Raw genomic sequence first — 57,355 nt, 5'->3', positions numbered from 1 at the left:
AAAGCAGCTCTACAAAAGAATATTGAAAAGAGTTATGCAAAACTAGCTAAAAAAATGGCTAAGCTTGAAAAGAAAGCTTCTGAAGAAGATAGTGAAGAAGTGACTCCGGTTGAAACGGAAGATAAAACAACAACTGAAGAAACAGATGTAACAGTAGCAGATGAAACAACTACTGAGGAAGAAGTTATCGAAGAAAATACTGAGGCAGTAACGACTCCTGCTCCTGCTGCTGCTGCTAAAGTAACGAATCAAGTGAAGGTTGATCAAGCTCAAAAGAAAGCTGAAAAGCAAGAAGTAAAGCAGGAGAAAAAAGCTGAAAAGCAGCAAGGAAATAAGTCAAATAATCAGCAAAAATCAAATACGAGTGAACAAAAAGGAAACGGTAAGAACTAACATTTTTTCATAAAAAGAGGCCATTTTTTTGAATGGCTCTCTTTTTTCCAATAGCTTACCCTTAAAAATCCCAACAAAGTATCGTATGATATATGGTGATAAGTGAGGTGAAGCTGTTGTTAGGTTTATTATTCTTACCAAAAAAGAAAAAACGCACACTAGAAGAGACTGTTTTTGCCATTCAAAATGGAGATCAAGGACTTCAAAATGAGCTCATTCATCAATATAAACCCTTTATTGCAAAAGCGGTATCTTCCGTTTGTAAAAGATATATTAGTGAAACAGACGATGAATTTAGCATTGGGTTAATTGCATTTAATGAAGCGATACAAAAATATAGTTCAGATAAAGGCAGCTCCCTACTTAGTTTTGCAGAGGTTATCATAAAAAGACGAGTGATTGATTATATCCGGCAGCAAATCAAGCACCAAAATCTTTCTCTGGATGCAAATGGATTTGAGGAAAGTGACGAAGAGATTGCACAGTCAAGTCTTGAAGCAAGTATGTCGCTTGAGGAGTACCATAAACAAACAGATGAAGAGTTAAGAAGACAAGAAATTATGCATTTTTCAAAGCTTTTGACAGAATTTGATTTAACTTTTAATGACTTAGTAGAGAACTCTCCAAAGCATGCGGATGCAAGAAAAAATGCCATGCTGGTTGCTAAGGAAATCGTTTCTAATGAAGAAATCAAGCAAATTTTAGTAGAGAAAAAGAGACTCCCAATCAAACAAATTGAGGATTCAGTAAGTGTTAGCAGGAAGACGATTGAGCGGAATCGAAAATATATTATAGCAATAGCTCTTATTTTAATGAATGACTATCTATATTTACAGGATTATGTTAAAGGGGTGTTGGAAACGTGAAACAAGGAATCATAATGGAAGTTAATGATCGTTTTTTAACATTATTAACCCCCGAAGGTGAATTTTTAAAAGCGCGTAATCAAAGTAGAAATTACCAAATAGGACAAGAAATCTCCTTTGTTCCGGTTGAGAAAGAAAGTTTCTTTAATGGATGGAGCAAGGTTTTTCATAAAAAAACTGCAGGAATCCTTGTTGTAGCTTCTCTTCTTCTATTATTTACTTTCCTTCCATCTAGAGTGGATAACGAAGTTTATGCGTATATGTCGATTGATGGAGAATCAAGCATTGAACTTGCTGTTAATAAAGACCTAGAAGTTATTGATGTGGTAGCTTATGACGAGAGTGGAAAAGAAATTATTGCAAACATTGATTGGAAAAATACACAGGTTGAGAAAGTATCATCTGAGATCCTAGCTAACGTTGACAACGAAGACTCTGTATCGCAAGGAATTGTCGTGGGAACGGTATATGCTGGAACTAATGAAAAGAAAATAGATGAAAAGCTTGAACAAGTGATTATTTCTCTAAAAGAAGAAACGACAGTAGAAATTGAAGATGTGAAGGCAACTGCTGAAGAAAGAAAAGAAGCAAAAGATAAGGGTGTTTCAGTAGGTAAATACAAAGCTCAGAAAGCAAAAGAGAAGGCAAAAGAGAAGCAAACGGATAGCTTAAAGGAACAGGAGACATCCGTAGAAACACCAGTTCCGAGTGTAACTATTCCAGAGAACAATTCAGGAAGTACACCTGTAACGAATAATAACGGGAATGAACATGCCAACCCAAATGCTCAAAAGGATGGTTCAACTGAGCAAAATCCTGGGAATGGTAACTCGAATAAAAGCAATCCTGGGCAGCAAAAAAAAGAACTAAACCAAACAGCAAAACAAAATGGTAACTCAATACAAAAACAAGAAGTAAAGAATAAGCAAGTTCATGGAAATAAAGAAGAAAAGCCTCGCAAATAATGCGGAGGCTTTTTGCCATTTATATGAAGTTTTTAAAAGTTACGACCTGACATTTGTGATTGTGCTTGTTTAACAAGTCGCTTTGTAATTTCTCCACCAACTGAACCATTACCTCTGGAAACTGTATCTCCGCTTAACGTAACGCCAAATTCTTGCGCGATTTCGTATTTAACTTGATCTAAAAACTGCTCCACGCCTGGAACTAAAAGCTTGTTGCTATTTCTTGACATATTCTCAACTCCTTTTTAGTAATCACAGAGGAACATCTCTGTATGTGTAGTATGCAAGCATTTACTTCATTACATAAGTGGTAAGTTTTCTTATTTTAGGGAAGTGTTATTAATCTTTTCCGTGACTAACATCCTTAGTGGGATGCATGAAAGGATATCCCTTCGGTTTTTTCTTACTTTCTACAAGGTCTCGATTTTCACTTGTATTCCAACCAATATCATTGGTCGGATGTACCCATTCGTCTCCAGACATAATTGCTGGGTCTGTATCCTCGCTCCATTGCTCTAAAGGGGAGTTAGGTGATGAATAATGGCTATCTCCGATTACAACTCCTTGAGAGTTAATAAATGGTGGTTCAATAACCATCCCTGTTCCTTTAAAGTCAGGAGAATTGATTTGATGAGGCAGTGTCCCATCAATTGAGTAGTTTTCTTCCATGTTCTTTTTCTTTTTGGTCATAGCATTCATTCCTTTTTCTTTTATAGTTTGTTTTCAGTGGTTTTTTATAAGTAGTAAATGGAGACAAAATAAGGAAGAGTGAAATAAGAAAGAAGAGTAAAAAATATATGTAGTTCCACTAAGGAGGAATGAATAATGGCAAAAAGAAAAGCAGAGCGAGATGCTGCTGTGAAATATAGCAAAACCCCTAAGAAAAATGTAAATGAATCCGAATTTTCAGCAGAATTTACTGCAGGTGAAGACACCATGAAGGGCTTTAACAGAAATTCTAAACAAGGAAGAAAAGGAAGATCATAATGAAAAAGCAAAAATCAACACCAAATGTCGAATTTGGAAGTGAATTTGGTGATATCAACGCAGCAAAACATTATGAGGTTCCACTCATGAACGCTGAAAAGAAGAAGGACAATAAGAAAGACAAAAAAAAATAAGGAGGGGCTTTGAAAGCCCTCCTTATTTATTATTTTTTGTACCGAATAATAGCGATTGTTGTTTAGTAGGTTCAAAATAAGCTAACAGACTAGTTTTCCCCGGTAAAAATACTCCTGTTTCCATGTATTCTGGATAGTCAAAAGAAAGCTCCTCTACAATAGAATGCTTGTAAAGCTCCTTCTCTTTAATACCTAAAGCAGCGAAATCTTCTCCTAACATGCGAGGCTCTTCTAGGAACAAGTGGTATAGAGCAGATCTCTCATCCTTCTGAAGCCGATCTTCCCACCAAGACTTTCGTGGTTTGAATTTGGCATTCTCCAAATAATCTATCTTCATTAAGCTTAAGATGATATCCCGGTCAGGGAGATTGATTGTTTCGATAAATTCAAACAGTCGCTTATATAAATCCTCAAGCTGGTGACCTATCCTAGACCAACCTCTATCTTCCCAATAAGACCCAAATTGTTGGAAAAATTCAAAAGGAGAGGAGAAAGAGTTCGTAACTAAATATTCAATCGTATGGTCCATGCGATGATCATTCCAATACTTTTCTAGTACATCCTCAACCTGTTTGATTCTAATAATATCATCAAAGGATAAGACATTATTACCTAGTATTTCATATGGAGACTGATCCATATAAATGTATTGATGATCTGCAGCACGTAAGCGCAAGCCAGTCCCTCTGAGCATTTTTAAGAATCCAAGTTGGAGCTCCTCCGGTCTCATCTCAAATACATCATTAAATGTCCTTTTAAATGTATCGTAATCTTCTTCAGGCAAACCCGCGATTAAATCAAGATGCTGATCAATCTTTTTTCCTTCTTTAACCATCGTTACAGTACGGGTAAGCTTTTCAAAGTTTTGTTTTCTCATCACAAGTTCATTTGTATAATCATTTGTAGATTGAACACCAATTTCAAAGCGGAATAAGCCTGGAGGTGCTTCTTGGTTTAAAAATTCAATAACCTCTGGACGCATGATATCAGCGGTAATTTCGAATTGAAAGACTGTTCCAGGTAAATGTTCGTCTATAAGAAAACGGAACATTTCTAGAGCATAGCTACGACTAATGTTAAAGGTACGGTCAACAAACTTAATCGTTTTTGCCCCATTTTTCATTAAATAACGTATATCTTCCTTAATCTTTTCACGATCAAAATAACGTACTCCTACTTCAATAGAAGAAAGGCAAAATTGACAACTGAAAGGACATCCACGGCTAGTTTCAATATACGACACTCGTTTTCCTAGGTGTTTTATATCCTCTTCAAAACGGTATGGGGAAGGAAGCTCACGTAAATCAAGCTTATGACGCTGTGGATTTAGTTTGATTTCCCCTGTTCCGGTACGATAGGAAATTCCAGCCACATGTCGATAATCTTTCTCAGAGTTTAGCTGTTGTAGGAGATTTTTAAATGTTTCTTCTCCTTCACCAATAACAATAAAATCAAATTGAGGTACTTTTTCCATCCATTCCATCACATCATATGTTACTTCGGGTCCACCTACAACAATTTGGATGGAAGGATTGATTTTCTTAATCATACTAATGACTTTTATTGTTTCTTCAATATTCCATATATAACAGCTAAATCCAATTACATCTGGCTTTCTTTGGACAAGGTCAGTGACTATATTCATTGTTGGATCCTTGATTGTATATTCAGAAAGATCGACTTGAAATTCAGGTTCAGCATAAGCTTTTAAATAACGAATAGCTATATTGGTATGAATAAATTTTGCGTTAAGTGTTGCTGCAATAACTTTCATCGTGTGCTCCTTTGTATTTCTTTTATGCAATCATTCTATTTTATCATAGTTTCTCCAAATATAGAGAAGGGAAAACCTAACATACATATGCATAGAAAAAAAGGAAGCCGTAGTCTTAATGACTGAGCTTCCTTTTTTCTATATATTTCTGAAATCTTGCGAAATATTGCTTGATACGTGACACCTTCAGTTCTATTAATGGCTGGGCAAAGGTCGTAAAAAGCTTGCTAGATAACAGCACGGTAATGACAAATGATAGTAATAGAAGCAAAAAGAAGGTTTCTATATTGTAAAAATAATTCTGTAATTCGCTATGGCGGAAAGGCTGAACAATAAATCCGTGTAGCAAATAGACGTAAAGCGTATTTTTCCCAAAAGGAGTGAAGAATAACTGACGCTTTGGAATGAGTGAGAAAAAGGCTAGAACCAACAAAGTACTAAGCAAGAGAAGTCCAAATCTCATCACAGGAGCTGTATAAATTTCTGCTCCTAACGCTTCATAAGGCTTTGATCCAAATAACCATTGATAGTTCATATCAGGTACTATATAAAACCCAGTGAAGACGATAGTAAATAGAACAAGTGACGCTATTCGGTACGGTCCAGTTGTTAGAACTTTAAAATGCTCCTTCTTTAAATAAAAGCCAATTAAAAAGAGTGGGAAAAAGACAAAGGTCCTTGATAGACTTAAATAATTTGTCATCCAATCCACATATCCAACAAGGAGACTCAGTATAACTGCCAATGTAAGGGCAGTTTTCCTATTAACCATAGTAAAAATAAATAAGAATAGATTCCAAAAGAACAGACTTATTAAGAACCAAAGAGACCAATGGGGATCAAATGGGTCTACCACAAAAGTCTTTTTAGAATCCAAAAAGAAATAGAAAACTGAATAGATTAACTGGAAAATTAAATAAGGGATGATTAATTTAAAGGAAATTTTCCGTAAATAGCCTTCCTTCTGAAAGCCTTTAGCAAAGTAGCCCGAAATAAGAATGAAAGCCGGCATATGAAAGGTGTAAATAGCTTTATATAAAGTATAGACCGTATGGTGGTCTTGAATGAATGATTGGATCAGATGACCAAACACAACAAAAAACATCAAAATAAATTTTGCATTATCAAAGTAGTAGTCTCGTTTTTTCATTTTATCCTCCTCTGAAATTCTACTACTAGTTACCCTTTTTATCTAGTCATAAAACCTGACACTTTTTGTTATTTCACCCCTCCCTGTTTTAGTACAAAAAATAAACTGTTATATAACTGGGTTGACTTGATATTAAAGGAGAAATCATAAAAAAAAATGGCTGTTTCATAAAAAAAGTTCGATTGTTTGATATTTATCACAGCTAAAAATGGATCATTGCCTTAAAATTTAAACAATTACATTTCGTTTTGGGGGGAGCTTATGTCGATTTTACCGGTTAAAAATGAGTTGGGTTTTTTTGAAATACGATTGGAATCCATTGGGGGATTAGGTGCGAACCTAGCTGGGAAAATGCTAGCTGAGTCTGGGGTTCTTGGACACGGGTTAAATGGTTCGAATTTTTCCTCTTATGGATCAGAAAAGAAAGGCTCACCAGTTAAGAGCTTTATCCGATTTTGCGATGCTGAGGTAGAAATTAGAGATCATAGCCCGATTGAACAGCCTCATGTAATCGGGGTTTTTCACGAGGCTTTATATAAAACTGTTGATGTCGTAAGCGGTTTAACAGGCGACGGTATTGTATTGGTTAATTCAACTAGAGATTTTGATGAAGTGAAAAAAGACTTGAAACTCACATATGGTACGCTGGCCATCGTTGATGCACTTAGTATTGCCGTTGAAGAAAGAACAAAAGTAAATACTGCTATGCTAGGTGCCTTATTCCGTATTTGTAGTTTTTTAAATCCTGATACTATGCGCGATGTTATTCGAAAAACGTTTGAAAAGAAATATCCTCACTTGGTTGAACCGAACATTCGTACATTTGATCGTGGTTATAATGAAGTGCAGTTCAAAACTTACGAGGTACCAGAACATGCAGAAGGTAGAGCATTTACAAGACCCGTGCCACAGCTTGGATATCAAACACAGGCTATTGGGGGAGTCATGATTTCGCAAGCAAATAGTATCCTGAAGGATTTAAGTGGCTCTAGACAAGGGTTTATTCCAGAATTCCACCAAGAAAAATGTATCAGTTGTGCTGCTTGTGATACTGTGTGTCCGGACTACTGCTTTGTTTGGGAAGAAGGAGAAGATAAACGAGGCCGTAAACAGACCTTCCTGAAAGGTATTGACTATCAATATTGTAAAGGCTGCTTGAAGTGTGTGGAAGCATGCCCAACAGATGCATTAAATGACCTTCGAGAAGTGATTGGTTACGCAAAAAAACATTCAATAAAACAATACTTTCCATTTGTAGGGAGTGAAGGGTAATGGCAACTTTAGAAAAAGAATTACAGGCGATGGGTTTACCTGAACAATTAGCTACGTTTGAATCTGGAAATGAAATGGCAGCTATGGCAGCTGCTCAAATCAACTATCATTTAATGGGTTATTTTCCTATTACTCCCTCAACAGAGGTGGCACAGTATTTAGATCAAATGAAAGCTCGTGGAGAGCATAATATTAAATTGATTGCAGCTGATGGTGAGCATGGATCTGCTGGTATTTGCTACGGAGCGGCTGTTACAGGTGCACGTGTATTTAATGCAACAAGTGCAAATGGGCTAATGTATATGCTTGAACAGCTACCTGTTCAATCTGGTACAAGATTCCCGATGGTAATGAATCTAGTTACTAGATCTATTAGTGGTCCTCTAGACATAAGAGGAGATCACTCTGATTTATATTTTGCTTTAAATACAGGATGGGTGATATTAACTGCAAGAACCCCTCAAGCGGTATACGATATGAACATCATGGCTTTAAAAATAGCGGAGGACTCAAAAGTAAGATTACCGGTTATCGTTGCTTATGATGGTTTCTTTACTTCGCATCAGAAGCGGAAGGTGAACTACTTTAAGGACCGCAAAGTGGTACAGAACTTTGTAGGTGAATGTCCAACTGACTATCATGTTGCTCGTGATCCAAAAAAGCCTGTCACTATCGGTGCTCATATGAATGGTGACGATCTATTAAACAACCATTTCCAGCAATCAGAAGCTATGTATGCAGCTGGCGACGTATATAAAGAGGTAGCAGAGCAGTACAAAAAGATATCTGGTAGAGAATATCCAGTTCTTGACTTGTACGGCATGGGGGATGCGGAAGTTGCTTTGTTCTTATTAAATTCTGCGGCAGAATCTGCAAAGGATGTAGTAGACCAGCTTCGTGCTAAAGGAATCAAAGCTGGAGTGATCAGCCCAAATATCATTCGTCCTTTCCCTTCTGAACAAATTCGTGATGCACTGAAAAATGTAAAAGCACTCTTAGTTGGGGAGCGTGCAGATTCATATGGAGCAAACGGGCCAAACCTTACTCATGAGGTGAAATCTGCCTTACAGGAGGATAAAGAAAATCAAACACTTGTATTAAGTCGTGTTTTTGGACTTGGTGGCAAGGATTTTTACGCGGATGATGCAGCGAAATTCTTTGAGCTTGCCATAGAGGCTAAGGAAAAAGGATATGTGGAGAAGGCATTTGATTATTATGGTCATGTTCCTGGCGAAGTTGAAAATGTAATGAAACCAGTTATTGAACCTCAGTATGGAGATGCATACAAAACAGGTTTAATAGAAGTCAAGCAAGATGAAGAAACAAATAAACTAAAGGTAAAAATTCCGCCTTTACGAGCATTGACGACAAAGCCAAAGCGTTTAGCATCAGGTCATGGTGCATGTCCTGGATGTGGGATCTTCCCTGGACTAGAGCTATTCTTTAAAGGGATAGAGGGAGATGTGGTTGTTTTATTCCAAACAGGCTGTGCGTATGTTGTAACGACTGCGTATCCACATTCATCACATAAGCAAACGATGATCCATAATTTATTTCAAAATGGTCCTGCCACTCTATCAGGAACCCTAGAAGCATTTTTGGAGCTGAAGGAAAGAGGAGAAGTACCGGTTTCTGACGATGTCACGTACGTTATGATTACAGGTGATGGCGGAATGGACATTGGTATGGGTTCTGCGATTGGAACAGCTTTGAGAAACCATAAGCTGATTATGCTTGAGTATGATAATGAAGGGTATATGAATACGGGATCGCAAATGTCTTATTCTACTCCATTGGGGCATATGACGAGTACAACAAACGTAGGGAAAGCTCAGCAAGGAAAGGCATTCCATCACAAAGATACCGCTCAAATAATGGCTTCCACAAATATACCGTATGTGTTTACTGGGACAGAAGCATTTCCACAAGACTTAATTAAAAAGGCGGCAAAAGCTCAGTGGTATGCCCAAAACGTGGGAACGGTTTACGGAAAGATTTTAATTACCTGCCCATTAAACTGGAAGTCTGAGGAAAGATTTGGTCAAACCATTATGGAAGCGGCAGTAAACTCATGTTTCTTCCCTCTATACGAAGTGGAACAAGGGGAAACGACGATTACCTACAATCCAGAAGATAAGAAAAAACGTATTCCTTTATCGGATTGGTTAGCCTACATGGGTAAAACAAAACACCTACTGAAGGAAGAAAATAAACCAATGCTAAATGATTTTGGTAATGAAATAGAAGCGAGATGGCAACGTCTGAAGGCGAAGCACGAAAATCCATTTTTATAATAGGCAGGAGCAAAGTGGGGAACTCACTTTGCTCCCTTTATTTTTAGAGTCGAATACAAATTATTACTCTTACTAGAAAGCGTTCTTTTTTCCTATAGAGGAGTTTTAGGAATAGTGTAGAATTCATAATGAAGAAGTTCCTTTATAAGGAGAGATATCGTGAATACGTTCATTTCTAATGTAGGTAAGGAGAAAGTACGGATAGAGCATATGGTGAAAAATGATACTGGAATACAAATGGAGCATCTCTTTAAATCATTTTTTGTAGAATCTCTAGATGCAATCATTTTCTGGAATGAAAATAAGACAGTTATTGACGCTAATGATGCAGCGTGTCGCTTATTTGAGTGCAGCCTTGATATATTAAAACGTTATCCCATTGATACATTCGTGTACGAAAAGGACGAAAAGTATCATTCCGCCAAACAGGAGTTATACAAAAAAGGTTCCATTCGAGACGAATTGCTTTTTCAAATGTACAATGGTCAAATGAAATATCTTGAGTTTTCTACCAAGCTATATATAGTCGGTGACTATCATATGACCATTTTTAGAAATGTGACGGAACGGTACCAAATGGAAAAAAAGCTAAGAGAAAGTGAGCAAAAATTTCGTAGAATTTTTCAAGGCTCTCTTGATGGGATGCTATTATGGGATGAGAATCAAAGAATAATTGATGTAAATCCTGCTGGTGAAAAGTACTTAAAAGCAACCAAATATCAAGTTGTCGGAAAAACAATGCGTGAATTGTTATTAAATAGTCATTTTTCAGATGAAGAGCTAAATGAGGTTATGAAAAATGTCATGATGGAAGGACACGCAACAGGTACTTTAACCTTAAAAACAAGAAGTGGGAAGACATTGCATTATGAGTATTCCACCAAACAAAATGTAGTTAGTCACCTTAGCTTGACTACATTTAGGGATGTAACGGAAAAGCTAGAAATGGAGGCGAACCTTCATAAATCTGATACTCTTAGTGTAATTGGTCAGCTAGCAGCTGGAGTTGCACATGAAATTCGTAATCCCATGACTGCGTTGAAAGGTTTTATTCAGCTTTTAGAGGACTCAAGTGAAGGAAAGCATCCCATGTATTTTGAGGTGATTTCAACAGAGTTGAATCGGATTGACGCGATTATAAATGAGTTTTTAATTTTAGCCAAACCACAAGCGATTAAATTTGTGGAGCATAGTATTACTCAGATTATGTCCGAAACTGTAAATCTATTAAGCGCACAAGCAGTTTTATACAATGTTCAATTCCTCCTTCATTATGATGATGACTTACCAACATTAATATGTGAGCCTAATCAACTGAAAAAGGTTTTTATTAATATGATTAAAAATGGCATAGAGGTCATGCCAACCGGTGGATTTATCACTATTACAATGAAACAAACAACAGATAATCGGATACATATCTCAATAAGGGATGAGGGATATGGTATACCTGAGGAAAAACTAAAAAAACTCGGTCAGCCTTTCTATACGACTAAGGAAAGGGGAACTGGTCTAGGGCTTATGGTTTCTTACCGGATTATCGAGGAGCATGAGGGAACGATTAAAGTCGAAAGTGAAGTCGGAAAAGGAACGGTATTTCATGTGTATTTACCAGTCGAAAAATAAAGGTGGTATAATTTATGAATAGATTCTATGGAACAGTGGAATCTGAGCTAGGGACTATCTATATAGTAATCGAAAATGATCTGGTTTCAGCCGTTCACATTGGTGATGAGGATTTTCAGAAGCACGAGCGGGGCAAGAAACCTATCTTTTCCCAAGATAATGAATTGGTAGAAGAGGCAGTTCAGCAAATGGAAGACTATTTCTCAAATAGAAGAAAGCGCTTTGATTTGCCACTTCAGATGGAAGGTACCGAATTTCAAACATCTGTTTGGAAGGTTCTTTATTCCATTCCATTTGGGACTACGTATAGTTATCAGGAAGTAGCAGAAAAGATTGGAAATAGTAAAGCAGTTCGCGCGATTGGACAGGCGAATAAAGCGAACAAGCTTCCTATTATCATTCCATGCCATAGAGTGATTGGGAAGAATATGAAATTAACTGGCTATGCAGGAACCCGAACAGATATAAAGGAAAAGCTCCTTACTTTAGAAGGAGCTGGCTTTAAACAATAGAAAGTTTCCGAGTAGAGAATCATCTACTCGTATTTTTTTGTTTGTAAAAATGTAACTAACTCTTCAATGGATGTGAACTCATTACGCTTGAGAATTAGTTCTCTGCCTAACGCTAATGTCTTTCCTTTTGCTGCGATTCGCTCTTTTTCGTCCGAAAGACCATCTAAGTCTGCGACATGGGCAAGACCAATGGTTCTTCTAATAAGTTCGCAACCAGCAAATCCGATTGCATCTTGAAAGTATTTTTGTAGAGTGTGAGAAAGGAAACCGTTAACTTTTGAAAATGGTTCCAAATTGTCATTTTCCCAGAGTACGGAAAATTGGTTCTGATACACATTCCAAAATGTTCTTACTTGAGAGTATACCGCCTCGGACTTTTCTTGGAAGGCAATTGCTTGAAACAATAAATTGGCTATCACTTGACCAATATCAAAACCTACTGGACCAAAGTAGGCAAATTCCGGGTCAATTACTTTTGTTTCTTCTTTCGAAACAAATAAGCTTCCTGTATGAAGATCCCCATGTAAAAGGGCCTCAGCCTCTGTTAAAAAGCTTTTTCTTAGTAACGCCACTTGAAGTTTTAACTCTGTATCATTCCATAGTTTTTCAACCTCTGAAGTAAGCTGTGGTTCAAAATCATTTGTCTCAGCATCAAAATAAGGATCTGAGAATATAAGGTCCTCTGTAATTTTACATAATTCCGGGTTAATAAACTTTCCAACAAGCTCTTTCTTTTGTCCCTTATCCAAGCCGAACTCCGATGTGAAAAAGGTGGTATTGGCTAGGTATGTTCCAAGGTGGCTTGATAGCAATGGATATTCGTTTCCATCAATTAACCCTTTTCTAGCAATAGTTAGATGGGAAAGATCCTCCATAATCGTTATGGCTAATGTTTCATTCGTATAATACACTTCAGGAACAAATTCAGGAGCATGCTTCTTAAAAAGTTTTAATGCCTCAGCCTCAATGGTTGCTCGTTGTAATGTGAGTGGCCAAGACTCTCCTACTACTTTTGCATAGGGAAGTGCTTGTTTAATAATGATTCCATTTCCAGCTTGATCTTTAATATGAAAAACTAAATTTAAGTTTCCATCTCCTATTTCGGTACACGATAGAGTACTAGTTTCAGGGAATAAATTTCTCTCTTTTGCTAGTAAGATAGCTGTTTCTTCTGTTAGTGGTTGATAGGTTTCTTTTACTACTGTTGACATAATGATTATCCTCCTATTGCATAAAAAAACCTCTTTCTACTAGAAAGAGGTTTGAGGCTTTAGTCAACAAACCTCTTATCTACCAGAAAGGAAATTCTTTCTGTTGGAATTAGCACCGTGCCTTACGGATTACTCCGGCGCTTTCGTTTTAGCGCCCCATTTCACAATGGTATTACGGTCGGTTGCTGGGCTTCATCGGGCCAAATCCCTCTGCCTACTCTTGATAAGAGATGTAATTTTCAGTTAATATTCACTGATGAGAATCATATCAGCATAGTGTTAAAGTTGTCAACAGTTTTTAATATAAGTCTGTCCGTCGATCTGAAAAAATAGGAATGGTATTTCGGACTTTCTTCACTTCTGTCAAATCAATTTCGCCTGTAACAATTGATTCAAGTTCGTCTCCTTCAGCAATGACTTCTCCCCAAGGATTAATAATCATCGAATGTCCAGCAAATACGTTGTCAGGATCTGATCCAGAACGATTACAGGCTATGACATAACATTGATTTTCAATTGCTCTTGCAATTAATAATGACCTCCAATGGTTCAAACGAGGGAGAGGCCATTCAGCCACAATAACGATTGTCTCTGCACCTTCTGTCGTATGAGCACGAATCCATTCGGGAAAGCGAATGTCATAGCATATCAATCCTGCAAAAAGTTTATTGTTAAGTTCAAATAATCCTTTTGTACTTCCAGATTGAAGATGTTCATGCTCGTTCATCAGCTTAAAAAGATGAGCCTTACTATATGTGGATACGAGTTCCCCTTCATTATTTATGACGAGGAGTGTGTTATAGACACCATTGTTCTCCCTGGAGGCAACAGACCCACCAACTATGTGTACCTGATGTTGTTTAGCTAATTTCTGCAAAAACTCAATACTCTTTTTTGCTTCCACGTCTGCTAGAACGTCAAGGCGAGTTAAATCATAACCTGTCGTCCATAACTCTGGAAGTACGACTAAGTCAGGATTTTCAGCCATAGCCGACTTTATTAATCTCTCAGCTTTTTGAAAGTTTTCTTCTACATTTCCAAAGCTTATGTCCATCTGAATACAAGAAACCTTCATAAGAATCCACCTTTCTAAAAAAAAATTGTAAAACTACTTTACAAGTTGTCATTTACGATATACATTTGTGACTAGTTTTTCAATATAAAATTGTCGATTACCCGAATTATCTAAAGTAGGTGAAAAAATGATGATATTTCCTCAATCAAAATTATTAAAAAGCTTACCCAAACAATTCTTCGCTTCACTTGTAGCAAAAGTAAATAAACAAATTAGTGATGGGCATGATGTCATAAACTTGGGACAAGGAAATCCTGATCAGCCGACACCCGCACATATTGTAAAAGCATTGCAAATTGCAGCTGAGAACCCGAATAATCACAAATACTCTCCCTTCCAAGGCTTTGCATCATTAAAAGAGGCTGCAGCAGCATTTTATAAAAGAGAATATAATGTGGATATCGATCCAGAGAAAGAAGTGGCTATCCTTTTCGGAGGAAAAGCAGGTCTTGTTGAGATCCCACAATGCCTATTAAATTCAGGTGAACATATTCTTGTCCCAGATCCCGGTTATCCGGACTATTGGTCAGGTGTGGCCCTAGCACAGGCAGAAATGATTACAATGCCATTAAAAGAGGAAAATCAATTTCTTCCAGACTATACGGAACTATCCAAGAGCGACCTTGAAAAAGCGAAGCTTATGTTCTTAAATTATCCGAATAACCCGACAGGTGCAATAGCAAATAAGGGGTTTTTTGAGAATACAGTCACTCTTGCAAAAAATCATGGGATATGTGTTGTGCATGATTTTGCTTACGGAGCCATTGGCTTTAATGGCCACAAACCAATTAGCTTCCTACAGGCAGAAGGTGCAAAGGATGTAGGAATAGAAATTTATACATTATCAAAGACGTTTAATATGGCAGGTTGGAGAGTCGGCTTCGCGGTTGGGAATGAGAGTGTCATTTCTGCTCTGAATTTGTTGCAAGACCATCTATATGTTAGTCTTTTTGGAGCTGTTCAAGAAGCGGCGGCTGCAGCGTTGACCGAGTCACAAGCTTGTGTACATGAGTTAAATGCTTTGTATGAATCGAGAAGAGATGTGTTTATCGGGGGCCTTCAAGAATTGGGATGGAAAGTAGTTGCTCCCGAAGGATCGTTTTTTGCATGGCTAAAGGTGCCTAACGGCTATACATCCGAGCAATTTGCCGATCTGTTACTAGAGAAAGCACATATTGCAGTAGCTCCTGGAATTGGTTTTGGTACGTGGGGAGAAGGATATGTCCGTGTAGGGCTACTCACTTCTGAGGCACGTTTAAAGGAAGCTGTTGAAAGAATTTCAAAGCTCCAAATTTTTAGTTAATGTATTGACAGTCGAAATAAATTCTGGAATAATCAGAATCAATTGAAGTATAACAATAATTTCATAATGAAAACATTCGTTTTCTTATCAAGAGCAGGTGGAGGGACGAGCCCGATGAAGCCCGGCAACCGACTTACAATTTTTGTGAGCACGGTGCTAATTCTTGCAGCAAATGCTGATAGATAAGGAGATGTTAGTTTACGATACTAACCTCTTCTGATGACATGAAGAGGTTTTTTATGTGTATGCGTATTGGAGAGAAAGGACGAAAGCAAATGAGTGAGATTATCGCAACTTACTTGGTGCATGACGCCAAACATAACCCAGAGAAAAAAGCAGAGGAAATTGCGCTTGGCTTAACAGTTGGTTCATGGACCCAATTACAAAAGCTTGAACAAGAGCAATTACAAAAATTCAAAGGTAGGGTTATTTCAACAGAAAAATTATACGTAGATGATCAAACAAATGAAACGGTAGCGAAGTTAAAGATTGCTTATCCTTCAAATAACTTCTCGCCAGATCTTCCAGCTATTTTAACGACTGTGTTTGGAAAGCTCTCTCTTGACGGGAAGGTTAAGCTACTTGATCTTGAGTTTTCAAAAGAACTAATACAGGCATTTCCTGGACCTAAATTTGGTATTGATGGCCTAAGAGAAAAGATTGGTGTGTATGATCGTCCGTTATTGATGAGTATTTTTAAAGGAATTCTTGGTAGAGATCTACCTTTCCTCTTCAGCCAATTACGCGAACAGGCATTGGGTGGAGTGGATTTTGTAAAGGATGATGAGATTCTTTTTGACAACCCTTTAACCCCTTTTGAACAGAGGATTTCGGGTGGCAGGGAAGTGTTGAAACAGGTTTATGAAGAGACGGGCCATCGTACATTGTATGCAGTGAACATAACAGGCCGAACATCACAATTAATTGAAAAAGCCAAAAAAGCAAAAGAGCTAGGTGCAGACTTACTATTATTTAATGTATTTGCATATGGCCTAGATGTTTTGCAAGAGCTAAGGGAAGACGAAGGAGTAGATCTTCCGATTATGGCACATCCCGCTGTAAGTGGTGCCTTAACATCATCTAGTGTTTATGGGATATCTCATTCGCTTTTACTAGGGAAATTATTGCGTTACGCTGGTGCTGATTTATCTTTGTTCCCATCTCCATACGGTTCGGTAGCTCTTGAAAAGCAAGCAGCATTATCTATCGCTGAAGCGCTAACAGATAACTCAGAGCCTATGAGAAAAAGCTTCCCAGTTCCTTCGGCAGGTATTCACCCTGGGTTAGTACCACTTTTACTGCAAGATTTTGGTTTGGATAGTGTGATTAATGCTGGAGGTGGCGTACATGGCCATCCAGCTGGAGCGAGAGGTGGAGGCCAGGCTTTCCGCCAAGCTATCGAGTTAAGCCAAAAAGGGCTGCCTTTGAGAGAAAATTCACAGCAATATCCTGAGCTAGCGACAGCAATTGAACTGTGGGGAGTTACTGAGGTGGCCAAACAATCATGAGCAAGAAAATAGCTGTATTCTGTGATTTTGATGGCACCATCACCGAGAAGGATAATATAATTGCCATTATGAAAAAATTTGCCCCACCTGAATGGGAGCTTTTAAAGGATGATATATTGTCTGAACGAATGTCGATTCGAGAAGGCGTAGGAAGGCTCTTTTCATTGTTGCCTTCTTCTAAAAAAGAAGAAATCATCACGTACGCGATTGAAAATGTGAAAATACGTGAAGGATTTGCTGATTTTGTAAAGTTCTTGAAAGAACAGAATATTCCTTTGTATATAGTGAGCGGTGGAATTGATTTTTTTGTTCATCCTATATTAGAGACATACGGTCCTTTTGCAGGGGTTTATTGTAATGTTGCTGATTTTAGTGGAGAGTATATAAACATCCTTTGGCCTAATGCTTGTGATGAGCAGTGTGAGAATGATTGTGGATGTTGCAAACCAAGTATTATTCGTAGCCTTAAAGAAGACTTCTATAAAGTAGTAATTGGTGATTCTGTAACAGATCTACAAGCAGCCAAACAAGCGGATCTAGTAATTGCAAGAGAGCTCCTATTAGAAAAATCAGAGGAGTATGGTTTAAACTATCGAGAGTTTGTTACTTTTTATGATGTAATCAAGCATATGTCGCAGGTAGAGGAGTTGATTGGATGAGTTTGTTAACAGAACGTTGGGAAGAGCTTGCAGACGTGAAAGATGAGCTTGCTGTGCGTGATTGGTTTATGGGAACAAGCGGGAATTTGGCCATAAAAGTTAATGACGATCCTTTACAATTCCTTGTAACAGCCAGTGGTAAGGATAAGAGAAAAAGGACGTCAGAAGATTTTTTACTTGTAGATGGCAATGGTAAACCGGTAAATGAAACACATCTGAAGCCTTCTGCGGAAACTCTCTTACATGTTGAAATATACCAAAAAACATCAGCGGGTTGTAGCTTACACGTTCATACCGTTGATAATAACATTATATCTGAATTATATGGTGATAAAGGTGAAGTAGTCTTTGCAGGTCAGGAGTTAATAAAAGCTTTTGATCTGTGGGATGAGGATGCTGTACTCCGAATTCCAATTATCAGTAATCCTGCTCATATTCCCACACTTGCAAAGGAATTCAGTGAGTATATACAAGAAGATAAAGGTGCTGTGTTAATCCGAAATCATGGAATAACCGTTTGGGGTAAGAATGCATTCGAGGCAAAAAAACTACTAGAAGCATCTGAATTCCTATTTCGCTATCATCTACGCCTTCTAGATTATAAAAATAAAATATAAAGGAGTATTAAGAAAATGGCACATATCGTATTTCAAAGCACAAAAGAAGAAATTAGAGATCAAAAAGAAGTAGCAGCATTTTTACAATCTCAAGAGGTAATCTATGAGCATTGGGATATTACAAAACTCCCTAGCAATCTTCAAGAGAAATATATTTTAACAGATGAAGAGAAAGCAGAAATCTTATCGGCATTCTCAACTGAAATTGCTGAGATCTCAGAGAAACGTGGATACCAAGCACAGGATGTAATTTCTCTTGCAGAACATACTCCTAACCTAGAGCAGCTATTAACCAATTTCCAAAAAGAGCATCACCACACAGACGATGAAGTTCGTTTTATTGTTAGTGGACACGGAGTGTTTATCATCCAAGGTTTAAATGGAGAGTTTTTTGAGGTGTTCTTGAATCCAGGTGATCTTATTTCAGTTCCTCCAAATGTTAGACATTACTTTACCCTTCAAGAGGATAGAAAGGTTGTTGCCATCCGTATTTTCGTAACAACTGAAGGATGGGTTCCAATCTATGAGAAGAATGAAGTAGAAGCTTAATGTTTTTTCGAAAAGGTACTAGAGTCTATCTTCTAGTGCCTTTTTTGCTTTTAAAGAAATCGATTTTTGTCGAATGGCAATAGGGATTTATGCGTGTTTTTTGTCGTTTTAAAAAAATAGTAAGAAAACTTTGTCTTATTTTGCGATTCTATTTACTTTTATAAGATTTCTTGCAATAATTCATCAAGTGATGTAATTTTTAGCGGATTTATGGAGTATTAGGAGGTTAACGGGGTGCAGCAGAATAGCAGAGAAATGCTTGCCACGATTCAACAAATGAGAGAGAAAATGATTGAATCTGCGCAAGTAAATGGTCTAGGTGGGGAAGAGACAATTGAGTGTAGCCAGGAGCTAGATAAGTTGATTTTTGAATATCAATGCTTATCAAAAGAGAAGAAGAAAAGCAAAAAAGAAATAAAGATTATAAGAAAACAAGCAATGTTTATGTGGCCTAATAACATCTTATGTGTTTAAATAGATTAAAAAGGAAGGAGACGATATCTCTCCTTCCTTTTTTGTGGAATAAGTTAATGTATAGCTCGTTTCTTAAATCTGCCGCCTCTAACTTCTGCTATGTCAGCAACGGCTAAAAAGGCATTATTATCAAGATCCTCTACAATGAGCTTGAGCTTTGCTTCCTCCAGTCTTGTAATGACGCAGAAAATCACCTTTTTATCATCTCCTGTATATGCCCCTTCTCCGGTTAGGAAAGTTACACCTCTACCGAGTCTAGCCAGAATAGCATCACCGATTTCTTTATGCTTATCACTTATGATCCATGCAGATTTCGATTGATCTAAACCTTCAATAACGATATCAATCGTCTTGAAGGCTATAAAATAAGCTAGAATCGAATACATGGCTCGATCCCACCCAAACACAAACCCACCGGTACCAAAGATGAATATATTGAAGAACATGATGACTTCTCCAACAGAAAAAGGAACCTTTTTATTAATTAAAATAGCTAGGATTTCTGTACCGTCAAGTGATCCTCCATAGCGAATGACTATTCCGACCCCTGCACCTAATGCAATCCCTCCAAACACCGTTGCTAACAGGATGTCATCAGTAAATGCGGGAATAGGATGAAGATATACGGTTGCGATTGATAATATGGTTATGGCAAAAAGTGTGGATAGTGCGAAGGTTTTTCCGATTTGTTTGTACCCAATGAAAAAGAATGGAACATTTAAGATGAAGATAATAAGACCTATTTTAATAGCGGTTAGATGCGACAATATAATTGAAATACCGACGATACCACCATCCATAATTTGATTAGGAATGAGGAAAATCTCTAAACCTACAGCCATTAGGATGGCACCTAGAAAAATAAAAATGGCCCTTTTAATGATGCTTTTTTTCGGTAATTTTCGATGCTGTATATGGTTCTCTAATTCCATTTGAATGGCTTCATGATTAAGCTGGTTTTCCATTAAGTCACCTCCGTTAATAAATATCTTACTATTTATTATACAATAAATCATATCTATGTAGGTAAAACTGACAAGCCTTTCCTATGGACATAAAAAAAGGCATGAATGACTCATGCCGAATGCCGATTAGGAGAAGAGATCAATTAACAAAATCATAAAAAGTAAACCAGAAATAAAGGAATATGTTGATGTTCGTTCATTCCCGTCCCCATGACTTTCAGGTATTAGCTCTTTATAAATAATGAACAGCATAGCTCCTGCTGCAAAGGCAAGACCGTAAGGCACTAGAATGGCAACAAAGGAAGTTAAATAGAAACCTAGTAAGCTGGTAACAATTTCAATTGCACCTGTTAAGGTAGCAACTATAAATGCTTTGCCTTTTTCAATTTTTTGATTCACTAAAAATAGTGCAACTAAAAATCCTTCTGGAGCATTTTGAAGTCCAATTGCAAATGCGATTAGATTTCCCGTATTAGCTTCAGCATTTGTGGCGTAACTCACTCCAACGGATAATCCTTCAGGAATGTTATGAAGCGTTATTGCCGCAACAATTAACATCGCTTTCTCGTCAAATTCCATTTCGTATTTCTGTGTCGTATGCTGTAAATCAATATGAGGTATTTTCATTTCTAACCAAGTTAAAGTAATTACCCCTAATAAAATACCAATCATTAAGGGTATAAAACCGCCAGTATTAAGGGCTTCAGGAATTAGGCCCATAGTGGAAGCTGCCATCATGATACCTGCTGTAAAAGCTAGTAGACTGTCTCTCCAACGGTGCGTTACCGACCGATGCATAAATAAAATAATCGCTGCACCTAATCCGGTTGACATGGCAGAGAGAACACTTCCGAGCAAAACGTCATTCATTACGGTTCCCCCTAAAAATTAAAACTTAGGTAATACACTCTATTATAAGGAAGAGCAATTGGTCACACAATTACATATATGAAAATTGCATGACATCTGTGATTTTTATCATTTGGGAAACTACGTTTTTCTTTTAATATAGTAACTATAATGGATAAGTACTGTATCATTCCCTTCCAAAAAATAATTGTTATTCCATCATAGTCGTTAAACCCCATCGTCTAAATCTGTAAATATACAAAATGAAGATTCCGTAAGCAATCTACTTCACATATTCTACCTAATTTGAAAGCGTATTCAAAATTAAATTATTTGCATAAAATATCAACTAATTTGTTTGTACTATGCTTGTAAAACGATACATATATCGTAATTACGAAGCTTTGCAAAATATAAAGATGATTTACCATCAAATCATTAAGGAGGGGGATTTTTATGCACATTGTAGTATGCGTCAAGCAGGTACCAGATACAAAGATTATTAAGATTAATCCAAAGACAAATACACTTGATCGTCGGAGTGCACCAGCCATTTTAAATCCTTACGATGCACATGCTGTTCAAGAGGCCGTTCGGATGAAGCGTCTCATCAAGAATGTATATATTTCTGTCCTATCCATGGGGCCACCGCAAGCAAATGCGATCATAAAAAAAAGTTTAGAAATTGGCGCTGACGAGGGATATTTAATTTCAGATCGGGCATTTGCGGGTGCGGATACATTAGCAACAAGCTATGCACTTTCTAAGGCTTTAGAAAAAATAGCAAGTATCAGACCGATCGATATGATTCTTTGTGGAAAACATGCGATTGATGGAGATACAGGACAAGTGGGGCCTGGAATTGCAAGGAGATTGGATATTCCTCCAGTAACAAACGTGATAGAAGTGACAGAGCTTAGTGAAAAAGACCAAACTGTTGTAGTGAAGAGAAAGCTTTCTGGAGGGTACCAGCTACTCCGAATACAAATGCCATGCTTATTGACAGTTGAAAAAGAAATAAACGAAATTGAATACTCCCCTCTTCCTAATATGTTAAAGGCTGCAAGGTATGAACCTGTCGTTTGGACTGTTAATGATCTACAAGACGTGGATCGCACACAGCTTGGACTAAAGGGTTCCCCTACCATCGTTGGTAAAATGTTTACACCTCCAAAGCATGAAGGTGGGAAGCGTTTAGAGGGCTCAGCTGATGAACAAGTAAAAGATCTTATTACATGCTTACTTGAAGAGAAAAAAGAGCTTTTTTATGTGAAGTGATACACATTGAATATCGATGACGGGGGTGCTTGAAATGAGTAAAGAATACCGTGGAGTATGGGTATTCATTGAACAGAATGAAGGCGAGATTGAGGGCGTTTCGTTAGAATTGCTAGGAGCTGGGAGAACGTTAGCAGATAAGCTAGGAGTTTCACTCGCTGGAGTTCTTCTCGGGAAGAATGTTTTGGCCCTTTGTAAACAAGTCATCTCATATGGGGCAGATGAAGTATATGTCATTGATCATCCAGTCTTAGAGGATTATCGGACAGAATCTTATATGAAGGGTGTTATTCTGCTTGCCGAGAAATACCGACCCGAAATATTTCTATACGGAGCGACACCAAATGGAAAGGATCTTGCTAGTGCAGTTGCAACTGATTTAAGTACGGGTTTAACAGCGGATACAACTATGCTTGATGTAGACCTTGAAAAGAGATTACTAGAGGCAAGTAGACCAGCCTTTGGTGGGAATATTATGGCAACGATTTTATGTAAAAAACATCGCCCTCAAATGGCAACAGTTCGACCCAAAGTAATGAAAGCTCTCGAACCAGATAGTGAGAAACAGGGAGTAATCATTGAAGAAAATATTGAACTACATGAGGAGGACATGAGAACAAAAGTGCTCAAAATAGTTAAGGATGTATCGAAAAGTGCCAGTCTAGCGGATGCACATATCATTGTGTGCGGTGGAAAGGGACTGGGCGATCAGCAAAATTTCACATTAATATATGAGCTAGCGGAAGTGATTGGTGCGAGCGTAGGTGGAACGAGGGACGTGGTAGAAGCAGGCTGGCTCCCACATGAGTTGCAAATTGGGCAAACCGGTGAAACGGTCACCCCGAAAGTTTACTTTGCAGTTGGAGTCTCAGGTGCCATTCAGCATGTAGTAGGGATGAAGAATTCTGATATTATTATCGCGATTAACAAGGATGCAAGTGCCCCTATTTTTGATGTCGCGACATACGGAATCGTTGGGGATGCGTTGGTTATACTCCCAAAGCTCATCCAACAATTTAAAGAGATACTTACTGAAAAGGGTGGTGAAATCAGTTATGCCGGAAAAATTTGACGTGATTGTGGTCGGTGCTGGACCTGCTGGTACTTCATGTGCCTATACATGTGCAAAGAATGGCTTGAAGGTGCTACAAATTGAAAGAGGTGAGTATCCAGGTAGTAAAAATGTGATGGGTGGAGTATTATATCGGAAGCAAATGGAGGAAATCATACCAGAGTTCTGGAAGGAAGCGCCCTTAGAAAGACCTGTTATTGAACAACGTTTTTGGATGATGGATAAAGAGTCAACCGTCTCCTTTGGATACAAAGGATTAGAGTGGGGGAAAGAGCCTTACAATAATTTTACCGTACTAAGGGCTCCGTTTGATCAGTGGTTTGCAGCTAAAGGAGTTGAACAAGGGGTATTACTCATAAATGAGACAGTAGCCAATGAATGCATTGTGGAAAATGGGAAAGTAGTTGGTGTCCGAACCGATCGTCCTGATGGTGATGTGTATGCGGATGTAGTTGTGTTGGCTGATGGCGTAAACTCTCTGTTAGGAAAGCAGCTTGGCTTTCATAAAGAATTCCGCCCTGATGAAGTCGCTTTAACTGTTATGGAGGTTATTAACCTATCAAAAGAAAAGATTAACGACCGCTTTAACCTTGAGGATAACCAAGGCTGTACAATTGAAATCTTTGGCGATTCAACAAAGGGAAACCTTGGTACGGCTTTTATTTATACGAATAAGGAAAGTATTAATATAGGTGTAGGCACAACCCTATCGAGCATGATAAAAGCAAAGCTAAAGCCTTATGATTTACTAGATTATTTGAAAAATCATTCCATGGTAAAGCCACTCCTTTCTGGTGGGGAGTCTGCTGAATATTTGGCACATTTAATTCCAGAGGGAGGATACCACTCTGTACCGAAAGTGGCCGGCAATGGTGTAATAGTAGTGGGAGATGCTGCGCAACTAGTGAATGCCATCCATCGAGAGGGCTCTAATATGGCTATGGCATCAGGAAAAATGGCAGCTGAAGCCATTATTCGTGCGAAGGAAAAAAATGATTTTAGTGAGGCTAGTTTAAATAGTTACCGTGAGGCGCTATACAATAGCTTTATTATGAAGGATTTAGAAAAATATAAAGACGCTGCCCATACATTTGAGCATCATCCGCAGTATTTCAAAGAGTATATTCCAATGGTGAACCAGGCGATGAGCAAGTTCTTTACGGTCGACGGAACACCAAAGCGTGAAAAGCAAAAGCAAATTATGAGAAGTGTGACAGGGACAAAAGGAACATTTAAGGTCATTCAAGATGTCTATCGTGCTTGGAAGGCGGTGAAATAATGTCAACGAAAACAATCGAGGAAAAACAGTACTTATTGCGTTTTAAGTGTGACACAAAATCTCATCTAACCGTGCTTGACCACGATGTTTGTATGACAAAATGCCCTGATAAAATCTGTACCGTATTCTGCCCAGCGGAAGTATACAAGTGGGAAGGTACAAGAATGCAAGTTGGATACGAGGGCTGTCACGAATGTGGAAGCTGCCGAATCGGATGCCCGTATCAAAATATTAAATGGGAATATCCAAAGGGCGGCCATGGAATTGTCTTTCGATTAGCGTAAGCGCGAATAAGGGGATAAGCGGAGGCACCTTCATTGGATATGATGGGTGTCTTTGTTTGTTATGTCTGAATCAAACTCGTATTGGAGATGGGTTTATCTGTCCGAATGAGAAACACTCGTGTTTTGGTATAAAACTAGAAATACCAAGTAGATTCATTTGTGTCTGAATATTGAATTATTGGAAGATTCCGATAATATAGTTGAAAACGAACGAGCGTTCCGTTACTATTAATATAGGTACTATTAATAGAATGGAGGAGAAAATATGGATCGAACTTCGTATATAGCTGGTATACTCTACTACTTAACTAATGATGTACAAGTTCAAGAGGTAGCCATTGATATTTTAAATGGAGAATTAACTGTAAAAGAGGCGGGGGCTCGTCTTACTATGCAGCCCTATGTTATGCTGGCAAAAAAGCGGTTAAAGGAGCTTGAAAAGAATACAACTGATAATCAACATGTAGACATTATTCAATTCGTTGAGAACAACTTATATAGCTATCAATCATAGAGCGTCACTCCAACATCTTCGATAAACCCCTATGAATTCCATCATTTTATAAAGTACGTTATGTATAAAATTTCACATAGTAACTTAAAAAGGAAAAGCCAAAAATTGATTCTTTTGTATTTTAGCTTATTCTCACTCTAACAGTATATTTCATCATTTCGTCGTTTAGTCCACTTATCATGAGATCCTTAGCTGTATTGCAGGCTTGCTCAAAGCAGGTGTAGCTTTCGGTGCAATAGTGTGGTTCGCTTAATTCAAAGTTACCATGAATGTCTGCTAGGTAGACTAGAACATTCCAAACATAGAATTCTTCTAATCCATTTTTAGGATGACCGTCTAGCGCTACTAGCCAGTGGACGGAAGCTTCAGACATGAATGGACTTCCTTTTAACATCGACTGGTCATTCTCTCCAATTCGAATAAATGCGGTTGGGTAAAATTCTTGAAGATTACAACGATACATTTTAACCCCTCCTTACTTCAAGTGATTACAAAAGAAACTTCGTATATTTTTATTATATGAGTAATCATAAAAAATTACCTCTCGAATTGTTAAAATTTTTAGAATATTAAAAGCAGATACATTTTGTGTCAATGTGATAAGCATCACAACAGAAAGGCTTTTTCTTTTTTATAATCATAGTAACAAAATGATTATAAGGAGAAATGACAATGCAAGGTTGTATGAGCTCAATGATGGATAGAAATGTAGAATTATCTGCTGGATTACAGCAGTTAAAAAACGAGCATCCTCCATTGCTTTCTATGCTTGATGAACTGCTTGAAGTATGTCAGCAAATTGAACGTGTTGAAACTACAAGGAAAACAATGTTTCAGGAATTAATTCAAAAGGTAAAAGCCTTTTTCCATGAATTAGAGCCCCATTCAGAAAGAGAAGAGGGCGTGCTATTTTCCATGATGGAAAAGTATATTGGACGGGAAAGTGGACCAATTGCTGTGATGGAATACGAGCATGATCAAGCAAAAGGATTTATCGGTTCTTTTTTAAAGGCAGCAGAATCTAATAGCTCTTATACAGATAAAGAAATGATGGAGCATGCTGAACTAATAAAAAAGGCATATTACACTTTAGTTGATCACTTCGCTAAAGAAGAAAATGTTCTATTTCCGATGGCGGAAAACTTCTTTACAGATGAAGAGAAACAGGAACTAAAGGACAGAATTAGTAAATAAAACGGATAGGGAGCCCCTATCCGTTTTATTTGTATATATCTGCAATTTGTTGGTCCGATGGAAGGAGCAATGTTAGGAACCCGAGTAATGGAAGAAATCCAGTTGAAATGATCGTTAACGGCAATCCAATCGTATCGGCTAATATACCTAAAAAAACAGACCCTAATGCCCCCATTCCAAAAGCTAAGCCTACCGTCAATCCTGCCATTGTTCCTATCTTCCCAGGAACGAGTTCTTGGGCGTAAACGACGGTAACTGAGAAACTAGACATCAGGATAAAGCCAGCTATCCCAAGTAAAACAACTGCGACATAATGAGGCACAAAGGGTAGCAAAGTGGTGATAGGAGCCGATCCAATCATAGATAAAAAGATAATGGTTTTTTTTCCAAACCTGTCAGCTAGAGGTCCCCCGAAAAAAGTACCTAAAGCTCCTGCAACTAAAAATACAAACAAATACAGCTGAGCCTGCTGTATGGAAAAACTGTACTTGTCAATCGCATAAAACGCGTAATAGTTTGTGATTCCTGAAATATACCATGATCGAGCAAAGATTAAGAACAATATAACAAGCAAATAGAAGCGAATTTGACGTTGAAAGGAAAACGCTGAAGGTGTATTGGCCTGCTTTTGTTTTGGCTTACGGCCATCTATTTTGAGTTTGTTAGCATACCAGAAAGCAATATAAACTAGCAACCCTACGGCAACTGCTGCAACAATCGTAAACCAACCTGCACCTTTTTGACCAAAAGGAACAAGTATAAGTGCAGTAATTAAAGGTGCTAGTGCTTGACCGGAGTTTCCTCCCACCTGATAAATGGATTGGGCAAGTCCTCTTCTTGGACCAGCTGCCATATAAGCAACTCTTGAGCCTTCCGGATGGAAAATGGCTGAACCTAAACCAATAAAGAGAACGGAAATGACAATCAGTAAAAAGCTAGGGGCAAAAGCCAGCCCAAGAACTCCGATTAAAGTAAAAGTTAGACCGATTGGTAAAGCAAAAGGCATGGGCTTACGGTCTGTAATCATTCCAACAAAGGGCTGCATGATAGATGATACAATATTAAGAGAAAATCCGATAATTCCTAATTGAGTAAAGCTGAGTCCCATAGATTGTTCAAGTATAGGGAACATCGCGGGGACAACAGCTTGGATTGAATCGTTTAATAGGTGACATAGGCCAATAATAAATAGGATTTTATAAGTTGTTGCACTGTCAGGTTTTTTCAATTCTTGAACAGTGGCAGTCTGTGCCATAATAAAAATCTCCTTTGAAATTTCCAAATTATATAATGATATCTTACTAAATTTCTAGAGTTTATGAAATGATTATTTCGGGAGGCGAAAAAAAGAATAGGAAGCTGACAAGGCTCCCTATTCTTTATATAGTGGGAATATCACATCTACAGTTGTTCCTTTGTTTTCCATACTCGAGATCTGAATATCACCATGAAACGATTGAACAATTCTTTTGCAGATTACTAGCCCTAAACCGGTACCTGAGGCCTTAGAAGTATAGAAGGGGTGAAAAATCTTTTCAAGTTCTTCTTTTCCAATCCCCACTCCTGAATCCAAAACAGTAAGGACACATTTTCTCCCCTCTTTTGAAATGCTGATTTCAAGTGTACCCCCTGTAGGCATAGATTCAAATGCGTTTCTTGTAAGATTTAATATCACTTGTTTCATCTGATCCTTTGTACATAATACGATTACCGGTTCTTCGGGAAATGTATATTGGCACATAATATTGTATAAATTTGCTTCTGAAGAGATAAGCGGTTTAAGCTCATATATGATCATCCTTATATCTATCGGCTCATTTTTCATGGCTGTTGGTTTTCCAAGAATCAGAAACTCACTCACAATTTGATTGATTCGCTTAATTTCGTCATTGATTACCGAAAAATAAAACTGATCTTCTTCCTCTTTATGTTTTTCACTCAGTAACTGAACAAGCCCTTTAATTCCAGTCAATGGATTACGTATTTCATGTGCTGTTCCAGCTGCTAATGTACCGACTAGTTCCAGCTTTTGTGCCTCATTTTGCTTTCTTTCCTTTATCGATTGTCTCTTTAGTAATATATATTTAACTAATAGAAAAATGATATGGGTCAAAATAAAGAACACAGTAATGGTTCCAACTAAAAACGGAATATTACTACGAGCTGCTTCTTCATCGACCTTCACTTTGATCATCCATGGTAACTGATTCATAGGCGTTGATACCCAATGACCACCTTGTTTGAATAATTGTTCTGAATCAAAATCAATAATCACCTGATCTTTCTGATTCAGAATGACAATAGGTGTATCAGGTGTGAGTATTTTCATTATGTTTTGAAGATGGTCGACCCGTAGCAATGCAAGAGTGATAAATGTCAGGTGATCATGCTCATCCAACACAGGTGAAGCAAGTCCAATCACCTTCTGATTATTTTTTAATGTATTTACATCAGCAGATATTATTATATCCTTTGTTCGAATTACTTCCTGAATATATGAATGCTTGTATAGATTGTCATCTAGTAGATTGTTAGAGCCTACAATCAATCGACCTTCTTCATTCAATAAGAACAAACCGCTGTATCTAGGATCAGTCTGAAACGCTTTTCGTAGCAATGGGGCCATTTTATCTGGACTGTTTACATATATCTCTGAGGTAAGAGACAGAGTTCGAAGAGAAGTGACGGTTTCACTTATAAACTGATCCCAGTGTGATTTATGAATGGAAGCAACCCACTCAGCATGTTGAACCTGTTCTAAATGGTTTTGTTCTTTTTCTATCTGAGAAAATATATAACTGCCACCTAAAGTTGGTAGAACTACGATGATGCTATATAAAAATAGGTTTAGTAAGTGTTTATTCATGTAATTGCTCCATGCCTATAATGTTTTTACTAATCTTTTCTCTCTTAGATTACAACCTTTTTCTTATTATATCACTATAGAAGTATTGTTTTTATAGGAATTCAGGATCAGACGGGAATTTGACAGAACAAAGCTAGTTTTTCTATAATAGTCTTAATTATAAATATGTTATCGTAAACAGGTAAATACATTGGATCTTAAAGGAATGAGACTCATGGAAGCTGAAATTAGTCAATCTTTAAAACTTTTTATTGTGCTATCTAGAGCATATCGCTCAGTTAATGAAAATGTAAATAAACTTATTCAAACATATGGATTAAACCCAACAGAATTTGCTGTTCTTGAACTTTTATATCATAAAGGTGATCAGCCATTACAGCAAATTGGAGAAAAAATTCTTCTTGCTAGTGGCAGTATAACGTACGTAGTTGATAAGCTGGAACAAAAGGCATTACTAGCTAGAGTAGCATGTCCTAGCGATCGTAGAGTAACGTATGCTCAAATTACAGAACAAGGAAAGAGGTTTATCGAGGATATATTTCCTGACCATGCCCAGAAAATACATGAATTAATGAAAGAGCTAACTGCTGATGAAAAGGATCAAGCAACAGAACTGTTAAAGAAATTAGGATTATCTATTGAAAATGGTAAATAATTGTGAGAAAAGGCATCCACTTGGGTGCCTTGTTTTTTTGTGCTTCTTAGCCGCCTGAGTTATAATATAGAAGAGTTTTTCTTGATTTTTAAATAAAGGGGGAGTCACTTTGCAATTTGAGCAGTATACATATGAGAGACCAAATTTTGAGGTTGTGGAAAGGCAATTTATAGCTGCGATAGAGGTTTTTTCAAAGGCAGCTTCTGCAGACGAGCAAAACGAGGCAATGAAAGATATAAATAAATTACGTAATGATTTAGGTACGATGTTTAACCTTGTTTATATTCGACATTCTATTGATACCAATGATGAGTTTTACAAGACGGAACAAGATTATATAGACGAAATTCAACCCAGTGTTGAGGGACTAGTTACTAAATATTACGAAGCACTTGTTCATTCACCTTTTAAGCTTGAGCTTGAAGAAAAGTGGGGAAAACAGCTTTTTGCCCTAGCAGAAGCACAGTTAAAGGTTTTTTCACCTGATATCATTCCTTTGCTTCAGCAAGAAAATAAGTTAACGACTGAATACACAAAACTCCTTGCTGCTGCAAAGATTCCTTTTGAGGGAGAAGAGCGCACGTTAGCTCAAATGGAACCGTTTACAGAATCGAAGGATCGAGAAATGAGAAAAAAGGCCAGTGAAGCTCGTTTTAGTTATTTCTCAGAAAATGAAAGTGAGCTAGATCGAATTTATGACGACTTGGTCAAGGTGCGAACAGAGATTTCTGAAAAACTAGGTTATAAAAACTTTGTTGAGCTAGCTTATTACCGGATGTATCGTACTGATTATGATGCGGAAATGGTGGCAGGATTTAGAAAACAAGTGGAAGATTATATCGTGCCAATTGCTACAAAGCTTAAGGAGCGTCAAAGACAAAGAATTGGCGTTGATACTCTAAAGTATTTTGATGAGAACTTCAAGTTTAAAACAGGGAATGCGGTACCGAAGGGTGACCCTGAGTGGATTACCCAAAATGGACAAAGGATGTATGATGAACTGTCAAAGGAAACAGGCGAGTTCTTTCAGTATATGGTAGAAAATCATTTAATGGACTTAGTCGCAAAAAAGGGAAAAGCTGGTGGTGGATATTGTACGTATATAGAAAATTACAAGTCTCCATTTATCTTTTCAAACTTTAATGGAACATCTGGTGATATTGATGTTTTGACACATGAGGCAGGTCACGCATTCCAGGTATACTCAAGCAGTCATTTTGAAATTCCAGAATATAATTGGCCTACGTACGAAGCAGCTGAAATACATTCTATGAGTATGGAATTTTTCACATGGCCTTGGATGGAGCTATTTTTCAAAGAAGATACGGATAAATATAAATTCGCTCATTTAAGCTCGGCTCTTCTATTCCTTCCATATGGAGTAAGTGTAGACGAATTTCAGCATTGGGTTTATGAAAATCCTACTGCTACACCAAAGGAAAGAAAATTAGCTTGGCGTGAAATCGAAAAGAAATATATGCCTCACAAAGACTATGATGGAAATGAATATTTAGAGGGTGGGGGATTCTGGCAGCGTCAAGGTCATATTTACACGACTCCTTTCTATTATATTGATTACACATTAGCACAAATTTGTGCATTCCAATTCTGGAAGCTTTCCCGAGAGGATCATAAAAAAGCTTGGAACGATTATCTACATCTTTGTACTTTAGGAGGAAGCATGCCTTTTACAGAGCTTGTAAAAGCAGCAAACCTAATTTCTCCATTTGAAGACGGGTGTGTACAATCTGTTGTAGGAGAAATCGAAGCTTGGTTAAACTCCATTGAAGATCAAAAGCTATAAAAAAAGAGCGAAGCCATTTATTTATGTGGCTTCGCTCTTTTTTTATGCTTTCTTAATCAGAATGGTATCGTCCTCAACAACTGCAATTAATTTTTTACAGTCAGGTTCATTAATAATAAAGTCTGAAATTTGATCTTCAATCTGGTCTTGAATCACTCTTCTTAGTGGGCGTGCTCCAAAGGAAGGGGAGTAACCTAATGTTGCAAGTTTTCTTTTTACGTCATCAGTTATTTTTACCGTCATCTGTTGTTCTGTAAGCATGTTATTTAAGTCAGTGATCATGATATCAACAATTTGAAGTAAATCCTCTTCTTGTAGTGATGAAAACTCAATAATTGAATCAAAACGATTGAGGAATTCAGGCTTAAAGTATGACCCTAAGGTAGTTATTAAATTGCTTTCGTTTTCTTGATGATCATTTCCAAAGCCAACCTTCACTGTTCTATGACCGACACCTGCATTGGAAGTCATGATAATAACCGTATCTTTAAAGCTAATCGTTCTTCCTTGGCTATCCGTTAATCTACCGTCTTCAAGTATTTGTAAGAACATATTGAGAACGTCTGGATGAGCCTTTTCAATTTCATCGAGTAAAATAATGCTATATGGATTACGTCTTACCTGTTCCGTTAATTGGCCAGATTCCTCATGTCCAACATAACCAGGAGGAGAACCAATTAATTTAGAAACACTATGCTTCTCCATGTATTCACTCATATCTAAGCGAATCATTGAATCTTTTGAACCAAATAGTTCTTCTGCTAATGACTTAGTCAGTTCTGTTTTACCGACACCAGTTGGACCAACAAACAGGAAGGATCCAATTGGTCGTCCTTTTGCTTTTAATCCAGCACGACTTCGGCGAATCGCTTTGACTACTTTTTGCACTGCTTCCTTCTGTCCTATAATCTTACTTGATAAATGGCCTTCGAGGCTTTGGAGCTTTTCTTGTTCTGATTGCTCCAGTTTCCCGACAGGAATCCTAGTTTTCTTCTCAATTAAATCGTGGATATGCTCGACTTTTACGATTGGTCGATGACCAGGTTCACCTTGGCCAAGCTTTCGTTCCAGTTCCTTTTCCTCTTCACGGAGCTTCGCTGCCATCTCATATTTTTCTTCCTTTAACGCTTCTTCTTTTTCTTTTGCAATTTCCTTCAAGCGATTTTCGATGACATCAGTATTTGAATAATTCGCTGTTAAATTAAGCTTTGAACCAGCTTCATCGAGTAAATCAATCGCTTTATCAGGAAGAAAACGGTCTTGGATGTATCGATGTGATAGGTTCACACATGCTTCAATTGCCTCATCTGAAAATACAACCTCATGATAATCTTCATATTTTTTTCTAAGACCTTTGAGTATGTCAATCGCTTCAGAAGTCGTTGGCTCAAGAACTTGAACCGGCTGGAAGCGGCGCTCAAGTGCAGCGTCCTTCTCGATTTTTCTGTATTCTTTTAAAGTTGTCGCACCAATAAGCTGAAGTTCACCACGTGCTAAAGCGGGCTTTAAAATATTTCCGGCATCCATAGAGCCTTCAGCACTTCCTGCACCGACTAGTTGATGAATTTCGTCGATGAATAAAATCATATTTTTCTTTTGTTGAAGTTCAAGTATTATTCCTTTCATTCTTTCTTCGAACTGTCCACGGATGCCTGTGTTTGATACTAATGAAGCAACATCTAAAAGATATACCTGCTTATTTTTAAGTTTGTTTGGAACTTTTCCTTCAGAAATCTTGACTGCAAGATGCTCTGCGATGGCTGTTTTACCAACCCCAGGTTCCCCAATTAGGACTGGGTTGTTTTTATTTCTTCTATTTAATATCTCAATGACACGGTTTACCTCTTCATCACGGCCGATTACTGGATCAATAAGTCCTGCTTGTGCCATTGTTGTTAGATTTCGACCGAATTGATCAATAAAGCCACCATTCCCACCGTTTTGTTTAGGGGGAGCCATATTTTTTTTGTGTTTATCCATATGATCAGGATTCATTGGCTGAAATAATGATTCAAAAGGAAATGAATGAAAACCAGATAAGCTTGGTCCGAAAGAAGTTAACATTTTTTCTCGCTCATGCTGGAAACAGCTTTGACAAAGATGTAGCTGTTTTTCATTCCCATTCATTCTAACTGTAATGGAAGCCTCTGTTTTTTGACATGTTTGACAAAGCATATCGTTTTCCTCCTTTAAAGATATATTGACTTTGACTAACTTTGACTATTGTAAATTAATTATACTTTGACCTATTTTGACTTTCAAGTATTTTGACTTTCCTTATTTTGTAAGGTTACTTTGGAATATGATATTCTTCTGATGCCTGAAAAAGCTCGTCATTGTTTGTCCTTCTTCTCATATAAATAAAAGGAAGGGGGAGATGGAGTGAAAAAGAAATGGGGGGCAGCGTTTCAGCTGGCTGCAGTTTATGTAGGAACTGTGGTTGGTGCGGGGTTTGCCACAGGAAAAGAAATCGTAGAGTTTTTTTCCCGATTCGGTTTTATTGGACTAATAGGGATTTTAATGAGCGGTTATATTTTTATCTTTTTAGGCTCCAAGTTGATGCGTCTTGCTGCCAGATTGCGAGCAAAATCGTATCAGGAGTTAAACACGTTTTTGTTCGGTCCTTATCTAGGAGGAGCTATAAATATTTTAATGTTATTTATGTTACTAGGAGTTAGTGCCGTCATGTTAAGTGGTGCAGGAGCTGTTTTTCACGAGCAGCTTGGCCTTTCAAGAAGCTTAGGTATACTTATAACAATTGCCCTTTCATTTATTGTAATGATTGTCGGAACGAAAGGTCTATTTGCAGTTAACACTTTTGTAGTACCAATGATGATTTGTTTTAGTTTTATGTTATTTATAATAACGATTCAGCAACCTAATTTTCTTGAACAGCTCTTATTTATCCCTCCAGCTGAGGATGGGTGGAAATCTGTCGTTAACCCGTTTTCTTATACGGCCTTTAATATTGGTCTTGCCCAGGCGGTGCTTGTTCCTGTCGCAGCAGAAATCGAGGATGAAGAAACGGTTAAGTGGGGCGGGATTATTGGAGGTGCTGCATTAACGTTAATACTTCTATCTAGTCATGCCACATTAATTATGCTTCCCAATGTTGAGTTATACGAAATTCCCATGGCAGCTATAATGAAAAATCTCGTCTATGGTTTTTATTGGATTTATGTACTTATTATTTATGGAGAGATTTTTACATCTGTCATTGGAAATGTATATGGACTTGAGAAGCAACTTAATAATTACTTGAAACTTCCAAGTATGGTGTGGGTTTGCATAATTTTTACCATTTCATATTTAGGTAGTTTTGTAAATTACGGAACATTGCTTTCATATTTGTATCCAGTGTTTGGTTACATAACTATCATCTTTATCGTACTTTTATGGATGAAACCACTTGATTCTGTGAAAAAATAAGACTCAGGGAAAATATCCCTGAGTCTTATTTCGCCTTGTTAACTATGGTTTCTGCCATTTTAATAAATGGATCACGATGATCAGCTGTTTCTTTTGTAAAAGATGTGAGTTTGATAACCCCTTCATTGTTGTTTAAGAGGTATGAGGTAATGATTTCTCCGTTTACCTTAGCTTCATATACTTTACTATATTCAAAAAATCCAAGCTTGGGTGGTGAGACTTCCTTCACTTCAGAAGCTACAGCTTGTAATTGTTCGATAACAGTCTGTTCGGTTGCCTTCCAATCAATATCTTCGGGTAAGAGCTCAATTCTCATAAAAATTTCACCATTGCTAGAAAGCATGACTACGTCTTTATTTGGTTCCTCTGCTGTTAGTTCATACTCTGGGAGGATATACATTGAATATCCTTGATTGTCACTATGTTTTAGAAATGCTGTCTCTTCTTTTGTTTCTCCATTCACAGTAACCGATAATTGATTTTCAAGTAGTCGAATCATTGTATCTGATTGGTTAGTTTCTTCATTAGCATCTTCTTGAACTGTTTCTTCGTCACTAATTACTTCCTCTTTTTGGGGGGATGTCCCATTTTTTACTTCCTCTAGGTTTTGTTCAGTTGTTCCACAAGCTGTTAGTACCATAGCGAGTAAGCCGATTGTTATATACAAATGATAATTCTTCAAGGTTATATCCTCCTAGTTAACAATTGAAAGCCTTCATACTATTAGACGGGGGTAGGTAAGAAAGGTTACAAGTTGGTGTTACCTTAAAGGAAATAGAACTAACAAAATCAAATCAAACACAATGTGTGACACAATTAGTAAAGGAATGCTTCTCTTCCAAACATAGAGGCTTGACCAAAATAACCCAGCAACAATCGAAGCGAGTATCAGGTGACTTGATCCAGAATATATGTTCACAGAAGTATATAGTAATGTTGAAATCAAGATACTTGGTCCGAACTTTATTTTTCTAAGAAGTCGTTTTAAAATAAATCCTCTCCAGAAAACTTCTTCTCCTGGGATAATAATAAGAAATAAGACGATGTACTGCCATATTTCGGTAGGGGACATTTGTTTATACAGTTTTGCAACAGATCCCTTTAACGGTAGATCAATCATATGTAATAGGCTATTACCTAGGAAAAATAAAACAAACAACATTACCCCTGATAACACACCATAGGTAATATATAGTCCAACTGGTTGTTGGTCATCCATTTCCTCATGGAGGATCGAATACGTAATTAAAAACAGCATGGTTGCTGTGTATATGTACCAAAAAACACTTTTCTCTTGGAATGTAATGAATAATAGTACATGGGCAAGTAAAATAGCCAGAATCATTCTCAAATCCATTTTTCTTTGAAGCATATAATGACTCCTTTCAAATGCTTGGTTATACTAAATGTTTGAAAAAAAAGAAGAAACCTCTAAGTAGAGGTTTCCCACATTATAACCTATTTTTATTTTAGAGACAAAAATGCACTCTACTAAACTAGCAGAATGCGCTTCCATTAGTTTTTAAAATGAAGATTCCTTAATAACTTTATAGTTTTTATGATTTACAACAGTTCTTTGGTCTAATTCAAGATCTCGATAATTGTCCATATAAGTAAGGTCTACAATTACTGAATTTTCGTTCACTTTTTCAACAATACCCTGTAACCCGTCTCTAAATTCGATAACGTTCCCCACTTCAGCTCTTTTCAATTTCGCTCTCTCCTTTTCCTTCCAGATGACGATATTATTAACATTTTGCACTACTTTTTCCTATACGTAAAGAATTTTTTGTAAATTTTAATAATTATTTATTATAGTCTTAGATTTTAAGAGAATGGATAGTCGATTTTGAAACCTTTGGGAATTTTTTATATAATTAATTATAGACGGAGGGATTACATTTGGAAAAAGAACTGATTACCGAAATGATTGAAAAGTTAAGAAGTGGACAAATAAATGAGTGGTATGTACATAAGGATGAATTTTTAGAAATAAGAGCTGTAATTGTTTCTCTGGATGATTTTAAACACTTTAGAGGAATTGCACAAAGAAGCGGTGATGTGATTTATCAGTATTTACAAGAACCTAGAAGCTAGGCAGGAGGAATAATCATGTACAAAGATAAAATCGTGATTGTTACTGGCGGTGCCAGCGGAATTGGTGCAGGAATCGTCTATGCATTTTATGAGGCTGGAGCGAAGGTAGTAATTGCCGATTACGATGTAGGGAACGGTGAGCGATTAGAAAAGAATTATAATAGTGAAAGAGTACACTTTGTTGAAACAGATGTCTTAAACGAGCAATCAGTCATTTCATTGGTTAAATATGTAATGGAAAAATTCGGTCGAGTCGACATCTTGATTAATAACGCAGGTATTTCATTGTTTTCTAATTTCTACGAAATGACCGTGGAGCAGTGGGATAAGGTACTCAATACAAACTTAAAGGGTGTTTTCCTCTGCTCAAGAGAAGTAGCAAAGGTGATTGCAGAAGGTGGAGCAATCATTAATATTTCTTCAACCAGAGCGTTTATGTCCGAGCCTCATACAGAAGCATATGCAGCTTCAAAAGGTGGAATTGTTGCACTTACACATGCATTAGCAGCGACTTTATCTGAAAAAAAAGTGAGAGTCAATTGCATAAGTCCAGGGTGGATTGAACCCAATCATTACGAGGAACTTCGTGAGATCGACCATTCACAGCATTTATCTAAAAGGGTTGGGAAGGTAAGTGATATTGCACGTGGATGTTTATTCTTAAGCGACGTAAATAACGACTTCATTACAGGTACAAATATTACCATTGATGGAGGAATGACAAAAAAGATGATTTACGAAGAATAAGGAAAGGCTACCTAAATGTAGATTAGGTAGCCTTTTCATCTTGAACTTTTGATTCATTGTAAATCATTTTTGTATGTATTTTAAGGACATTGATGATTTCTTCTTTTGTTTCCTTGTCATCTAAGCCTGTAAATCCGTATACACACATTTTGCCTTCAATCTTTTTCCATTTAGGCGTTCCTATGACACGAATTAACCGGTCGGCTAGCAAAAAAGAAACCTCTAGAAGAAAATCATTTTGTTCAATTGGTAGGTTAATTGGTGATTTGAATTTTATACCATTGGGGCTAATATCTACTATATACGCTATAGCAGACTTCACATCACCTTGGACACCATTAATGCTAATAATCTTGAATGTCCCATGAATAGGCTGTTGAAATTGAAACCGAAATGCTTCTTGTCTTTTATAAATCACTACTATCACCTTGAAAGAAAATGTTACAAATGAACTATTACTAAAATCATACATTTTCAATTTATTGATTACAAGTATTTTGTTTGTATGAAATTAAGCTGTTGGATAATTTTTACCATTCTAACTCATGTTGGAAAATTTAAATATAATGAGTAAAAATGTAAGCGGTTAAATAAAAAAACTGTGAAAATTCCTCTACAATTGTGGGTTTTTCATTGTATACACGCTAAGGAAATGCTATTCTTTTTTTTGAGATGTCGATTGTCTGATGGCCTAAGAACTTTAGTCGGCGCTAGCTATATTTAATGAATAAAAAGGACAATGGAAAAAATACTAAAGTATGTTGTAAATTTCAATGTCGGAATAATTAGGATAAAGTGAAGGAATTAGACAATTAACGAGAAACATCTTAGCAATCATATATAGGAAAAAGGAGTTTGATTAACCAATGGCAGAAAAACAATTTAAAATTATAGCTGAAACAGGAATCCACGCTCGTCCTGCAACTTTACTAGTACAAGCAGCTAGCAAGTTCGATTCCGATATCAACCTTGAGTACAAAGGGAAAAAAGTAAACCTTAAGTCAATTATGGGTGTTATGTCTCTAGGAGTTGGACAAGGAGCTGACATTACTATTTCTGCAGTAGGTGGAGATGAGCAAGAAGCTCTAGCAAGTCTTGAAGAAACTTTGAAAAAAGAAGGTTTAGCATAAAAATGAAATTTTTAAATGGAATTGCTGCATCTAGCGGAATAGCAATCGCAAAAGCATACCGTTTAGTAGAACCGGATTTAACCTTTACAAAAAAGTCTATCGATAACGATTCAGTTGAAATCGATCGTTTCCGTGCGGCACTTAGTCAATCAAAGGTTGAACTAGAAGGTATCAGAGACAAGGCAAAAGTTGAATTGGGTGCTGATAAGGCAGCTATTTTTGAAGCGCACTTGCTCGTACTAAGTGATCCAGAGCTTGTTTCTCCAATTGAAGATAAAATCAAAACGGATAAAGTAAATGCTGAATTTGCTTTAAAAGAAACAGCTGATATGTTTGTAGCGATGTTTGAGTCAATGGACAATGAATACATGAAGGAAAGAGCTGCTGATATTCGCGATGTAACAAAACGCGTTCTTTCTCATTTACTTGGTGTGCAAATTGTTAACCCAAGTATGATTTCAGAAGAAGTAATTATCGTTGCTGAAGATCTTACACCATCAGACACAGCACAATTAAATCGTCAATTTGTGAAAGGCTTTACAACTGACATCGGTGGTAGAACATCTCACTCTGCAATTATGGCTCGCTCAATGGAAATTCCTGCAGTAGTAGGTACAAAAACAGCGACTGAGGAAATTAAAAACGGTGACCTTGTAATTGTAGATGGACTTAATGGACAAGTTTACATCAACCCAACTGCTGAGGAAGTAGATCGTTTCAAGTCCGAGCATGCAGCTTTTGAAGCTCAAAAGGCTGAATGGGCCAAGCTTGTTAATGAACAGACTGTCACTTCAGATGGCCATCATGTAGAGCTTGCTGCAAATATTGGTACGCCTAAAGATCTAAAAGGTGTTATTAACAACGGTGGTGAAGCAGTAGGGCTTTACCGTACTGAATTCCTATACATGGGTCGTGACCAACTTCCAACGGAAGAGGAGCAGTTTGAATCTTACAAAGCCGTTCTTGAAGGAATGGATGGTAAGCCTGTTGTTGTTCGTACGTTAGACATTGGTGGAGACAAAGAACTTCCATACTTAAATTTACCGAAGGAAATGAATCCTTTCTTAGGCTTCCGTGCGATTCGTTTATGTCTTGAAGAGCAAGGGATGTTCCGTACACAGCTTCGTGCACTTCTTCGTGCAAGTGTATATGGAAACCTAAAAATTATGTTCCCAATGATCGCAACTTTATCTGAATTCCGTCAAGGAAAAGCAATTCTTGAAGAAGAGCGTCAAAAGCTTCAAGCTGAAGGAGTTGCTGTATCAGAGAAGATTGAATTAGGAATCATGGTAGAAATCCCTTCTACTGCTGTCATTGCTGATCAGTTTGCAAAAGAAGTAGATTTCTTTAGTATCGGAACAAATGATTTAATTCAATATACAATGGCTGCAGACCGTATGAACGAAAGAGTTTCTTACTTGTATCAGCCATACAATCCAGCTATTTTACGTTTAGTAAAAATGGTCATCGACGCTGCACATAAAGAAGGTAAGTGGACTGGAATGTGTGGAGAGATGGCTGGGGACGAGCAAGCGATTCCTGTTCTCCTTGGGTTAGGATTAGATGAGTTCTCAATGAGTGCAACTTCTATCCTAAAAGCTCGCTCTCAAATCCGTAACTTGTCTAAAGTAGATATGGAAAAGTTAGCTTCTGAAGTGCTTCAAATGAGCACAACGGAAGAAGTGTTAGAGGCAGTAGCCAAAGCAACCCAACGCTAAAAAGAAACCCAACTGATTCAATCAGTTGGGTCTTTTTGTAAGAAACGGGTTTTTCCATTCCATCAGAAGTCCGTAATTTAATGATTGTTCATCCTCTAAATAATCCTTCACAGCTACAACTGGTGTTCTTCCACATCTTAATAAAAAGGTGATGACCGGATCTTTTAATTTTCCTTGAATCAGCCTCTCTACATATTCATCCACCGAAAGTTGATTCGCTTGCATTTGGTACCCGGGCATCCTGCCACCTCCTAGTAAGCGTTCGAGCTTAAGTTGGACTACTGTTTCATACATCGATTGCATAAGCCATTTTCCTAACCCTAACTTTCTATAAGTGGGAGAGATACAAATATCTACTATGTACAAGGTGTCTCCATCAGCTCTGTGGTTGGTAATATATCCATTATCAGTAGCTTCAGCCCAGGTATGATCCGGATGATTTTTATTAAATGTAGTAATTAATCCCGTAATAGAACCACAGATTTTCCCTGCCACCTCTACACATAATGCTCCTTCAGGGAATCGGTCGACATGATTGGTTAACTGTTCTTCGTTCCACCATAGCTCAGATGGAAAGGGAGGAGGAAATGCCTCTTGTTGAATCCGAATTAGTTCTTGAAAATCATCTTTTGTATATGTTCGAATGATTGCTTTTGTGGGTGTTGAAGAATTAAAGACATACAGTTCTTTATAATACATACCTATTCTCCCTTCTTTTTCCTGATTGTAAAATGAATGGAGTTGTATAGTCAAACAATGTCTATTTGTAAACTTTTTAAATGACTGTTTATACTTTTTATTTCTTGGCAAAGGTAAGTGATAAAGGAGGATGATTATGAAGAAAGCCATTTTATTATTGTTTTGTTCATTCATTCTAGCAGCATGTGAAGGAAGCCAAAAACAATCGTTTATTAATCAGTATGCAGATGTTTTACTTACGAAAAACAATGAGCTTCAATTTCGATTTAAATTTGATGAGAGATTATTTTCTGATGAAGATATGTACAAAGTAAAAGTCCTAATCCAAAATAAACAATTGGCAAAAGCATTAGGAACAACAGAAATTTATTACGGTGAGCAGTATGTTCATGAGGGAAAATTACTACATGTAGGAAATCAGGAAGAAGTTTATCTTTCAATGGATCCAATCCCCTTACAAATTGATTTACATACTTTTGTATTAGAAGAGATGATTCAACAAGAGAAAGCAGTTATGGTACAAATTTTTAATGAAGATGATATGATTGTTGCGGGATATGTACAAAACTTCCAATCTCAGTTGTAGTCATCTCTTTGAACTAATTGGAAATAAGTGATAAAATACTACTTATTTCTAAAGGGAGATGTGAGTATGGAGCTGAAGGCAGATAGTACAATTGGGTTTATTGGATTAGGTGTTATGGGGAAAAGTATGGCGAGAAATCTATTAAAAGCAGGTTATAAGGTCGTTGCATACACCCGTACCAAAGAAAAAGCCCTAGACATATTAGATGAAGGGGTAGTTTGGCTGGAATCACCAGAGACTCTCGCCAAAAAGGCAGATATCATCATAACAATGGTTGGATATCCATCTGACGTTGAACAAATCTATCTTGGAGAAAATGGAATTGTACATATGAGTAGGCAAGGTACTTTCTTAATAGATATGACAACCTCTACTCCAACATTGGCAAAAAAAATATATAGTGAGTCTAAGAAAAAAGGCCTTTATGTTGTAGACGCTCCTGTTTCAGGGGGGGATATTGGAGCAAGAGAAGGCAAACTTTCCATTATGGTTGGTGGAGACCAAGAAGTATTTGATACATTGCAGCCTGTATTTCAGGTATTAGGTAGCAATATTGTATATCAAGGAAGCGCTGGTGCAGGACAACATACAAAAATGTGTAACCAAATTGCCATCGCATCTAATATGCTGGGTGTATGTGAAGCGGTGGTATACGCGGAAAAGGCTGGACTTGACCCGACTACTGTACTCCAAAGTATTTCTTCTGGAGCAGCAGGAAGCTGGTCTCTTTCAAATCTCGCCCCAAGGATGATTGGAGGAGATTTTTCTCCTGGATTTTATATAAAACATTTTATTAAAGATATGACGATTGCTTTAAACGAGGCAGAGCAAATGGGAATGATGACTCCTGGCTTGGCACTTGCTAAATCACTATACGAGAAGCTCGCGGAGCAAGGCGAGGAAGAGAGTGGTACTCAGGCTCTTTATAAATATTGGCAGTAAAAAAACGAGCTCGAATCTGAGCTCGTTTTTTCTATTTTTACAACTGATGATCTTTTAGAAATGCCTCAAGTCTATCCAAGGCTTCAGCAAGTACTTCCATTGAATACGCAAACGAAATACGTATATATCCCTCGCCCAGCGGAGAAAATGCACTTCCTGGAACAACTGCTACTCCTCGTTCTTTTACTAATTGAAGGGCGAAGTCAAATGAATTCGGAAATGCATTGGGGAGCTTAACAAAGAAATAGAAGGCTCCATCTGGTTTCACGACTGATAAATTCATCTTGTTCAATCGCTCATTCACAAACTCTCTTCGTTCCAAATATGCGTGTTTCATTTCATCAGCATCATTAACTCCTACTGTAAGTGCTTGTAAAGCAGCCATCTGAGAAACAGACGTGGCACAAGAAACATTATATTGGTGAACCTTTAAAATATGTTCGGTTATCGAACTAGGAGCAAAAAGCATTCCAATTCGCCAACCGGTCATTGAGTGTGATTTTGAAAGGCCATTAATGACAATCGTTTTTTCTTTTAAAATCGTACCGATGGAAAAGTGTTTATGATCAAACACTAATTCACTGTATATTTCATCTGCTAATACAAATATATCTTTGTCTCTCAGTAATTCTGCAATATCGATAAGTTCTTCCCTTGTTAAACTTACTCCAGTAGGGTTGGATGGATAAGGCAAGACGATACAACGAGTTTTGTCAGTGATATAGTTTCTTATAATATCAGCAGTCATTCGGAAATTGTTCTGTCTTGTATCTGCATATACGGGGGCTGCTCCACATAATTTGATAATTGGCTCGTAGCCAGGGTATACAGGTCCAGGTAAAATAACCTCGACACCTTCCTCTAATATCGTTCGAAACGTAATATCAATCGCTTCGCTTGCTCCAGAGGTAATAATGATTTCATCTTCCGGATTGTAAGTTAAATCGTATTTAGACTGGACAAATTGAGCTGCTGCTGTACGTAATTCAATGTATCCCGCATTATGCGTATATGTAGTATAATTTTCATCAATTGCTCGTTTTCCAGCTTCTTTTACATGCTCAGGAGTAGGGAAATCTGGTTGGCCAAGAGTTAATGAAATCATATTCTTTGTACCTGCAACCATATTAAAAAACTTTCGAATTCCTGATATTTCTATGTTCTTTACTTTTGAATTAATCATATGTTCCAAGTGATCACTCTCCTATTCGTATATTTTATCATGTTGAGGAATAAGAGTGAAAAAATCCTCTCAATTTTCATATCAAAATGGGACTCTTCTGGGTTAATATGGAAGTATATAAGAAGGAAAGATATTTTAAGGGGGAAAGAGTATGAATAAGGTAGAAATTACTCAAGCTTATGAAAGCTTAAACCAATGGTTTCAGTCACTAAATGAGGTTGATGAACAAAAATGGTTTGCACCAATCGATGAAGGAAAATGGTCAATGGCTGCTTGTCTATCACATCTATTATTTTGGGATCGATTTTCACTTGAGGAAAGATTTCCTTTCATTAAAGAAGGAGCTAGTTTACCGCCATTTCCTGATTTTCAAACGGTGAACAACAAGGCTCACGATTATGCGGAAAGTGGAATCACGAAAACGGAATTATTACATGAGTTAATTCATACTAGAATGGAGCTTCTCTCCATTATAACTTCCTATAGTGAAGAAGAACTAGATACTTCATTTTCTATAGGGGATCATCAGTTTACTATACGTGAATATTTTGTAGACTTTATTCAACATGACTATCATCATAAAAATCAAATAGAAGTGTTACTTTCATAGTTTACTAGTTGTCTAAAGATGGTAGAAAAGTAACATATTTTATTTAAAAGAGAACTGTTAATTCAACGGTTTCGTGGTATAGTATGTGTATGCTAACACAGATACCATGCTAGTTAAAAGGGGTCGAACCGTTTATGGATAATAAAAAAGGAATCTTATTAGAAAGCGGAACTAATGAACTAGAAATAGTTGAATTTAGTATCGGGAAAAATAAATTCGGTATTAATGTTATAAAAGTAAAAGAAATAATAAATCCAGTTCAAGTCATTCAAGTACCTCATTCTCATCCACATGTTGAGGGAATCATTGAACTAAGAGGGGAAGTATTACCAGTAGTTAATGTTGCTAATGCTTTAGGCTTTCCTCCTTCACAATCTCCCGAACAGGATAAATTTATTGTTGCTGAATTTAACAAACAAAAGATAGTCTTTCACGTTCATACGGTAACACAAATTCACCGTATTTCATGGGACCAAATTGAAAAGCCTTCAGAGATGTACCAAGGTCCAGAGAGTCAGATTATTGGAGTGGTTAAGCTTCATGGTGAAATGATATTACTACTTGATTTTGAAAAGATCGTTGTTGAAATCAACCCTGAGACAGGGATTAACGTTCAACAAGTGAAAAAGCTCGGACAAAGAGAAAGATCATCAAAAAAATTAGTAGTGGCAGAGGATTCTCCTTTATTAAGAAAACTTCTTCATGATACGTTAAATGAAGCAGGGTTTCATAAAATTGAGTTTTTTGAAAATGGGAAAGATGCCCTTCATTACCTAGAAACGATCAGTTCTCAAGGGAAAAACATAACAGATGAGGTTCAGCTGGTAATAACTGATATTGAAATGCCTCAAATGGATGGACATCATTTTACAAAAAGAGTGAAAGAAAATAGTCAAACGGCGAAACTTCCGGTTATTATTTTCTCTTCGCTAATTACGGATGACCTTCGCCATAAAGGTCATATGGTTGGTGCAGATGCACAGGTTAGTAAGCCTGAAATTGCCGAATTAGTTCAATTAATTGACAAACATATACTATAATAAAAAAAGGTGTTCCTAAAAATATAGACTTTAGGAACACCTTTTTTTAAAAATAGCTCTCACCTAATTTTTTAAAGACAGGCTTTTCATATCCTTTTTTCTTAAAAGTGTTGCTTGCCTCTTCTTTCAATCCGGTGTATTTAGATAGAAGTTTCTTTGCCTGACTAAGTGATAGAACGGCTCTAGGATTTCGTATATTATCATTTAATTTTCCTAAGTGTGGAAGATTCTCGAAGTCCTGTTTTGATGGGGGAAGATGGAAGGAGTAGTTTCCACACACAACGAGAACATCTGATTGTTGCTGGCTATATTTTGGATTGTTGGAGAAATGTAAGCCTTCCTTTCTAGCTTTCCCTTCCTGAATAAGCTTCTGTAGGGATTTTCGCTTCAATTCATATAAAAATTTTGGATTTGGAGCAGTTTTTGCATGACGATTCACAATGAAGATTGCCTGTGAGAGGTTTTCTATCGTTGGTTTTATAGGAGGATAATGTGTTTTTTCCTGACTCAAGGTTTTGAGCTCCTTTCACTAGTTAAAACTACTGTATTGTTATTATACCTTTTTTTAGTTGGAAAGAAAATGGTTGAGAATAAATGATTATAAAAAACCAGATTGAATGGATAAGCTAAATGGTTAGAGGAATGTCGAACGTGGAATAGAATAAATATAATAGTGATTAGTAAAGGAGTTAGAACAGATGAATAAGTGGGCTGTTATTGATATAGGATCAAACACGATACGACTAGTTATATATGTAGAAACCACAAACAATTTCTACAAAGAAGTGGAAAATATTAAGGCTGTTGCAAGGCTTAGACAGTACTTAAATGAAGAAAAAATTCTCTCCGATCAGGGAGTTCAGAAATGTCTAACGATCCTTAAGGGGTTTAAAGAGATAATTGACTTTAATGGGATAAAAGAAATAAAATGCGTTGCTACCGCAACTATAAGACAAGCAGTGAATAAATCTGAAGTTCTAGAAAAGGTCATGGGAGAAGTTGGATATGACATCGACATTTTAAGTGAGGAAGAAGAAGCTTATCTTGGCTTTTTAGCCGTAGTGAACACGACGGCAGTAAAGGATGGTGTAACAATTGATATTGGTGGGGGAAGCACAGAAATTACCTATTATCAAAATAAAACGCTTGTACATTCACATAGTTTCCCATTTGGTGTCGTTTCTTTAAAGGAAAAGTTTATGAGTGGAAGCCGGATGACAAATGAAGAAAAAATGGCCCTTCAAAAAATGGTCATGGAAGCCCTAGAATCATTACCTTGGCTAAAGAACAAACATGTTCCCATTGTAGCTATTGGTGGGAGCGCTAGAAATATTGCTCAAGTCCATCAACATGTAAAAAACTATCCATTAGCAGGAATTCATCAGTATGATATGAGCCCAAATGATTTAAATAATATTTTACGAATGATGGAAACGATGGAGGTTTCTGATATTGAAAAATTAGAGGGACTATCAAAGGATAGAGCAGATATCATCCTTCCGGCACTTGAAGTGTTTGACATGCTATGTATGTATGTTCAAGCCACTCGTTTTATTTTTAGTAAAAGAGGTCTAAGAGAGGGGATACTTTACAAAGAAAAAGGGAGGGGAAAGAAACCATCTGATTTTATATTGGAAAGCAGTATCGATCAACTAATAAGGGATTATGGAATAGAAGAAGGTCATTCCGACCATGTAGCATGGCTAGCAAAACAAATTTACTTCGAACTTTCTGCTATTTTCGGAAAGAAAACAAATGGATATAGTGAGCGTCTAATTGAACAAAGTGCTCGCATATATTATATTGGGCAATACGTCGATCCAGACGTTAGCAGCCAGCATACGTTTAACCTTCTTGCGCATCAATCCATAGACGGTATTACACATAAGGAAAGACTCATTCTTGCCTTGATTGCATCGTATAAAAACTGGGCACTTTTGAAGCAATACTCAACCCCCTTCGTAGAATGGTTCTCAAAAGGAGAATTAAAGGATATTCGAATAGCTGGTGGGATGGTTAAGCTAGCCTCTGCGTTAGATTCATCAAAACGTATGCAAGTGAAGGGTATAAAGGTTCATAAAAAACAGGATGAACTAATTTTTCATCTATCTTGTATGGGTAATACTTTTGTCGAACAATATCAAGCGGAAAAACAGATTCGTCATTTAGAGAAATCGCTAAAATATAAAATCACTCTTGAGTTCACCTCAAATAGGTAAAAAGGTACATATTTACAATTTCTTTACAAAATCCTTTTGATTATTTTGATAAGATGAAAATATGTCGATGTCGAATACTGTTGAAAAAGGATGGGAGAACGAATGAATGGTGAGAGGCAATACAATCTACCTTCCTATTATAATAACCGTGAGTTAAGTTGGTTAGCTTTTAATGCAAGAGTGCTTGAAGAAGCACTTGATACGAGTAATCCACTTCTAGAAAGGTTAAGGTTTCTATCGATATTTAGTTCAAACCTAGATGAATTCTTTATGGTTCGAGTGGCTGGTTTACAGGACCAAGTAGATGCGGGTTATAATAGGCCGGAAAACAAGGCAGGTTTAACACCGAAACAGCAGCTTGAGGAAATTTCGAAGCTCACACATAAGCTGGTAAATACTCAATGTGAAACCTTTACAAATGCCCTACTTCCAGAATTGAAAAAGGAATCTATTTATCTCCTTGCCATTAAAAGCTTGGAAAAAAAACAAATCTCTTTTTTAGAGGAATATTTTGAGGATCAGATTTTCCCTGTATTAACTCCGATGGCCATTGATGCGTATCGTCCTTTTCCAATGCTATCAAACAAAAGTTTAAACCTTGCCGTTATGCTAGAAGAGATGATAGAGGGCCAGAAAAGTAATCGGCTTGCATTTGTTCAAGTACCAGCGGTTCTTAATCGATTTATTAGTATCCCAAGCGAGGAAGGTAGCTCATTTGTTTTATTAGAGAATGTGATCTGCTACTTTATACATAAGCTTTTTACAGGATATAAAGTAGTATCGGTTACCCCTTTTCGTATTACGAGAAATGCGGATTTAACGATACATGAAGAGGGCTCGAGAGACCTACTACTGGAAATTGAAAAGGAGTTAAAAAAACGAAAATGGGGAGCAGCAGTCCGATTGGAAGTTAGTGATGACCATTTTGACCACTCTGTTGTTGACCATATAACAAAAGAACTAGAGTTAGATGAAGAGGATATATACAAAATAAATGGACCACTCGATCATACCTTTTTAGCCCAGTTTGCCAAGCATGTTTCAAGAAAAAGAGAACACTTAAACTTTGAAGCTTTTATTCCTCAAAAGCCAGTGGATCTCGATTTCGGCGAAAATTTATTTACGAAGCTCCTTGAACAGGATGTTCTTTTACATCACCCGTACGAATCGTTTCAGCCTGTAGTTGACTTTGTTACTGAAGCGGCAAGTGACGCCGATGTTTTAGCCATTAAACAAACCTTATATCGTGTAAGTGGGGATTCTCCTATTATTACTGCTCTTAAAAATGCTGCAGAAAATGGAAAGCAGGTAACCGTACTAGTAGAGTTAAAGGCAAGGTTTGATGAGGAAAACAATGTTCACTGGGCTAAAGAACTAGAGAAGGCAGGCTGCCATGTGATATATGGTATGACCCACTTAAAAACACACAGTAAGATCACTTTAGTAGTTAGAAGAAGAAATCAAATAATTGAAAGGTTTGTTCATCTAGGAACCGGAAACTATAATGATCAAACAGCTAACTTTTATACAGATGTAGGATATTTAACCTCCAAACGAAAGTTTGGTATTGATGCAACAAACTTTTTTAACTTTCTGAGTGGATATACAGAAAAGCCAAAGTATAATCATTTAGTCGTTGCACCGTATGATATAAGAGGGAAGTTTATAGAGTTAATAGACCAAGAAATTTCCTATCACAAGCAATATAATAATGGCAAGATTATTGCAAAGATGAACTCACTTACGGATAAGGAATTAATTATGAAGCTATACGAGGCATCGGCTGCAGGAGTCAAAATCGATTTGATCATTCGAGGAATTTGCTGTCTAAAACCAAAAATTCCAATGGTTAGTGAAAATATTCGTGTCATAAGTATTGTTGGTCGCTTTTTAGAGCATAGCCGTATTTATTATTTCTATCATAACGGGGAGGAAAGGGTATTCTTATCTTCAGCCGACATGATGACAAGAAATATGGAAAAGCGAGTAGAGATTCTCTTTCCGATCTTGGAAAATCACCATAAGGACCGAATTAGTCATATATTAAATCTGCAGCTGTCAGACAACGTAAAAGCAAGAGAACAGGATCAAGATGGGAAGTACTCGTATGTCTCTTCTAACAAAAATTCCTTATTAAACCATCAAGTGGAACTTATGAAAGAAACCTATCAATTAAGAGAAGATGAGGAATGAGAGATGCTAAAGTATCTCTCTTTTTTGTACTCTAGATCAGTTGCCCTACTTCATAAAACAACTTGACGATAGCATCGATATTTAAGGATAATATAAGTTAAGAAGTTTTTTACTACAACAAAATGCTCAGGTCAAACGAGGATGATGGGATGGAGCAGTTTAAAAAAGTAATCTCTCGAGAAGTGATAAATGATAAAAATAGACGTGAAATAGAAGGGATGATCTTTGATATAATCCTTAACCATATTAATGATATGGTGTTCATAATGAAGGTGGATGGAGATCAGTTTCGATATGTTTTTGCTAATAAAGCGGGTGCGACACATGCAAAGCTGACAGTGGAAACAATGGGGAAAACCTTGTATGAAGTAATGCCCTTAATGATTGCCGAAAGACTACAAGCTGTATACAACACAGTATTAGAATCAAAAGAAGTTCAAGTATTTTTTGATCAATCAACATTAGAGGACGGTAAAATGGTTTATGGTCAATCGATTTTGACACCAGTCCTTAATGAAAATAAGGAAGTTAGATTTGTTGTCTCAGTCACTCGTGATATTACAGAGCTAGAAACGGAAAAAAGTCGACTAATAGTAACTGAACAGCGTTATCGGTCTATTGTGGATCATAATCTCGATGGAGTTATTCTTGCTACGTTGGTTGGTGACATTATTGATGCCAATCCAGCAAGCGAACATCTCTCAGGGTACACAATTGATGAGTTAAAGCAGAAATCAATATTTGATTTTGTTGGTGAAGATGCTGATAAATTTAGAGAATTTATTAATCATTCACTATCGGGAATATCCCTAGAGACTCTAGACTTCCGTATGGTAAACCGTAATAATCGGAAAATTACAGTCCATATAAAGACCGTTCCTTTAACGATTCATAATAAAATTACAGGTATTTATATGATCTTTCGAGATATTACGGAACAGGCTACTAATGCTGAGACGATAAAATTCATGGCATTTCATGACCAGCTAACGGGTTTATACAATAGAAGGGCATTGTTACGTGATTTAGATATTCTTTTAAATCAATCAGTAAGTAATAATGAAGAACCATTTTCTCTTCTTTCCATTGATATAGACCGGTTTAAACAATTAAATGATTCTCTGGGTCACTTTGCTGGTGATCAAATTTTAATCAAGGTGGCTGAACGATTAAGTATTGATCGGACAGACGATTATAAGGTCTACCGTCAGGGTGGAGATGAATTTATTGTCCTTCTAAAGGGAAATAGGCAAAGCGCAAACCAACTCGCTCAAAATATTTTGAAACGATTTGCAAAGTCCTTTTATTTAGAGTCACATGAATATTATATTTCTCCTAGTATTGGGTTAAGCATGTATCCTCAGGATGGAAAAGATGCGGAAACTCTAATGAAAAATGCTGATGAAGCATTGTTTCGTGTGAAAGAGAAGGGAAAAGCACATTATCAATTTTATCGAAGTGAAAAAACACAATCATTTGCCAATATCGTTTCGATAGAGACGCAACTTAGAAAAGCTCTTGAGCGAGATGAATTTATTCTTTTATATCAGCCACAGGTAGAACTAAGAAACGGGAAAATCAATAGCTTTGAGGCATTGATCAGGTGGAATTCGAAGGAATTTGGGTTGGTCCCCCCATCAGAATTTATTCCGCTTTCGGAAGATACGGGTTTAATCATTCCTATAGGTAATTGGGTAATTGAACAGGCTTGTAAGCAAATCAAAGAATGGAATACTCTTTGTGATGAGGATATTTCGATTGCTATTAATATATCTGCCAAACAATTTCAACAACCAACTCTTGTCAATACAATCAAAAAAGCAATTCAAACATTTCAAATTAAGCCTAGCTTACTCGAAATTGAGATTACAGAGGGAATTATGCAGGATACAGTGGAAACGGCTCCCATCCTAAAAAGTTTAAAGGATTTAGGGGTTAGAATAGCCATTGATGATTTTGGAACAGGGTATTCATCTTTAAACTATTTAAAAAATTTCCCTATTGATGGTCTTAAAGTAGATCAGTCCTTTGTACGAGGTATTCATAATAACGAAAAGGATGCTGCCATTACAACTACAATCATTCACCTAGCAAATAGCCTCGGAATGACGGTGGTTGCTGAAGGGATTGAGGAAGAGGCGCAGGCAGAGTTTCTATTAAATACAGATTGTCACAAAGGACAGGGATATTTTTATTCCAAACCATTAACAAAAATGGATATTGAACATACGATTTTTAACAGACCGGCCAATTCGTAATGGACGGTCTGTTTTATTTTTGAAGTGATTGTAGAGTAAATAGTGTAATTTCTGGTGGCGACAGAAATCGAAAAGGAAGTCTTGTTGTCCCTAAACCTCTATTTACATAAAGAGTCAAAGGATTACTTGTTTGTCCGATTTGATAAAACCCTTCATAATACTTTTTTGCGAATGGGGGCTTAATTATTGCACCTAAAAAAGGGATTTGGATTTGTCCACCATGACTGTGTCCACTTAATTGGAGGTGAACATTTCCGATACCTGCTGCCTGGTCGGCTAAATCAGGTGCATGTGATAGAAGTATGGTATATGCATTGTCTGGAATAGTTTCCAAGGTACCTTGAATATCTGGCATTCCTAACATTGCATCGTCAATCCCGGCGATATACACACTCTCGTTTGTAAGAAGGGATATCTGCTGAGCTTCGTTTAACAAAAGTGTAAATCCAGCCTCTTTCATAACATTTCTATATAAATCCGAACCATAGCCTCCATGATCATGGTTCCCATATATAGCAAAAGAACCAAACGGAGCTTGGAGGTTTTTTAAAATGGGGGCAATCAAGTTAATCTCAGCATATTGATTAGGTGTATCCATCAAATCACCAGTAAATAAAATGATGTCGGGCTTTAGTGCATTTATCTTATTGACCAGTTCCTTTAGCTGGGGTAAATCATATTGAAATCCAATATGTGTATCACTGAATTGAAGTATTTTAAAGCCATTAAAACCACTAGGAATCATAGGGTGGGTTATCGAATGCTGCTTAATGGATAATAGTTTCGGCTCAATTTCTCGGGCATAGAAGCCGCCTCCACCTATCGCAACAATTCCTGTTAGGAGGGTACCAAATCCTTTTTTCAAAAATCGTCTTCTCGACATTTTTGTTTTCATTACAAATCAACCTATTCTCATTTCTAAATTTAGGACAATCCACTTTATACTAACAAAATCATGGAGATATGAGAACTAAAAAGGCGTGATTTATTCCTTGTCCATGAATATATGTATACAGAAGGAGAATAAAAAATGATAAAATAAAAGTGAATGAATGTTCATTCTTTTTTTAGAGAAAAGGGGGATGGAAGATGGATAAGAAGGTTGTTATTATTACAGGTGGATCTTCTGGTATGGGCAAAGCGATGGCGAAAAAATTTGCGTTAAGCGGGTTTTATGTTGTTATTACTGGAAGAGATGAAGAAAAACTGCAAGCTGCGAAAAAGGAAATTGAAAAAGAAAATGATCAGGTACTAACTGTCAAAATGGATGTTAGGCAGGTGGAGGACATTAAAAGAATGATTGATCTAACAGATGAATCATTCGGGCGGATCGATATTCTCATTAACAATGCTGCAGGAAACTTTATCTGTCCAGCAGAAAAACTATCTGTAAATGGGTGGAACTCTGTTATTAATATTGTGTTAAACGGTACGTTCTATTGTAGTAGCGAGGTTGGGAAGTACTGGATCAATAAAGGGATAAAGGGGAGCATCATAAATATGGTTGCTACATATGCCTGGAATGCAGGTGCAGGAGTCATCCATTCAGCAGCTGCAAAGGCGGGAGTGTTATCAATGACAAGAACTCTCGCTGTTGAGTGGGGAAAAAGCTATGGAATAAGGGTAAACGCCATCGCTCCAGGTCCTATTGAACGCACAGGTGGTGCACAGCGGCTATGGGAGTCACAAGAGGCTGCTACCCGAACTCTTTCGAGCGTACCGCTAGGAAGACTAGGCACCCCAGAAGAAATTGCTGAATTGGCCCATTTCTTAAGCTCAGAAGGTGCTCATTATATAAACGGTGAATGTATTACGATGGATGGTGGACAATGGCTTAATCAGCATCCATTTTAAAATGAGAAGACAGGCTAGTGTCATACTAGCCTGTTTCTTTTATTGATAGCTTACCGCTCTGTTTTTTAATGCATGCCATGACTGAAGAAATTGTTGTTTGTTTACTTTTACCTGTTTTCTACCTGATAAAGGATCATTTAAATAAACAAAGGATTGATCAAAGCCTACAAGAACGACCGCATGTAGGTCAAGTGGTGTAATTATTTTTTTATTTCCATGCATCCAAGACTCTGGTCGATCCGGTAAACGGTAATCACCTGTCGTCCAGACAACTACAGGAAAGCCCTTGGCTACATGAGCTTCAATTTCACTAAACGATTTATTTGTTAAATTGACCGCTTTCCCCGGAAGGTAAGCGTTAATTAGGTTAATTATAGGACCATCAAATACTGCATAGCCTGCGCTTCTACCGGTCATATCACCAACAAACCCTTCATCAGGGTCTCCCCAGCGGATAATATCACCATTTTGTTTTACTATAGGATCATTGTCTTTTTTTATCTTATTGTATAGATCCATTTTATTTGTTTGGACTCCAGCAAATTGGAGCATCATGGCGAGGCTTGTAACTTCACACCCATATCTTAGCTCTGGGTTTTGTTTTATCAAAGGAACATCCAACATGGCATTGTTTTGAGCCAATGAAGGAAAGGGAAACGTAATCACTAAAAGAACGGATAGAAACAAAGATCTTATTTTCATTTTGTTTTACCTTCCTTTCGTGGTTAACGTTAGAATGCTGAAAAGGAAGGGAGAATATAAGATAAGGTTGTTGGAAGAGGTACATGGAAAAGGAATATTAAGCCTATTTATGGTATAATTATTGAAAAGTTTGATGGTAGGGAGCGATCGTAATTGGATGCATTGGATATCTTAACAGATCTTGAAAATGTTATTCCTTTTTTCCAGCCGATATTCAGTGCGGATGAACACCAGGTTATCGGTTATGAGATTTTAGGAAGGTACTATGATGGCTCTGAGTATAGAAGCCTTGGTCCATTTTTCCATGATTCAAGTATTCCTGAGGAATATCGAACGGAAGTTGACCAAGTCGTATTAAAAAAAGCCCTAGATCGGTTTTTAGAGGTTGATGAACACCTTTTGATTTTTATAAACAGGGACGCAGACTTGTTAATGAAGGGGGCAGATGAACCTTTCTTAGAACTATTGCACGAATACGAAGAGCTTGGCCTATCTTTAAATCGATATGTGCTCGAGATTTCGGAAGCTAACTATAAAGGTGAGCTCGATCAACTTGATCATTTTTTTAATTATTTAAAGACGTTAGGCATTAAAATAGCTATAGACAAGTTAGGTCACGAAAGCAGTCACTTAGATCGAATTGGCCAGCTTTCCCCAAATATACTGAAAGTAGATTTACGTGCCCTTCGCTCTAACCGTGCATCACAAGGTTTTCAGGATATTTTGTATTCACTATCTCTTTTAGCACGTAAAATTGGTGCGACCTTATTATTCGAAAACATAGAAATGGTATATCAACTCCAATTTGCTTGGAAAAATGGTGGAAGGTATTACCAAGGGTTTTACTTACATAAGCCCGCAAAGGATTTTGTCGAGCGGACCATTTTAAAGGATAAGCTTAAGGAAGAGTTTCACCGTTTTATTTCATACGAGAAAAAACGTATTGAAACTTTACATCAAATTACAGAATCCTTTCAAGTCAGAATGCAGGATTTAGTTTCAAAATATAAAAAGCAAGAAAAATACGAGGATTTCTTAACCTCATTAACAAAGGAATTAGATTCAATTGCTTTTCGTTTATACATTTGCGACGAAGATGGATTTCAGGTGTCACCAAACTTATTTAAAGGTGATAACGAATGGGTTAGCCAAGTGGAATATATGAATAAGAACTGGAGCTGGAGACCATATTTCTTAGAAAATATTCATAAGATGCGCTTTGAGAAAAAAGGCATTTTGTCTGATGTATACAGCGATATCGAAATCGGTGATAACATTCGAACATTCTCCTACCCATTAAGTTCAATGCACTATTTGTTTATTGATCTTTCCTATGCATTTCTTTATGACAATGACGGTTTGTTATAATTTATCCTTTTTATAAAAGAATAAACAATGATGGTTGTGGAATCGTATAGATATGACACTTTATAAAGGAGGAGTTCTCCTTGAGTACTTACATGTCAATCTTACTGTTTATATCCATGGGTGTCCTTGTTTTTTCACTAGGATATACATTAGCAGTCACTAGAAGACCAAAGCAACTAAAACCAGAAGCGGATACCCCTCTACCGGAAAAGGTACAATCGCATATATACTTGCGAAACCCGGTGTTTCTTTCATATGGAATTTTCTTCGTGCTGCTAATTCTAATCATCTTATTTTATAACCTGTCGTAAAAAACCTCTATACTTAGGGGTTTTTTTGTGTGTTTATAGGGATTTAAGAGGGCTGGTAATCGTGCCCCAACGCGATCTGGTGATAGCCGATGGTCTAGAATAGAAGGTAAACATGCCCGAAAGCAACCGTGAGGAAGGGG

The 57,355-nt window shown here is 37.1% G+C and carries 59 protein-coding genes and 2 riboswitches (1 of these 61 cut by a window edge); of the genes, 38 read left to right on the top strand and 21 right to left on the bottom strand.

Annotated elements, in window-relative coordinates; all coding sequences use genetic code 11:
* The 3 genes from BKO01S_RS19375 to BKO01S_RS19365 form a co-directional block, all read left to right on the top strand.
* Positions 1-393, top strand: the 3' portion of a protein-coding gene (locus tag BKO01S_RS19375; protein WP_066058225.1) for a DUF5667 domain-containing protein. 663 nt of this gene lie to the left of the window's left edge; the window shows 393 of its 1,056 coding nt (coding positions 664-1,056); its start codon lies beyond the left edge, outside the window; the stop codon is at positions 391-393.
* 107 nt (positions 394-500) lie between these two features.
* On the top strand, positions 501-1,259 hold the full coding sequence (sigI, locus tag BKO01S_RS19370; protein ID WP_232311285.1) for an RNA polymerase sigma factor SigI: 759 nt from the start codon (positions 501-503) through the stop codon (positions 1,257-1,259).
* On the top strand, positions 1,256-2,224 hold the full coding sequence (locus BKO01S_RS19365; RefSeq protein WP_066058219.1) for an anti-sigma factor domain-containing protein: 969 nt from the start codon (positions 1,256-1,258) through the stop codon (positions 2,222-2,224). Before sigI ends, BKO01S_RS19365 begins: the two co-directional genes overlap by 4 nt.
* 32 nt (positions 2,225-2,256) lie before the next feature.
* On the opposite strand, the gene BKO01S_RS19360 is transcribed toward BKO01S_RS19365, so the two are convergent.
* The gene (locus BKO01S_RS19360; RefSeq protein WP_066058215.1) at positions 2,257-2,454 is read right to left on the bottom strand and encodes an alpha/beta-type small acid-soluble spore protein; all 198 of its coding nucleotides are present in this window, start codon (positions 2,452-2,454) and stop codon (positions 2,257-2,259) included.
* A 109-nt stretch (positions 2,455-2,563) separates the two neighbouring features.
* A complete protein-coding gene (locus BKO01S_RS19355; RefSeq protein WP_066058212.1) occupies positions 2,564-2,914 on the bottom strand; it encodes a DUF3905 domain-containing protein in 351 nt (116 codons plus the stop codon).
* 135 nt (positions 2,915-3,049) lie between these two features.
* Here BKO01S_RS19355 and ykzP point away from each other — a divergent pair, with 135 nt between their 5' ends.
* Together ykzP and ykzE are read left to right on the top strand one after the other, a co-directional pair.
* Positions 3,050-3,211, top strand: a complete 162-nt coding sequence (gene ykzP, locus BKO01S_RS24700) for a protein YkzP (RefSeq protein WP_198158853.1) — start codon at positions 3,050-3,052, stop codon at positions 3,209-3,211.
* Positions 3,211-3,345, top strand: coding sequence for a protein YkzE (gene ykzE, locus BKO01S_RS25075; protein WP_269748558.1), 135 nt, complete (start codon positions 3,211-3,213; stop codon positions 3,343-3,345). Before ykzP ends, ykzE begins: the two co-directional genes overlap by 1 nt.
* Before the next feature lie 22 nt (positions 3,346-3,367).
* Here the strand turns inward: ykzE and BKO01S_RS19350 are convergent, their stop codons facing one another.
* Positions 3,368-5,119, bottom strand: a complete 1,752-nt coding sequence (locus BKO01S_RS19350) for a B12-binding domain-containing radical SAM protein (protein WP_066058209.1) — start codon at positions 5,117-5,119, stop codon at positions 3,368-3,370.
* 115 nt (positions 5,120-5,234) lie between these two features.
* A complete protein-coding gene (locus BKO01S_RS19345; protein ID WP_066058206.1) occupies positions 5,235-6,269 on the bottom strand; it encodes an acyltransferase family protein in 1,035 nt (344 codons plus the stop codon).
* Between the two features lie 261 nt (positions 6,270-6,530).
* Here BKO01S_RS19345 and BKO01S_RS19340 point away from each other — a divergent pair, with 261 nt between their 5' ends.
* From BKO01S_RS19340 to BKO01S_RS19325, 4 genes are all read left to right on the top strand, one after another.
* Entirely contained in the window at positions 6,531-7,541 is a 1,011-nt protein-coding gene (locus BKO01S_RS19340) for a 2-oxoacid:acceptor oxidoreductase family protein (RefSeq protein WP_066058203.1), read from the top strand.
* A complete protein-coding gene (locus BKO01S_RS19335; RefSeq protein ID WP_066058200.1) occupies positions 7,541-9,835 on the top strand; it encodes a thiamine pyrophosphate-dependent enzyme in 2,295 nt (764 codons plus the stop codon). Before BKO01S_RS19340 ends, BKO01S_RS19335 begins: the two co-directional genes overlap by 1 nt.
* 159 nt (positions 9,836-9,994) lie before the next feature.
* The gene (locus BKO01S_RS19330) at positions 9,995-11,461 is read left to right on the top strand and encodes a PAS domain-containing sensor histidine kinase (RefSeq protein WP_232311284.1); all 1,467 of its coding nucleotides are present in this window, start codon (positions 9,995-9,997) and stop codon (positions 11,459-11,461) included.
* Between the two features lie 14 nt (positions 11,462-11,475).
* The gene (locus BKO01S_RS19325; RefSeq protein ID WP_066058194.1) at positions 11,476-11,973 is read left to right on the top strand and encodes a methylated-DNA--[protein]-cysteine S-methyltransferase; all 498 of its coding nucleotides are present in this window, start codon (positions 11,476-11,478) and stop codon (positions 11,971-11,973) included.
* A 23-nt stretch (positions 11,974-11,996) separates the two neighbouring features.
* Here the strand turns inward: BKO01S_RS19325 and mtnK are convergent, their stop codons facing one another.
* Positions 11,997-13,184 carry an S-methyl-5-thioribose kinase gene (mtnK, locus tag BKO01S_RS19320; protein WP_066058191.1) on the bottom strand — a complete coding sequence of 396 codons (1,188 nt, stop codon included), beginning with the start codon at positions 13,182-13,184 and terminating at the stop codon, positions 11,997-11,999.
* A 72-nt stretch (positions 13,185-13,256) separates the two neighbouring features.
* A riboswitch (SAM riboswitch) is annotated at positions 13,257-13,414 on the bottom strand.
* Positions 13,415-13,482: 68 nt separating this feature from the next.
* Positions 13,483-14,265 (bottom strand): carbon-nitrogen family hydrolase, encoded by a 783-nt coding sequence (locus tag BKO01S_RS19315; protein WP_066058187.1) that lies wholly within the window; start codon positions 14,263-14,265, stop codon positions 13,483-13,485.
* A 121-nt stretch (positions 14,266-14,386) separates the two neighbouring features.
* Here BKO01S_RS19315 and BKO01S_RS19310 point away from each other — a divergent pair, with 121 nt between their 5' ends.
* The 6 genes from BKO01S_RS19310 (at position 14,387) to BKO01S_RS19285 (ending at position 19,369) form a co-directional block, all read left to right on the top strand.
* Positions 14,387-15,562: a pyridoxal phosphate-dependent aminotransferase gene (locus tag BKO01S_RS19310; protein ID WP_066058184.1), complete on the top strand. Its 1,176-nt coding sequence runs from the start codon at positions 14,387-14,389 to the stop codon at positions 15,560-15,562.
* A gap of 81 nt (positions 15,563-15,643) precedes the next feature.
* Positions 15,644-15,751: riboswitch (SAM riboswitch) on the top strand.
* A gap of 86 nt (positions 15,752-15,837) precedes the next feature.
* Complete coding sequence (locus BKO01S_RS19305) at positions 15,838-17,070, top strand: 2,3-diketo-5-methylthiopentyl-1-phosphate enolase (protein WP_066058266.1); 1,233 nt, start codon at positions 15,838-15,840, stop codon at positions 17,068-17,070.
* Positions 17,067-17,729: a 2-hydroxy-3-keto-5-methylthiopentenyl-1-phosphate phosphatase gene (locus tag BKO01S_RS19300; RefSeq protein ID WP_066058181.1), complete on the top strand. Its 663-nt coding sequence runs from the start codon at positions 17,067-17,069 to the stop codon at positions 17,727-17,729. Before BKO01S_RS19305 ends, BKO01S_RS19300 begins: the two co-directional genes overlap by 4 nt.
* Complete coding sequence (locus tag BKO01S_RS19295) at positions 17,726-18,346, top strand: methylthioribulose 1-phosphate dehydratase (RefSeq protein ID WP_066058178.1); 621 nt, start codon at positions 17,726-17,728, stop codon at positions 18,344-18,346. Before BKO01S_RS19300 ends, BKO01S_RS19295 begins: the two co-directional genes overlap by 4 nt.
* Positions 18,347-18,361: 15 nt before the next feature.
* Positions 18,362-18,895: a 1,2-dihydroxy-3-keto-5-methylthiopentene dioxygenase gene (locus BKO01S_RS19290; RefSeq protein WP_066058175.1), complete on the top strand. Its 534-nt coding sequence runs from the start codon at positions 18,362-18,364 to the stop codon at positions 18,893-18,895.
* A 234-nt stretch (positions 18,896-19,129) separates the two neighbouring features.
* Entirely contained in the window at positions 19,130-19,369 is a 240-nt protein-coding gene (locus BKO01S_RS19285; RefSeq protein WP_066058172.1) for an aspartyl-phosphate phosphatase Spo0E family protein, read from the top strand.
* 53 nt (positions 19,370-19,422) lie between these two features.
* Here BKO01S_RS19285 and BKO01S_RS19280 read toward each other — a convergent pair whose 3' ends face one another.
* On the bottom strand, positions 19,423-20,334 hold the full coding sequence (locus tag BKO01S_RS19280; protein WP_439951056.1) for a YitT family protein: 912 nt from the start codon (positions 20,332-20,334) through the stop codon (positions 19,423-19,425).
* 126 nt (positions 20,335-20,460) lie between these two features.
* Positions 20,461-21,204 (bottom strand): ZIP family metal transporter, encoded by a 744-nt coding sequence (locus BKO01S_RS19275; RefSeq protein WP_066058169.1) that lies wholly within the window; start codon positions 21,202-21,204, stop codon positions 20,461-20,463.
* Between the two features lie 435 nt (positions 21,205-21,639).
* Here BKO01S_RS19275 and BKO01S_RS19270 point away from each other — a divergent pair, with 435 nt between their 5' ends.
* The 5 genes from BKO01S_RS19270 to BKO01S_RS19250 all read left to right on the top strand — a co-directional run bounded on the left by BKO01S_RS19270 (position 21,640) and on the right by BKO01S_RS19250 (position 25,610).
* Entirely contained in the window at positions 21,640-22,461 is an 822-nt protein-coding gene (locus tag BKO01S_RS19270; RefSeq protein ID WP_066058165.1) for an electron transfer flavoprotein subunit beta/FixA family protein, read from the top strand.
* 34 nt (positions 22,462-22,495) lie between these two features.
* On the top strand, positions 22,496-23,533 hold the full coding sequence (locus BKO01S_RS19265) for an electron transfer flavoprotein subunit alpha/FixB family protein (RefSeq protein ID WP_066058161.1): 1,038 nt from the start codon (positions 22,496-22,498) through the stop codon (positions 23,531-23,533).
* Positions 23,517-24,812 carry an FAD-dependent oxidoreductase gene (locus tag BKO01S_RS19260; protein ID WP_066058158.1) on the top strand — a complete coding sequence of 432 codons (1,296 nt, stop codon included), beginning with the start codon at positions 23,517-23,519 and terminating at the stop codon, positions 24,810-24,812. The genes BKO01S_RS19265 and BKO01S_RS19260 overlap by 17 nt, the downstream gene beginning before the upstream one ends.
* Positions 24,812-25,096 carry a ferredoxin family protein gene (locus tag BKO01S_RS19255; RefSeq protein ID WP_066058155.1) on the top strand — a complete coding sequence of 95 codons (285 nt, stop codon included), beginning with the start codon at positions 24,812-24,814 and terminating at the stop codon, positions 25,094-25,096. The genes BKO01S_RS19260 and BKO01S_RS19255 overlap by 1 nt, the downstream gene beginning before the upstream one ends.
* Before the next feature lie 265 nt (positions 25,097-25,361).
* Positions 25,362-25,610 carry a hypothetical protein gene (locus BKO01S_RS19250; RefSeq protein ID WP_066058152.1) on the top strand — a complete coding sequence of 83 codons (249 nt, stop codon included), beginning with the start codon at positions 25,362-25,364 and terminating at the stop codon, positions 25,608-25,610.
* A gap of 121 nt (positions 25,611-25,731) precedes the next feature.
* Here BKO01S_RS19250 and BKO01S_RS19245 read toward each other — a convergent pair whose 3' ends face one another.
* Entirely contained in the window at positions 25,732-26,073 is a 342-nt protein-coding gene (locus BKO01S_RS19245; protein ID WP_066058149.1) for an SAM domain-containing protein, read from the bottom strand.
* Between the two features lie 209 nt (positions 26,074-26,282).
* Here BKO01S_RS19245 and BKO01S_RS19240 point away from each other — a divergent pair, with 209 nt between their 5' ends.
* On the top strand, positions 26,283-26,804 hold the full coding sequence (locus BKO01S_RS19240) for a hemerythrin domain-containing protein (RefSeq protein WP_066058144.1): 522 nt from the start codon (positions 26,283-26,285) through the stop codon (positions 26,802-26,804).
* A gap of 25 nt (positions 26,805-26,829) precedes the next feature.
* Here BKO01S_RS19240 and BKO01S_RS19235 read toward each other — a convergent pair whose 3' ends face one another.
* Positions 26,830-28,059 carry an MFS transporter gene (locus BKO01S_RS19235; protein ID WP_066058140.1) on the bottom strand — a complete coding sequence of 410 codons (1,230 nt, stop codon included), beginning with the start codon at positions 28,057-28,059 and terminating at the stop codon, positions 26,830-26,832.
* A 117-nt stretch (positions 28,060-28,176) separates the two neighbouring features.
* On the bottom strand, positions 28,177-29,670 hold the full coding sequence (locus tag BKO01S_RS19230) for an ATP-binding protein (RefSeq protein ID WP_066058136.1): 1,494 nt from the start codon (positions 29,668-29,670) through the stop codon (positions 28,177-28,179).
* Positions 29,671-29,875: 205 nt separating this feature from the next.
* Here BKO01S_RS19230 and BKO01S_RS19225 point away from each other — a divergent pair, with 205 nt between their 5' ends.
* Together BKO01S_RS19225 and BKO01S_RS19220 are read left to right on the top strand one after the other, a co-directional pair.
* Positions 29,876-30,325, top strand: coding sequence for a MarR family winged helix-turn-helix transcriptional regulator (locus BKO01S_RS19225; protein WP_066058260.1), 450 nt, complete (start codon positions 29,876-29,878; stop codon positions 30,323-30,325).
* Positions 30,326-30,434: 109 nt separating this feature from the next.
* The gene (locus BKO01S_RS19220) at positions 30,435-32,129 is read left to right on the top strand and encodes a M3 family oligoendopeptidase (RefSeq protein ID WP_066058133.1); all 1,695 of its coding nucleotides are present in this window, start codon (positions 30,435-30,437) and stop codon (positions 32,127-32,129) included.
* Positions 32,130-32,171: 42 nt separating this feature from the next.
* Here the strand turns inward: BKO01S_RS19220 and BKO01S_RS19215 are convergent, their stop codons facing one another.
* Positions 32,172-34,304 (bottom strand): ATP-dependent Clp protease ATP-binding subunit, encoded by a 2,133-nt coding sequence (locus BKO01S_RS19215; RefSeq protein WP_066058130.1) that lies wholly within the window; start codon positions 34,302-34,304, stop codon positions 32,172-32,174.
* Between the two features lie 207 nt (positions 34,305-34,511).
* Here BKO01S_RS19215 and BKO01S_RS19210 point away from each other — a divergent pair, with 207 nt between their 5' ends.
* On the top strand, positions 34,512-35,558 hold the full coding sequence (locus BKO01S_RS19210) for a YkvI family membrane protein (protein ID WP_066058127.1): 1,047 nt from the start codon (positions 34,512-34,514) through the stop codon (positions 35,556-35,558).
* Between the two features lie 25 nt (positions 35,559-35,583).
* On the opposite strand, the gene BKO01S_RS19205 is transcribed toward BKO01S_RS19210, so the two are convergent.
* The 3 genes from BKO01S_RS19205 to BKO01S_RS19195 form a co-directional block, all read right to left on the bottom strand.
* Complete coding sequence (locus tag BKO01S_RS19205) at positions 35,584-36,240, bottom strand: DUF8580 domain-containing lipoprotein (protein ID WP_066058124.1); 657 nt, start codon at positions 36,238-36,240, stop codon at positions 35,584-35,586.
* 78 nt (positions 36,241-36,318) lie between these two features.
* Positions 36,319-36,930 carry a CPBP family intramembrane glutamic endopeptidase gene (locus tag BKO01S_RS19200; RefSeq protein WP_066058122.1) on the bottom strand — a complete coding sequence of 204 codons (612 nt, stop codon included), beginning with the start codon at positions 36,928-36,930 and terminating at the stop codon, positions 36,319-36,321.
* 150 nt (positions 36,931-37,080) lie between these two features.
* Positions 37,081-37,269: a YkvS family protein gene (locus BKO01S_RS19195; RefSeq protein ID WP_066058257.1), complete on the bottom strand. Its 189-nt coding sequence runs from the start codon at positions 37,267-37,269 to the stop codon at positions 37,081-37,083.
* 191 nt (positions 37,270-37,460) lie between these two features.
* Here BKO01S_RS19195 and ykzS point away from each other — a divergent pair, with 191 nt between their 5' ends.
* The gene (gene ykzS / locus BKO01S_RS19190; RefSeq protein WP_066058119.1) at positions 37,461-37,655 is read left to right on the top strand and encodes a protein YkzS; all 195 of its coding nucleotides are present in this window, start codon (positions 37,461-37,463) and stop codon (positions 37,653-37,655) included.
* Between the two features lie 12 nt (positions 37,656-37,667).
* Positions 37,668-38,402 (top strand): SDR family oxidoreductase, encoded by a 735-nt coding sequence (locus BKO01S_RS19185; protein ID WP_066058117.1) that lies wholly within the window; start codon positions 37,668-37,670, stop codon positions 38,400-38,402.
* A gap of 22 nt (positions 38,403-38,424) precedes the next feature.
* On the opposite strand, the gene BKO01S_RS19180 is transcribed toward BKO01S_RS19185, so the two are convergent.
* Positions 38,425-38,820 carry a PilZ domain-containing protein gene (locus BKO01S_RS19180; protein ID WP_066058114.1) on the bottom strand — a complete coding sequence of 132 codons (396 nt, stop codon included), beginning with the start codon at positions 38,818-38,820 and terminating at the stop codon, positions 38,425-38,427.
* Positions 38,821-39,268: 448 nt separating this feature from the next.
* Here BKO01S_RS19180 and BKO01S_RS19175 point away from each other — a divergent pair, with 448 nt between their 5' ends.
* Positions 39,269-39,532, top strand: a complete 264-nt coding sequence (locus BKO01S_RS19175; protein ID WP_066058111.1) for a phosphocarrier protein HPr — start codon at positions 39,269-39,271, stop codon at positions 39,530-39,532.
* 2 nt (positions 39,533-39,534) lie between these two features.
* On the top strand, positions 39,535-41,250 hold the full coding sequence (gene ptsP / locus BKO01S_RS19170; RefSeq protein ID WP_066058108.1) for a phosphoenolpyruvate--protein phosphotransferase: 1,716 nt from the start codon (positions 39,535-39,537) through the stop codon (positions 41,248-41,250).
* Positions 41,251-41,271: 21 nt separating this feature from the next.
* On the opposite strand, the gene BKO01S_RS19165 is transcribed toward ptsP, so the two are convergent.
* On the bottom strand, positions 41,272-41,949 hold the full coding sequence (locus BKO01S_RS19165) for a GNAT family N-acetyltransferase (protein WP_066058105.1): 678 nt from the start codon (positions 41,947-41,949) through the stop codon (positions 41,272-41,274).
* 136 nt (positions 41,950-42,085) lie between these two features.
* Between BKO01S_RS19165 and BKO01S_RS19160 the strand changes: the two genes are divergently transcribed.
* Both BKO01S_RS19160 and BKO01S_RS19155 read left to right on the top strand, forming a co-directional pair.
* A complete protein-coding gene (locus BKO01S_RS19160; RefSeq protein WP_066058101.1) occupies positions 42,086-42,535 on the top strand; it encodes a hypothetical protein in 450 nt (149 codons plus the stop codon).
* A gap of 66 nt (positions 42,536-42,601) precedes the next feature.
* Complete coding sequence (locus tag BKO01S_RS19155) at positions 42,602-43,477, top strand: NAD(P)-dependent oxidoreductase (RefSeq protein ID WP_066058097.1); 876 nt, start codon at positions 42,602-42,604, stop codon at positions 43,475-43,477.
* Between the two features lie 37 nt (positions 43,478-43,514).
* Here BKO01S_RS19155 and BKO01S_RS19150 read toward each other — a convergent pair whose 3' ends face one another.
* Positions 43,515-44,669: an aminotransferase A gene (locus BKO01S_RS19150; protein WP_066058094.1), complete on the bottom strand. Its 1,155-nt coding sequence runs from the start codon at positions 44,667-44,669 to the stop codon at positions 43,515-43,517.
* A gap of 142 nt (positions 44,670-44,811) precedes the next feature.
* Between BKO01S_RS19150 and BKO01S_RS19145 the strand changes: the two genes are divergently transcribed.
* Entirely contained in the window at positions 44,812-45,270 is a 459-nt protein-coding gene (locus tag BKO01S_RS19145) for a DinB family protein (RefSeq protein WP_066058091.1), read from the top strand.
* Positions 45,271-45,404: 134 nt separating this feature from the next.
* On the top strand, positions 45,405-46,310 hold the full coding sequence (locus BKO01S_RS19140; protein ID WP_066058088.1) for a chemotaxis protein: 906 nt from the start codon (positions 45,405-45,407) through the stop codon (positions 46,308-46,310).
* A 46-nt stretch (positions 46,311-46,356) separates the two neighbouring features.
* Here BKO01S_RS19140 and BKO01S_RS19135 read toward each other — a convergent pair whose 3' ends face one another.
* Positions 46,357-46,821, bottom strand: a complete 465-nt coding sequence (locus tag BKO01S_RS19135; RefSeq protein WP_066058085.1) for a YkyB family protein — start codon at positions 46,819-46,821, stop codon at positions 46,357-46,359.
* 187 nt (positions 46,822-47,008) lie between these two features.
* Here BKO01S_RS19135 and BKO01S_RS19130 point away from each other — a divergent pair, with 187 nt between their 5' ends.
* The 3 genes from BKO01S_RS19130 (at position 47,009) to BKO01S_RS19120 (ending at position 52,980) form a co-directional block, all read left to right on the top strand.
* Positions 47,009-48,529, top strand: coding sequence for a Ppx/GppA phosphatase family protein (locus tag BKO01S_RS19130; protein ID WP_066058081.1), 1,521 nt, complete (start codon positions 47,009-47,011; stop codon positions 48,527-48,529).
* Between the two features lie 102 nt (positions 48,530-48,631).
* Positions 48,632-50,722 carry an RNA degradosome polyphosphate kinase gene (locus tag BKO01S_RS19125; protein ID WP_066058078.1) on the top strand — a complete coding sequence of 697 codons (2,091 nt, stop codon included), beginning with the start codon at positions 48,632-48,634 and terminating at the stop codon, positions 50,720-50,722.
* Positions 50,723-50,871: 149 nt separating this feature from the next.
* Complete coding sequence (locus BKO01S_RS19120) at positions 50,872-52,980, top strand: putative bifunctional diguanylate cyclase/phosphodiesterase (protein WP_066058075.1); 2,109 nt, start codon at positions 50,872-50,874, stop codon at positions 52,978-52,980.
* 13 nt (positions 52,981-52,993) lie between these two features.
* Here BKO01S_RS19120 and BKO01S_RS19115 read toward each other — a convergent pair whose 3' ends face one another.
* On the bottom strand, positions 52,994-53,875 hold the full coding sequence (locus BKO01S_RS19115) for a metallophosphoesterase (protein ID WP_066058072.1): 882 nt from the start codon (positions 53,873-53,875) through the stop codon (positions 52,994-52,996).
* Between the two features lie 194 nt (positions 53,876-54,069).
* On the opposite strand from BKO01S_RS19115, the gene fadH reads away from it, so the two are divergent.
* Positions 54,070-54,834, top strand: a complete 765-nt coding sequence (gene fadH / locus BKO01S_RS19110; protein ID WP_066058067.1) for a 2,4-dienoyl-CoA reductase — start codon at positions 54,070-54,072, stop codon at positions 54,832-54,834.
* Between the two features lie 39 nt (positions 54,835-54,873).
* Here fadH and BKO01S_RS19105 read toward each other — a convergent pair whose 3' ends face one another.
* On the bottom strand, positions 54,874-55,536 hold the full coding sequence (locus BKO01S_RS19105; RefSeq protein WP_084362148.1) for a C39 family peptidase: 663 nt from the start codon (positions 55,534-55,536) through the stop codon (positions 54,874-54,876).
* Between the two features lie 153 nt (positions 55,537-55,689).
* Between BKO01S_RS19105 and BKO01S_RS19100 the strand changes: the two genes are divergently transcribed.
* The gene (locus tag BKO01S_RS19100; RefSeq protein WP_066058064.1) at positions 55,690-56,904 is read left to right on the top strand and encodes an EAL domain-containing protein; all 1,215 of its coding nucleotides are present in this window, start codon (positions 55,690-55,692) and stop codon (positions 56,902-56,904) included.
* An 80-nt stretch (positions 56,905-56,984) separates the two neighbouring features.
* On the top strand, positions 56,985-57,215 hold the full coding sequence (locus BKO01S_RS19095) for a hypothetical protein (RefSeq protein ID WP_066058061.1): 231 nt from the start codon (positions 56,985-56,987) through the stop codon (positions 57,213-57,215).
* Positions 57,216-57,355: the final 140 nt, after the last annotated feature.

The organism is Robertmurraya korlensis NBRC 107688, assembly GCF_001591645.1.
Taxonomy (GTDB): domain Bacteria; phylum Bacillota; class Bacilli; order Bacillales; family Cytobacillaceae; genus Robertmurraya_A.
The sequence above is the reverse complement of the archived record's forward strand: the minus strand, read 5'-3'. Positions and strand labels throughout refer to the sequence as shown.

Excerpts from the sequence above, each read along its gene's own strand:
- BKO01S_RS19355 (WP_066058212.1), bottom strand. The coding sequence starts at position 2,914 with ATGACCAAAAAGAAAAAGAACATGGAAGAAAACTACTCAATTGATGGG.
- fadH (WP_066058067.1), top strand. The coding sequence starts at position 54,070 with ATGGATAAGAAGGTTGTTATTATTACAGGTGGATCTTCTGGTATGGGC.
- BKO01S_RS19235 (WP_066058140.1), bottom strand. The coding sequence starts at position 28,059 with ATGGCACAGACTGCCACTGTTCAAGAATTGAAAAAACCTGACAGTGCA.
- BKO01S_RS19300 (WP_066058181.1), top strand. The coding sequence starts at position 17,067 with ATGAGCAAGAAAATAGCTGTATTCTGTGATTTTGATGGCACCATCACC.
- ykzE (WP_269748558.1), top strand. The coding sequence starts at position 3,211 with ATGAAAAAGCAAAAATCAACACCAAATGTCGAATTTGGAAGTGAATTT.
- BKO01S_RS19290 (WP_066058175.1), top strand. The coding sequence starts at position 18,362 with ATGGCACATATCGTATTTCAAAGCACAAAAGAAGAAATTAGAGATCAA.
- BKO01S_RS19145 (WP_066058091.1), top strand. The coding sequence starts at position 44,812 with ATGAATAAGGTAGAAATTACTCAAGCTTATGAAAGCTTAAACCAATGG.
- BKO01S_RS19120 (WP_066058075.1), top strand. The coding sequence starts at position 50,872 with ATGGAGCAGTTTAAAAAAGTAATCTCTCGAGAAGTGATAAATGATAAA.
- BKO01S_RS19160 (WP_066058101.1), top strand. The coding sequence starts at position 42,086 with ATGAAGAAAGCCATTTTATTATTGTTTTGTTCATTCATTCTAGCAGCA.
- BKO01S_RS19200 (WP_066058122.1), bottom strand. The coding sequence starts at position 36,930 with ATGCTTCAAAGAAAAATGGATTTGAGAATGATTCTGGCTATTTTACTT.
- BKO01S_RS19125 (WP_066058078.1), top strand. The coding sequence starts at position 48,632 with ATGAATGGTGAGAGGCAATACAATCTACCTTCCTATTATAATAACCGT.
- BKO01S_RS19155 (WP_066058097.1), top strand. The coding sequence starts at position 42,602 with ATGGAGCTGAAGGCAGATAGTACAATTGGGTTTATTGGATTAGGTGTT.
- BKO01S_RS19175 (WP_066058111.1), top strand. The coding sequence starts at position 39,269 with ATGGCAGAAAAACAATTTAAAATTATAGCTGAAACAGGAATCCACGCT.
- BKO01S_RS19340 (WP_066058203.1), top strand. The coding sequence starts at position 6,531 with ATGTCGATTTTACCGGTTAAAAATGAGTTGGGTTTTTTTGAAATACGA.
- BKO01S_RS19275 (WP_066058169.1), bottom strand. The coding sequence starts at position 21,204 with ATGAATGACGTTTTGCTCGGAAGTGTTCTCTCTGCCATGTCAACCGGA.
- BKO01S_RS19215 (WP_066058130.1), bottom strand. The coding sequence starts at position 34,304 with ATGCTTTGTCAAACATGTCAAAAAACAGAGGCTTCCATTACAGTTAGA.
- BKO01S_RS19255 (WP_066058155.1), top strand. The coding sequence starts at position 24,812 with ATGTCAACGAAAACAATCGAGGAAAAACAGTACTTATTGCGTTTTAAG.
- BKO01S_RS19360 (WP_066058215.1), bottom strand. The coding sequence starts at position 2,454 with ATGTCAAGAAATAGCAACAAGCTTTTAGTTCCAGGCGTGGAGCAGTTT.
- BKO01S_RS19335 (WP_066058200.1), top strand. The coding sequence starts at position 7,541 with ATGGCAACTTTAGAAAAAGAATTACAGGCGATGGGTTTACCTGAACAA.
- BKO01S_RS19105 (WP_084362148.1), bottom strand. The coding sequence starts at position 55,536 with ATGAAAATAAGATCTTTGTTTCTATCCGTTCTTTTAGTGATTACGTTT.
- BKO01S_RS19270 (WP_066058165.1), top strand. The coding sequence starts at position 21,640 with ATGCACATTGTAGTATGCGTCAAGCAGGTACCAGATACAAAGATTATT.
- ptsP (WP_066058108.1), top strand. The coding sequence starts at position 39,535 with ATGAAATTTTTAAATGGAATTGCTGCATCTAGCGGAATAGCAATCGCA.
- BKO01S_RS19280 (WP_439951056.1), bottom strand. The coding sequence starts at position 20,334 with ATGGAAAACCAGCTTAATCATGAAGCCATTCAAATGGAATTAGAGAAC.
- BKO01S_RS19245 (WP_066058149.1), bottom strand. The coding sequence starts at position 26,073 with ATGTATCGTTGTAATCTTCAAGAATTTTACCCAACCGCATTTATTCGA.
- BKO01S_RS19310 (WP_066058184.1), top strand. The coding sequence starts at position 14,387 with ATGATGATATTTCCTCAATCAAAATTATTAAAAAGCTTACCCAAACAA.
- BKO01S_RS19325 (WP_066058194.1), top strand. The coding sequence starts at position 11,476 with ATGAATAGATTCTATGGAACAGTGGAATCTGAGCTAGGGACTATCTAT.
- BKO01S_RS19265 (WP_066058161.1), top strand. The coding sequence starts at position 22,496 with ATGAGTAAAGAATACCGTGGAGTATGGGTATTCATTGAACAGAATGAA.
- BKO01S_RS19260 (WP_066058158.1), top strand. The coding sequence starts at position 23,517 with ATGCCGGAAAAATTTGACGTGATTGTGGTCGGTGCTGGACCTGCTGGT.
- BKO01S_RS19225 (WP_066058260.1), top strand. The coding sequence starts at position 29,876 with ATGAGACTCATGGAAGCTGAAATTAGTCAATCTTTAAAACTTTTTATT.
- BKO01S_RS19295 (WP_066058178.1), top strand. The coding sequence starts at position 17,726 with ATGAGTTTGTTAACAGAACGTTGGGAAGAGCTTGCAGACGTGAAAGAT.
- ykzP (WP_198158853.1), top strand. The coding sequence starts at position 3,050 with ATGGCAAAAAGAAAAGCAGAGCGAGATGCTGCTGTGAAATATAGCAAA.
- BKO01S_RS19240 (WP_066058144.1), top strand. The coding sequence starts at position 26,283 with ATGCAAGGTTGTATGAGCTCAATGATGGATAGAAATGTAGAATTATCT.
- BKO01S_RS19250 (WP_066058152.1), top strand. The coding sequence starts at position 25,362 with ATGGATCGAACTTCGTATATAGCTGGTATACTCTACTACTTAACTAAT.
- BKO01S_RS19230 (WP_066058136.1), bottom strand. The coding sequence starts at position 29,670 with ATGAATAAACACTTACTAAACCTATTTTTATATAGCATCATCGTAGTT.
- BKO01S_RS19350 (WP_066058209.1), bottom strand. The coding sequence starts at position 5,119 with ATGAAAGTTATTGCAGCAACACTTAACGCAAAATTTATTCATACCAAT.
- BKO01S_RS19140 (WP_066058088.1), top strand. The coding sequence starts at position 45,405 with ATGGATAATAAAAAAGGAATCTTATTAGAAAGCGGAACTAATGAACTA.
- BKO01S_RS19305 (WP_066058266.1), top strand. The coding sequence starts at position 15,838 with ATGAGTGAGATTATCGCAACTTACTTGGTGCATGACGCCAAACATAAC.
- BKO01S_RS19115 (WP_066058072.1), bottom strand. The coding sequence starts at position 53,875 with ATGAAAACAAAAATGTCGAGAAGACGATTTTTGAAAAAAGGATTTGGT.
- BKO01S_RS19345 (WP_066058206.1), bottom strand. The coding sequence starts at position 6,269 with ATGAAAAAACGAGACTACTACTTTGATAATGCAAAATTTATTTTGATG.
- BKO01S_RS19165 (WP_066058105.1), bottom strand. The coding sequence starts at position 41,949 with ATGTATTATAAAGAACTGTATGTCTTTAATTCTTCAACACCCACAAAA.
- BKO01S_RS19130 (WP_066058081.1), top strand. The coding sequence starts at position 47,009 with ATGAATAAGTGGGCTGTTATTGATATAGGATCAAACACGATACGACTA.
- mtnK (WP_066058191.1), bottom strand. The coding sequence starts at position 13,184 with ATGTCAACAGTAGTAAAAGAAACCTATCAACCACTAACAGAAGAAACA.